This window comes from Kitasatospora sp. NPDC085464, assembly GCF_044541955.1.
Classification (GTDB): domain Bacteria; phylum Actinomycetota; class Actinomycetes; order Streptomycetales; family Streptomycetaceae; genus Kitasatospora.
Genome location: NZ_JBITTM010000001.1, coordinates 248977 through 305990 on the forward strand (window position 1 = coordinate 248977; position 57014 = coordinate 305990).

48 protein-coding genes and 1 pseudogene (2 of these 49 only partly in view) are annotated in these 57014 nt (G+C 73.0%); 16 read left to right on the forward strand and 33 right to left on the reverse strand.

What is annotated here, in order from left to right:
- On the reverse strand, positions 1-196 hold the beginning of the coding sequence (dapE, locus tag ACIGG8_RS01105; RefSeq protein ID WP_396544560.1) for a succinyl-diaminopimelate desuccinylase. Its footprint begins 881 nt before the window's first position; 196 of the gene's 1077 nt are visible here — the first part of the coding sequence; it begins with the start codon at positions 194-196; its stop codon lies off the left edge, out of view.
- Positions 197-385: 189 nt separating this feature from the next.
- Between dapE and ACIGG8_RS01110 the strand changes: the two genes are divergently transcribed.
- A complete protein-coding gene (locus ACIGG8_RS01110; protein WP_396544562.1) occupies positions 386-1444 on the forward strand; it encodes a hypothetical protein in 1059 nt (352 codons plus the stop codon).
- A gap of 302 nt (positions 1445-1746) precedes the next feature.
- A complete protein-coding gene (locus tag ACIGG8_RS01115) occupies positions 1747-2550 on the forward strand; it encodes a hypothetical protein (RefSeq protein ID WP_350522142.1) in 804 nt (267 codons plus the stop codon).
- A gap of 131 nt (positions 2551-2681) precedes the next feature.
- Here ACIGG8_RS01115 and dapC read toward each other — a convergent pair whose 3' ends face one another.
- Positions 2682-3830, reverse strand: a complete 1149-nt coding sequence (gene dapC, locus ACIGG8_RS01120; protein ID WP_396544565.1) for a succinyldiaminopimelate transaminase — start codon at positions 3828-3830, stop codon at positions 2682-2684.
- A gap of 20 nt (positions 3831-3850) precedes the next feature.
- A complete protein-coding gene (fdxA, locus tag ACIGG8_RS01125) occupies positions 3851-4177 on the reverse strand; it encodes a ferredoxin (RefSeq protein ID WP_030061559.1) in 327 nt (108 codons plus the stop codon).
- 199 nt (positions 4178-4376) lie between these two features.
- Here fdxA and ACIGG8_RS01130 point away from each other — a divergent pair, with 199 nt between their 5' ends.
- Together ACIGG8_RS01130 and ACIGG8_RS01135 are read left to right on the forward strand one after the other, a co-directional pair.
- Complete coding sequence (locus tag ACIGG8_RS01130; RefSeq protein WP_396544567.1) at positions 4377-5321, forward strand: GNAT family N-acetyltransferase; 945 nt, start codon at positions 4377-4379, stop codon at positions 5319-5321.
- 169 nt (positions 5322-5490) lie between these two features.
- Positions 5491-6363: a transglutaminase family protein gene (locus ACIGG8_RS01135; protein ID WP_396544569.1), complete on the forward strand. Its 873-nt coding sequence runs from the start codon at positions 5491-5493 to the stop codon at positions 6361-6363.
- Positions 6364-6376: 13 nt separating this feature from the next.
- On the opposite strand, the gene ACIGG8_RS01140 is transcribed toward ACIGG8_RS01135, so the two are convergent.
- Positions 6377-7006, reverse strand: coding sequence for a response regulator (locus ACIGG8_RS01140; RefSeq protein WP_396544571.1), 630 nt, complete (start codon positions 7004-7006; stop codon positions 6377-6379).
- Between the two features lie 162 nt (positions 7007-7168).
- Between ACIGG8_RS01140 and ACIGG8_RS01145 the strand changes: the two genes are divergently transcribed.
- A complete protein-coding gene (locus tag ACIGG8_RS01145) occupies positions 7169-8125 on the forward strand; it encodes a MerR family transcriptional regulator (RefSeq protein ID WP_396544573.1) in 957 nt (318 codons plus the stop codon).
- Entirely contained in the window at positions 8119-8619 is a 501-nt protein-coding gene (locus tag ACIGG8_RS01150) for a GNAT family N-acetyltransferase (RefSeq protein WP_350522148.1), read from the forward strand. Before ACIGG8_RS01145 ends, ACIGG8_RS01150 begins: the two co-directional genes overlap by 7 nt.
- Positions 8620-8659: 40 nt before the next feature.
- On the opposite strand, the gene ACIGG8_RS01155 is transcribed toward ACIGG8_RS01150, so the two are convergent.
- The 3 genes from ACIGG8_RS01155 to murJ are packed head-to-tail and all read right to left on the reverse strand — an operon-like array spanning position 8660 to position 11081.
- Entirely contained in the window at positions 8660-9010 is a 351-nt protein-coding gene (locus ACIGG8_RS01155; protein WP_396544575.1) for a hypothetical protein, read from the reverse strand.
- 14 nt (positions 9011-9024) lie between these two features.
- Positions 9025-9342: a hypothetical protein gene (locus ACIGG8_RS01160; RefSeq protein ID WP_396544577.1), complete on the reverse strand. Its 318-nt coding sequence runs from the start codon at positions 9340-9342 to the stop codon at positions 9025-9027.
- Positions 9339-11081, reverse strand: a complete 1743-nt coding sequence (murJ, locus tag ACIGG8_RS01165; protein ID WP_396544579.1) for a murein biosynthesis integral membrane protein MurJ — start codon at positions 11079-11081, stop codon at positions 9339-9341. The genes ACIGG8_RS01160 and murJ overlap by 4 nt, the downstream gene beginning before the upstream one ends.
- Positions 11082-11224: 143 nt before the next feature.
- On the opposite strand from murJ, the gene ACIGG8_RS01170 reads away from it, so the two are divergent.
- Both ACIGG8_RS01170 and ACIGG8_RS01175 read left to right on the forward strand, forming a co-directional pair.
- Positions 11225-11890: a response regulator transcription factor gene (locus ACIGG8_RS01170; RefSeq protein WP_350522152.1), complete on the forward strand. Its 666-nt coding sequence runs from the start codon at positions 11225-11227 to the stop codon at positions 11888-11890.
- Between the two features lie 2 nt (positions 11891-11892).
- Complete coding sequence (locus tag ACIGG8_RS01175; RefSeq protein WP_396544581.1) at positions 11893-13302, forward strand: sensor histidine kinase; 1410 nt, start codon at positions 11893-11895, stop codon at positions 13300-13302.
- 22 nt (positions 13303-13324) lie between these two features.
- Here the strand turns inward: ACIGG8_RS01175 and ACIGG8_RS01180 are convergent, their stop codons facing one another.
- The 4 genes from ACIGG8_RS01180 to ACIGG8_RS01195 form a co-directional block, all read right to left on the reverse strand.
- On the reverse strand, positions 13325-14581 hold the full coding sequence (locus ACIGG8_RS01180; protein ID WP_396544583.1) for a sensor histidine kinase: 1257 nt from the start codon (positions 14579-14581) through the stop codon (positions 13325-13327).
- Positions 14582-14589: 8 nt separating this feature from the next.
- Positions 14590-15312: an ABC transporter permease gene (locus tag ACIGG8_RS01185; RefSeq protein ID WP_396544585.1), complete on the reverse strand. Its 723-nt coding sequence runs from the start codon at positions 15310-15312 to the stop codon at positions 14590-14592.
- The gene (locus tag ACIGG8_RS01190; RefSeq protein WP_396544587.1) at positions 15309-16292 is read right to left on the reverse strand and encodes an ABC transporter ATP-binding protein; all 984 of its coding nucleotides are present in this window, start codon (positions 16290-16292) and stop codon (positions 15309-15311) included. The genes ACIGG8_RS01185 and ACIGG8_RS01190 overlap by 4 nt, the downstream gene beginning before the upstream one ends.
- A 186-nt stretch (positions 16293-16478) precedes the next feature.
- Positions 16479-18641, reverse strand: a complete 2163-nt coding sequence (locus tag ACIGG8_RS01195) for a prolyl oligopeptidase family serine peptidase (protein ID WP_396544589.1) — start codon at positions 18639-18641, stop codon at positions 16479-16481.
- A 315-nt stretch (positions 18642-18956) separates the two neighbouring features.
- Here ACIGG8_RS01195 and ACIGG8_RS01200 point away from each other — a divergent pair, with 315 nt between their 5' ends.
- The 5 genes from ACIGG8_RS01200 to ACIGG8_RS01220 all read left to right on the forward strand — a co-directional run bounded on the left by ACIGG8_RS01200 (position 18957) and on the right by ACIGG8_RS01220 (position 25013).
- Positions 18957-19151 carry a DUF2304 family protein gene (locus ACIGG8_RS01200; protein ID WP_350522158.1) on the forward strand — a complete coding sequence of 65 codons (195 nt, stop codon included), beginning with the start codon at positions 18957-18959 and terminating at the stop codon, positions 19149-19151.
- A 31-nt stretch (positions 19152-19182) separates the two neighbouring features.
- Positions 19183-20091: an N-acetyl-1-D-myo-inositol-2-amino-2-deoxy-alpha-D-glucopyranoside deacetylase gene (gene mshB / locus ACIGG8_RS01205; RefSeq protein ID WP_396544591.1), complete on the forward strand. Its 909-nt coding sequence runs from the start codon at positions 19183-19185 to the stop codon at positions 20089-20091.
- Positions 20088-20546, forward strand: coding sequence for a DUF6113 family protein (locus tag ACIGG8_RS01210; protein ID WP_396544593.1), 459 nt, complete (start codon positions 20088-20090; stop codon positions 20544-20546). The genes mshB and ACIGG8_RS01210 overlap by 4 nt, the downstream gene beginning before the upstream one ends.
- Before the next feature lie 243 nt (positions 20547-20789).
- Positions 20790-23153: a hypothetical protein gene (locus tag ACIGG8_RS01215; RefSeq protein WP_396544595.1), complete on the forward strand. Its 2364-nt coding sequence runs from the start codon at positions 20790-20792 to the stop codon at positions 23151-23153.
- A gap of 141 nt (positions 23154-23294) precedes the next feature.
- Positions 23295-25013, forward strand: coding sequence for an ABC transporter family substrate-binding protein (locus tag ACIGG8_RS01220; protein ID WP_396544597.1), 1719 nt, complete (start codon positions 23295-23297; stop codon positions 25011-25013).
- Between the two features lie 23 nt (positions 25014-25036).
- Here ACIGG8_RS01220 and ACIGG8_RS01225 read toward each other — a convergent pair whose 3' ends face one another.
- The 19 genes from ACIGG8_RS01225 to ACIGG8_RS01315 all read right to left on the reverse strand — a co-directional run bounded on the left by ACIGG8_RS01225 (position 25037) and on the right by ACIGG8_RS01315 (position 52216).
- Complete coding sequence (locus tag ACIGG8_RS01225) at positions 25037-26086, reverse strand: ABC transporter ATP-binding protein (protein WP_396544599.1); 1050 nt, start codon at positions 26084-26086, stop codon at positions 25037-25039.
- A 163-nt stretch (positions 26087-26249) separates the two neighbouring features.
- Positions 26250-27512 (reverse strand): ABC transporter ATP-binding protein, encoded by a 1263-nt coding sequence (locus ACIGG8_RS01230; RefSeq protein WP_396544751.1) that lies wholly within the window; start codon positions 27510-27512, stop codon positions 26250-26252.
- Between the two features lie 25 nt (positions 27513-27537).
- On the reverse strand, positions 27538-28590 hold the full coding sequence (locus ACIGG8_RS01235; RefSeq protein WP_396544601.1) for an ABC transporter ATP-binding protein: 1053 nt from the start codon (positions 28588-28590) through the stop codon (positions 27538-27540).
- Positions 28591-28605: 15 nt separating this feature from the next.
- On the reverse strand, positions 28606-29520 hold the full coding sequence (locus ACIGG8_RS01240) for an ABC transporter permease (RefSeq protein WP_396544753.1): 915 nt from the start codon (positions 29518-29520) through the stop codon (positions 28606-28608).
- A 76-nt stretch (positions 29521-29596) separates the two neighbouring features.
- Complete coding sequence (locus ACIGG8_RS01245) at positions 29597-30523, reverse strand: ABC transporter permease (protein WP_396544603.1); 927 nt, start codon at positions 30521-30523, stop codon at positions 29597-29599.
- Between the two features lie 111 nt (positions 30524-30634).
- Positions 30635-32257 carry an ABC transporter substrate-binding protein gene (locus ACIGG8_RS01250; RefSeq protein WP_396544605.1) on the reverse strand — a complete coding sequence of 541 codons (1623 nt, stop codon included), beginning with the start codon at positions 32255-32257 and terminating at the stop codon, positions 30635-30637.
- A gap of 272 nt (positions 32258-32529) precedes the next feature.
- Positions 32530-33546 (reverse strand): ABC transporter ATP-binding protein, encoded by a 1017-nt coding sequence (locus tag ACIGG8_RS01255; RefSeq protein ID WP_396544607.1) that lies wholly within the window; start codon positions 33544-33546, stop codon positions 32530-32532.
- A complete protein-coding gene (locus ACIGG8_RS01260) occupies positions 33539-34588 on the reverse strand; it encodes an ABC transporter ATP-binding protein (protein ID WP_396544609.1) in 1050 nt (349 codons plus the stop codon). The genes ACIGG8_RS01255 and ACIGG8_RS01260 overlap by 8 nt, the downstream gene beginning before the upstream one ends.
- A 19-nt stretch (positions 34589-34607) precedes the next feature.
- Positions 34608-35552 carry an ABC transporter permease gene (locus tag ACIGG8_RS01265; RefSeq protein ID WP_350522169.1) on the reverse strand — a complete coding sequence of 315 codons (945 nt, stop codon included), beginning with the start codon at positions 35550-35552 and terminating at the stop codon, positions 34608-34610.
- Complete coding sequence (locus tag ACIGG8_RS01270; RefSeq protein WP_396544612.1) at positions 35545-36471, reverse strand: ABC transporter permease; 927 nt, start codon at positions 36469-36471, stop codon at positions 35545-35547. The genes ACIGG8_RS01265 and ACIGG8_RS01270 overlap by 8 nt, the downstream gene beginning before the upstream one ends.
- 144 nt (positions 36472-36615) lie before the next feature.
- Positions 36616-38259 carry an ABC transporter substrate-binding protein gene (locus ACIGG8_RS01275; RefSeq protein ID WP_350522171.1) on the reverse strand — a complete coding sequence of 548 codons (1644 nt, stop codon included), beginning with the start codon at positions 38257-38259 and terminating at the stop codon, positions 36616-36618.
- Between the two features lie 431 nt (positions 38260-38690).
- Complete coding sequence (gene typA / locus ACIGG8_RS01280) at positions 38691-40595, reverse strand: translational GTPase TypA (RefSeq protein ID WP_396544614.1); 1905 nt, start codon at positions 40593-40595, stop codon at positions 38691-38693.
- Between the two features lie 487 nt (positions 40596-41082).
- Positions 41083-42870 (reverse strand): ABC transporter family substrate-binding protein, encoded by a 1788-nt coding sequence (locus ACIGG8_RS01285; protein ID WP_396544616.1) that lies wholly within the window; start codon positions 42868-42870, stop codon positions 41083-41085.
- 149 nt (positions 42871-43019) lie between these two features.
- Positions 43020-45629: a SpoIIE family protein phosphatase gene (locus tag ACIGG8_RS01290; RefSeq protein ID WP_396544618.1), complete on the reverse strand. Its 2610-nt coding sequence runs from the start codon at positions 45627-45629 to the stop codon at positions 43020-43022.
- Positions 45630-45869: 240 nt separating this feature from the next.
- Complete coding sequence (locus ACIGG8_RS01295) at positions 45870-48614, reverse strand: SpoIIE family protein phosphatase (RefSeq protein WP_396544620.1); 2745 nt, start codon at positions 48612-48614, stop codon at positions 45870-45872.
- A gap of 139 nt (positions 48615-48753) precedes the next feature.
- Positions 48754-49254 carry a (deoxy)nucleoside triphosphate pyrophosphohydrolase gene (locus tag ACIGG8_RS01300; RefSeq protein WP_396544622.1) on the reverse strand — a complete coding sequence of 167 codons (501 nt, stop codon included), beginning with the start codon at positions 49252-49254 and terminating at the stop codon, positions 48754-48756.
- Between the two features lie 18 nt (positions 49255-49272).
- Positions 49273-49470: an SPOR domain-containing protein gene (locus ACIGG8_RS01305; protein ID WP_396544624.1), complete on the reverse strand. Its 198-nt coding sequence runs from the start codon at positions 49468-49470 to the stop codon at positions 49273-49275.
- 224 nt (positions 49471-49694) lie between these two features.
- On the reverse strand, positions 49695-51110 hold the full coding sequence (locus ACIGG8_RS01310) for a DUF4190 domain-containing protein (protein WP_396544626.1): 1416 nt from the start codon (positions 51108-51110) through the stop codon (positions 49695-49697).
- A 287-nt stretch (positions 51111-51397) separates the two neighbouring features.
- Positions 51398-52216, reverse strand: a complete 819-nt coding sequence (locus tag ACIGG8_RS01315) for a methyltransferase domain-containing protein (protein WP_396544628.1) — start codon at positions 52214-52216, stop codon at positions 51398-51400.
- Positions 52217-52380: 164 nt separating this feature from the next.
- Here ACIGG8_RS01315 and ACIGG8_RS01320 point away from each other — a divergent pair.
- Positions 52381-53522, forward strand: a pseudogene (locus ACIGG8_RS01320) (dihydrofolate reductase family protein).
- Between the two features lie 70 nt (positions 53523-53592).
- Positions 53593-54255 (forward strand): HAD-IA family hydrolase, encoded by a 663-nt coding sequence (locus ACIGG8_RS01325; protein ID WP_396544755.1) that lies wholly within the window; start codon positions 53593-53595, stop codon positions 54253-54255.
- Between the two features lie 69 nt (positions 54256-54324).
- Here the strand turns inward: ACIGG8_RS01325 and ychF are convergent, their stop codons facing one another.
- Together ychF and ACIGG8_RS01335 are read right to left on the reverse strand one after the other, a co-directional pair.
- Complete coding sequence (ychF, locus tag ACIGG8_RS01330) at positions 54325-55398, reverse strand: redox-regulated ATPase YchF (protein WP_396544630.1); 1074 nt, start codon at positions 55396-55398, stop codon at positions 54325-54327.
- Positions 55399-55482: 84 nt separating this feature from the next.
- Complete coding sequence (locus ACIGG8_RS01335) at positions 55483-55872, reverse strand: VOC family protein (protein ID WP_396544632.1); 390 nt, start codon at positions 55870-55872, stop codon at positions 55483-55485.
- A 297-nt stretch (positions 55873-56169) separates the two neighbouring features.
- Between ACIGG8_RS01335 and ACIGG8_RS01340 the strand changes: the two genes are divergently transcribed.
- Complete coding sequence (locus ACIGG8_RS01340) at positions 56170-56649, forward strand: DUF6542 domain-containing protein (RefSeq protein WP_350522183.1); 480 nt, start codon at positions 56170-56172, stop codon at positions 56647-56649.
- Between the two features lie 93 nt (positions 56650-56742).
- Here ACIGG8_RS01340 and ppgK read toward each other — a convergent pair whose 3' ends face one another.
- On the reverse strand, positions 56743-57014 hold the 3' end of the coding sequence (gene ppgK, locus ACIGG8_RS01345; RefSeq protein ID WP_350522184.1) for a polyphosphate--glucose phosphotransferase. 475 nt of this gene lie beyond the right edge of the window; the window shows 272 of its 747 coding nt (coding positions 476-747); the start codon falls outside the window, past its right edge — the gene reads right to left on this strand; it ends in the stop codon at positions 56743-56745.

Below are 57014 nucleotides of genomic sequence, written 5' to 3' on the forward strand. Positions count from 1 at the left end.
GGCCCAGGTTCGTCCGCGCGACCACGTTGTTGCCGTACCGGTCCACGGTGAGGTGCGGGTAGCCGCGCAGGGCGGCCTCCACGGCGTCGGCGAGCGCCTGCTCGTCGCCGCTCACCGACGGGAAGTCGACGAGCCGGGCGGTCAGCGTGCCGCCGTCGAGGGTGAGGTCCAGGGGCGTCGGGTTCGGGCTGCTCATGGCGCCAGCCTAGTCCGCGCCCCGTGCGCGCTGCGTGGTCGCCTCGTGACACCGGTGCGACACCTCCGCGACACCGGGGAGACACGTTCTGTGACACGGATGGGACTCGGTTCGGCAACCGGGGGGCGCCGCACATCCGTCCGAGTGGGTACGGTGTCGGATCAAGGAGCAGGCGCGAGAGGGGCGACGGTGGCCAGGAAGAGGAGCAGCGAGGAGCTGGGCGACGAGACGGCGCCCGCCCGCCGCCGCGGGCCGCTGCGCGCGCTGCTGTTGGTGATCGTCGGACTGCTGGGCCTCGCGCTGGTCGCGGGCCTGGCCGTGGTCGGCATCTGGTGGTTCGGCTTCAAGCCGGGCGAGTCCGAGGGCTGCACGGTGAAGACCGCGGCCGGCAACGGCACCCTGGAGCTGCCGCAGGCCGCCAACGCCGCGACGATCGCCGCGGTGGCGCGCTCGCGCGGGCTGCCGGACCGGGCGACCGCGATCTCGCTGGCGACCGCCATGCAGGAATCGAAGCTGCGCAACCTCGCGGGCGGCGACCGGGACTCGATCGGCCTCTTCCAGCAGCGGCCCTCGATGGGCTGGGGCACCCCGGAGCAGATCGCGGACCCGGTGTACGCGACGAACAAGTTCCTGGACGGCCTGGTCAAGGTCCCGGGCTACACCCGGCTGCCGCTGACCGACGCCGCGCAGGCGGTGCAGAAGAGCGGCTACCCGCAGGCCTACGCCAAGCACGAGACCAAGGCGACCCTGCTCACCTCGGCGCTGGCCGGCCGCGAGCCCGCCTCGTTCTCCTGCATCGTGCACGACTACGCCAAGCCGGACCCGGGTGACTCCTCCTCCCCGACCGCCACCGCCTCCGCCACCCCGGCCGCGGCGCCGGACCGGGCCCAGGTGCTGTCCGACCGGGTGCGCCGGGAGTTCGGCCGCACCGTCACCCCGGCCACCGGGTACGCCTCGACCATCAAGGGCGCCGAGAACGCGGTGGCGCTGACCCCGGACCCGGCCACCGCCGCGCTGACCTCCTCCGCGGACGCCGGCGCCGACGGCGGGGTGAGCGCCGAGCGGGCGAGCGGCTGGGAGGTGGCCCACTGGGCGGTCGCCCAGGCCCAGCAGCTGGGCATCGCGACGGTCGCCTACGACGGGAAGATCTGGCGCAAGAGCAAGTCGGAGGACGGCTGGCAGCCGCAGCCGTCGGGCACCTCGACCAAGCTCGTCCAGGTCACCGTGGCGGCACCCGACAAGGGCTGACGCACAGACGTACGGGTTGCCGCCGGACGGGTGATTCCGGTCAATCCCGGTGGACCGGCGGCGCGTTCCGCTCCCCCGGCCGGAGAACCGTCACTCCCCTTGGCCGGGCCGGTTCCACGGCCTCCGGCGGGACCCGGACGTCGTCTCCACTGCGGTCGTACGATCCGATGGTCGGTCAGGACCTTTCCTTGCAGCGACCGAAACCTTCTGGCTTCTCAAGCGGTAACAACCTCGTCCGCCCGGTCGTCCACGCCCGGTCCCAGGGGCGGACGGGACGGACCCAGACCCCTTCGAGGAGCCCCATGTCTCACCCCCTCACGCGCCGGATCGCCCAGGCCGCGCTCGTCGTGGCGGCCGGAGCGACCCCGCTGGTCGCGGCCGGCTCCGCGTCCGCCCTGGGCGGGGACGCCCTGCTGCCCAAGAGCGACCTCGCGGCACCGCTGGGCCAGCTGACCAACACCGACACCGGTTCCACCCTGCAGCACACCACCCACCAGCTGGGCCAGGCCGCCGGCACCACCGGCGCGGCCACCGTCGCCGCGGGCGTACCGGCCTCCGCCGACGCCGCCGGCAACATCGTCGCCCAGCAGCTCCCCGAGGCGAACGAGAAGGCCAGTTCGCTGACCGCGCCGGTCGACCAGACCGCCGCCACCACCGGCCAGCTCTCCGCCGTCACCCCGAAGGTCGCCTCGGCCCTGGCCGGCAAGCTCGGCGAGGCCGTCACGGGCAGGAGCGCGGCCACCCGCAGCGCCGACGCCGGCGCCGGCCCGGTCGGCGGGCTCTCCCAGGCGGGCTCCGTCGCGCAGGCCCTGCCGGGCGCCGGCAAGCTCTCCGGCGCCGTCCCCGGCACCAACGCCGTCACCGACGCGCTGCCGCTGGGCTCGGTGGAGCGCGCGCTGCCGCTCGGCTCGGTGCAGCACGCCCTGCCGGCCGACCTCCCGGGCGCCGACGTCCTGGGCCTGGCCGAGCACGGTTCGGCCAACCGCCTCGGCGGCGCCGACCTCGGCCCGAACAACCCGCTGTCCGGCCTCACCGGCGCGCTCGGCCCGCTGGGCGGGCTGCTGAACGGTGTGAACGGCGGCAGCATCAGCGGCCTGCCGTTGTAGTCCGGACGCGGTGGCCCGGACGCGGTAGCCCGCGTGCGGTGGTCCCGATGCCGAAGGGCCGGTGTTCCGAGGAGGAACACCGGCCCTTCGCGCGTGCGTGCTGCGTGCTGCGTGCTGCGTGCTGCGTGCGCTCAGCGCGCCGCGTTCAGCCGCTCCACGGCCGCGGCGACCCGCTCGTCGGTCGCGGTGAACGCGACCCGGACGAAGCGCTCGCCGGCCGGACCGTAGAAGTCGCCGGGCGCCACCAGGATGCCCAGCTGCGCCAGCTCGGCCACGGTCTCCCAGCACGGGCGGTCCTGGGTCGCCCACAGGTAGAGGCTCGCCTCGGAGTGCTCGATCCGGAAGCCGTAGGCCTCCAGCGCCGCCCGCAGCGCCGAGCGCCGCGCCGCGTACCGCTCGCGCTGCTCGGCCACGTGCGCGTCGTCCGCGAGCGCGGCGACCGTCGCGGCCTGGACCGGCGCGGGCACGATCATGCCGCCGTGCTTGCGCACCTCCAGCAGCTCCTTGACCACCACCGGGTCGCCCGCGACGAAGGAGGCGCGGTAACCGGCCAGGTTGGAGCGCTTGGAGAGGGAGTGGACGGCCAGCAGGCCCTCGTGGCCGCCGCCGCACACCTCCGGGTGCAGGACGGAGACCGGGTCGGCCTCCCAGCCCAGCTCCAGGTAGCACTCGTCGCTGACCAGCAGCGCCCGGTGCTCGCGGGCCCACTCGACGGCGCGGCGCAGCTCGTCCGCGCCCAGCACCCGGCCGGTCGGGTTGGACGGCGAGTTCACCCAGAGCAGACGCACCCGGGAGCCGTCCAGCTCGTCCACCGAGTCGTACTCGACGGGCTCGGCGCCGCACAGCCGCGCGCCCACCTCGTACGTGGGGTAGGCCAGGCGCGGGTAGGCGACCTGGTCGCCGGGGCCGAGGCCGAGCTGGGTCGGCAGCCAGGCCACCAGCTCCTTGGAGCCGACGGTCGGCAGGACGGCCTGCGGGCCGATCCCGGCGCCGAGGCGGCGGTGCAGCCAGCCGGCGATCGCCTCGCGCAGCTCCAGCGGCCCCCAGACGGTCGGGTAGCCGGGCGTGTCGGTGTGCGCGGCCAGCGCCTTCTGGATCAGCTCGGGGACCGGGTCCACCGGGGTGCCGACCGAGAAGTCGCAGAGGCCGCCCGGGTGCGCCAGGGCGGTGGTCTTGTACGGCTCCAGCTTGTCCCAGGGGAAGACCGGCAGGAGGTCGGAAACGCGGCGCGCCGCCCCCGGGTGGCCCGGGAACGGCGCGCGCGTGCTGTCGTTGCTCACAGCTTCGTTGCCACCGATCGTCAGTGGTCGGCGTTCTGCGGCGGCAGAGCGGCGATGAACGGGTGGTCACGCTCGATCAGGCCCAGCTTCGAGGCACCACCGGGCGAGCCCAGGTCGTCGAAGAACTCGACGTTCGCCTTGTAGTAGTCCTTCCACTCCTCCGGAGTGTCGTCCTCGTAGAAGATCGCCTCGACCGGGCAGACCGGCTCGCAAGCGCCACAGTCGACACACTCATCCGGGTGGATGTAGAGCGATCGCTCGCCCTCGTAGATGCAGTCAACCGGGCACTCTTCGATGCACGCCTTGTCCTTCACGTCGACACAAGGCTGCGCGATGACGTAGGTCACGCTGTCGTTCCTCCTCGGAAGGGCCTGGTGGCCCGTTCTGTTCTGCTCGCGTGCGCGGTGAGCGCGGCGTCGTCGATGCCCGCCCCTAGTATCGCGGGTCGGAGACCGCAAATGCACAGGAGGTGGCCACATGGCGACGGGCAACCCGGTCGACAGCCGTCCGGAGGTCCGGATAGATCGCTCTGACGTGGGACGACGCGTGTCCGTCCGACGCCTCGCCGAGTTCGTGGACGACCGTCCGGTGTTCCGGGATTCGATCGGCGTGCTCACATCGTGGGACGATCATGGGTTGACGGTCGTGCCGCGGTCGGGGGATCCGGTCTTCGTGCCGGAGAAGCTGCTGGTCGCGGGCAAGGTCGTGCCGCCGTTTCCCGTCCGGCGCGCCCCGCTGCCGGTCGCCGCGCCGGTCGAGCTGCAGCGGATCGCGGGGCGCGGCTGGCCGGCCGTCGAGCAGGAGCCGCTCGGCGAGTGGACGCTGCGCGCCTCGGCCGGGTTCACCCGGCGGGCCAACTCCGTCCAGGCTCTCGGGGACCCGGGGCTGCCGCTGCCGGAGGCCCTGGCCGCCGTCCGGGCCTGGTACGCCGAGCGCGGGCTTCCCTCCTACATCGAGGTGATCACCCCCGGGTCGCCGGAGGAGCTGCGCACGGAACTCGACCGGCTGGGCGCCGGGTACGCGCCGACCCTGGTCCGCACCAGCCCGCTGGCCGGGCTCGCGCGGGCCGGTGGCGGGCAGGACCGGGTGCGGCTGTCCCGGACGGCCGACGAGGCGTGGCTGTCGCTGTACCGGCGGGTCAGCGACGACCGGGAGGTCGAGGAGGCGGCCCGACGGGTGCTGCACGGCGGGCCGTCGGTCTGGTTCGCCACCGTGCCGGGAGCGCCCGGGCAGCCACCGCTGGCGATCGGACGCTGTGTCATCGAGGGGGCCTGGGCCTGCTTCGGCGCGATCGAGGTGCAGCCGTACGCGCGGCGGGCCGGGCTGGCGACGGCGGTCATGGCGGTGCTCGCCTCGCGGGCCGCCGAGGAGGGCGCGACCGGCGGGTACCTGCAGGTCGAGGCGGAGAACGCGGGGGCGATCGCGCTCTATGACGGACTCGGCTTCACGACCAGTCACACTTACCACTACGCCCTCCTTCCCCAGGGGTAGCGCTCGGGCCGATCCGTCGGCTTGTCTGTCCCCCGCCCCGTCCGCCGGTCGTCTTGTCCGTCCGTCGCCTTGCCCGTCCGTCGTCTTGTCCGCCCGTCGTCTTGTCCGCCCGTCGCCTTGCCCGTCCGCCGTCTTGTCCGTCCGCCGTACGAAAGCCGTCGCCGTCACCGTGACCGAGCAGAGCAGAGACCGCTTCCGGACCGCCGCCCGCTCCGAGCAGCCCGACCCGGTGCTGCTCTGCCTGCTCGCCGCCGCCGAGCACCGGCCGGCGCTCGACCCGGGCGATCCCGGCGAGCCGCCGGGCGTGGACGCCCTGCTCGCCGCCTGCGAGGCCGCGCTGGACCGGCACGCGGCCGCCGTCCGGCTGGCCGTCGCCGAGCGCGCGCCCGCCGGGCCCGAGGAGACCGCCGCCCTGCTCGCGGCCGTCCTCGGCGGGCGGGAGCGGTTCCACGGGCGGCAGGCGGACTACCGGCGGCTGGAGTCCTCCCTGCTGCCGGAGGTGCTGCGGCGGCGGCGCGGGCTGCCGATCATGCTCTCGCTGGTGTGGATGGCGGTCGGGCGGCGGGCCGGGCTCACCGTCCACGGCATCGCGCTGCCCGGCCACTTCGTGGTCGCCGTCGGCGGGCCGACCGGCGGCGACGACTACGTCCTGGCCGACCCGTTCCACGGCGGGCGGCTGCTCGACCCCGGGGACGTCGAGGACCTGGTCGCCGCCGCCGGGCACGAGTTCACTCCCGACCTGCTCACCCCGGCCCAGCCCCTGGACATCGTGCTGCGCGTGCTCGGCAACATCCGCGTCTGGGCCTCCGACCGCCCCGAGCAGGCCCGCACCCAGCTCTGGGCCACCGAACTCGCCCTGCTGCTGCCCCGCCACCCCGCCCAGCTCCGGCTGGAGCGGGCCGAACTCCTCGTCCGCACCGGGGACTTCCTCGGCGGCTCGGCGGAGATGGACGCGTACGCGCAGATCCTGGACGCCTTCGACCCGGACGGCGCCGCCAAGGTCCGGCAGGAGGCGCGGGCGGCCCGGCACCGGCTGAACTGAGCTCCGGCCGGAGCTACAGCCAGCCCTTCTCGCGGGCGATCCGGACCGCCTCGGTGCGGTTGCGGGCCTCGGTCTTCTGGATCGCCATCGACAGGTAGTTGCGCACCGTGCCCTCGGACAGGTGCAGCCGCCTGGCGATGTCCGCGTTCACCGCGCCGTCGGCGGCCGCGCCCAGGACGTCCCGCTCGCGCGGGGTCAGCGGGTTGGCGCCCTCCGCCAGCGCGGCCGCCGCCAGCGCCGGGTCGATCACCCGCTCGCCGCGCAGCACCCGGCGGATCGCCTCGGCCAGCTCGGCGGCCGGCGCGTCCTTCACCAGGAACGCGTCGGCGCCCGACTCCATCGCCCGGCGCAGGTAGCCGGGGCGGCCGAAGGTGGTCGCGATGACCACCTTGGTGTGCGGCGCCTGCCGGCGCAGCTCGGCGGCCGCCTCGATGCCCGTCATCCCCGGCATCTCGATGTCCAGCACGGCAACCCGCACGTCGTTCGCCAGCACCGCCGCCACCACCTCGTCACCGCGCCCGACCTGCGCGACGACGTCGATGTCCCCTTCGAGGCCCAGCAGCGCGGCCAGCGCCTCCCGGACCATCCCCTGGTCCTCGGCCAGCAGTACGCGGATCGAGGCCCCGTTCTCAGTGTCGTCCATGGCCATGACCTTAGGGGGCGGGCCGGAGCGCCGGGCGGGCAGGCGGCCGGGCGGGCAGGCGGCCCGAGCGGGGCAGACGGGCCGAGCGGGCAGACGGGCCGAGCGGGGCGGGCTGCCAACGGACTTGAGTCTCCGGTAGGGGGAGAGTCCACAGTGGTGCCCATGGACGGCAGCTCCCCGGACGACGGCATCCGGTACTCGATCGGCGACCTCGCCCGGCGCACCGGGCTCACGGTCAAGACCATCCGGTTCTACGCCGACACCGGCCTCGTGCCGCCCACCGACCGCACCTCCGCCGGCTACCGGCGCTACGACGTCCACGCGCTCGCCCGGCTGGACCTCGTCCGCACCCTGCGCGAGCTCGGCCTCGACCTGCCCGCGATCCGCCGGGTGCTGGAGCGGGAGACCCCGCTGCACGAGGTCGCCGCCGCGCACGCCGAGGCGCTCCAGGTGCAGATCCGCACCCTGCGGCTGCGCCGGGCGGTGCTGCTCGCGGTCGCCCAACGTGGCTCCACCCCAGAGGAGATGAAACTCATGCACAAGCTCGCCGCACTCTCCGACGCCGAACGCCGGCGCCTCGTCCACGACTTCATCGACGAGGCCTTCGGCGGCCTCGACGCCAACCCCGAGTTCGTCGCCATGATGCGCTCCGCCATGCCCGAACTGCCGGACGAACCGCAGCCGGAGCAGGTCGAGGCCTGGGTCGAGCTGGGCGAACTCGTCCAGGACCCGGACTTCCGCGCAGCGGTGCGCCGGATGGCCGAGCACCAGGCCGCGGAGCGGGCGGACGGGGACCGCGGCGGCCTGCACACCGAGCTCACCGCGACCGTACGGTCCTCGGTGGGCACGGCCCTGGCGGACGGCATCGCCCCCGCCTCCCCCGCCGCCGACCCCGTCGTCGACTCCCTCACCGCCGCCTACGCCGAGGCCTTCGGCCGCCCCGACGACGCCGACCTCCGGCGGTGGTTGCTCGACCGCCTCGGGATCGCCGACGACCCGCGCGCCGAGCGCTACTGGCACCTGCTGGCGACCGTCAACGGCCGGCCCGCCCCGGAGAGCCTGCGGGAGGTATTCGAGTGGTTCGGCGAGGCCCTGCGGGCCAGACTGTCGGGATGCTGAGCCTGGAACCCCTCCGCCCGGACCACGCCGAAGCCCTGCTGGCCTTCGAGCGCACCAACCGCGCGTACTTCGCCCGCAGCGTCCCCGACCGTGGGGACGACTACTTCGCCGACTTCCCGAGCCGGCACGCCGCGCTGCTCGCCGAACAGGGCGCGGGCACCTGCCGGTTCCACGTGATCCGGGACGCGGACGGCGCGCTCGTCGGCCGCGTCAACCTGGTCGACATCGCCGACGGCACCGCCGAACTCGGCTACCGGGTCGCCGAAGCCGCCGCCGGCCGGGGGATCGCCTCCGCCGCGGTCGCCGAGGTCTGCCGACTCGCGGCCGGCCCCTACGGCCTGCGCTCCCTGACGGCGGGCACCTCCGTCGACAACGCCGCCTCGCAGGCCGTGCTCGTCCGCAACGGCTTCCGGTTCGGACACCGGTACCTGCTCGGCGGCCTCCCGGCCCTCGCCTACCGCCGCGACCTGGACGACCTGCGCCCGGCGCACTGACCGGAGCGGCCGGGCTGCCCGGGAACGGGACCGGGGCCGGTCAGAGCCAGCGCAGGGCGGCCTCGACGCTGTCCGCGCCGCTGGTGTTGAAGGCGATGGCGGACCCGGGCGCGTGGCGGCGGACGAGGTTGACGACGAGTTCGAAGAACGGAAGGGCCGGCTCGGGCTTGCGGATGCCGCCGCCGATGACGACGACGTCCCACCCGTGCCCGTCGAGCGCCGCGACGATCGCGGGCTCGGCGGTCGCGTCGGGGGCGACCAGGGTCATCGCGGCATCGATGCCGTGATCGGCGAAGCGGGCGAGTTCGGCGTCGAGGACGGCCCGCACGGCGTCGCCGTCCATGCCGGGGACGCTGTGCGGGTCGAAACCGAGAACGAGGACGGTGGGCATGCCCGGTAGGACGATCAGGCCGCCTCGCCTGGTTCCCCGCGCAGGAAACGGGCGGCGTCGGCCAGGGTGAGCTTGGGGTCGGTCCAGGAGCAGACCTCCAGCCGGGAGAGCCGCCCGTCCTCGGCGAAGAGGAGGACCTCGCCGTCCTCGCCGAGGTCCGTCTCGGCCGCGATCTCCGGACGGGCGGCCGGGTCGGGGCCGGTGAAGTGGACGGTGCAACCGCAGGCGCAGCGGGCCCGGATGCGCAGGTGCGGGATCTGGGCGCGCAGCGGGTGGCCGTCGGGCAGGAGGACGTCGAGGGTGTGGCGGACGTCGGCGGAGAGCTGGTTCATCGGCGGCGCAATCGCGTGGTGAGGGCGGACAGTTCTTCGACGCGGAGGAGGTGGGCGAGGAGCAGGTAGACGACGGCGAGGGCGGCGCCGGCGGGCAGCAGGCCGTAGCGGGCGGTCCACCAGGCGGCGGCCGCGGCCGGGAGGGCGGCGGCGAGCAGCTTGAGGTGGGCGCCCAGCACGCGCAGCGGGCCGAGACGACGGCGCAGCAGCAGCTGGGCCGCCACGCAGGTGAGCAGGAAGGAACCGCCGTAGCAGCCGGCCATCCCGGTGACGACCCAGCGCAGCGGCAGCAGCCGGTGGCAGAGCAGGGCGCCGAGCACGGTGGCGGCGACGGGCAGGAGGTTGAGCAGGAAGGGCGTGCGGCTGTCGCCGAGCGCGTAGAAGGTGCGGGTGAGCGCGTACGCGGCCGAGTAGAGGACCAGGCCGGGGGCGAAGGCGGCCAGCATGCCCGCGATGGCCTGGACGTCGGCGGAGCCGGTCCGGCCGTGGCCGAAGGCGAGGGCGCACAGCTGCGGCGCGAGGACGACCAGCGCACAGGCTGCCGGGACGGTCACCACCCCGATCGTGCGGACGGTCCGGGAGAGGATCCCGCGGACGGCGCGCGGGGTGTCGGCGGCCGCGCTGAGCGCGGGGACGGCGGCGGTCACCACGGACACCGTGATCACGCCGTGCGGCACGATCCACAGCAGGTACGCGCTGCTGTAGGCCGTGTACCCGACGCCCGGGAGACCGGCGGCGGCGGCCTGCGAGCCGGCGAGCGTGGAGAGCCGGGTCACCACCCAGTAGCCCACCTGGTCGCTGAGCACCAGCAGCAGCGTCCACCCGGCGGCCCGCAGCGGCTCGCCGAGCCCGGCCTGCCGCCAGTCCCAGCGCGGCCGCAGCCGCACCCCGGCGGCCCGCAGGCAGGGCAGCAGCACCAGGCTCTGCACCACCACGCCCGCCGTCGTCCCGGCGCCCAGCACCGTCAGGTCGGCGACGGAGAAGGACCGCTGTCCGACGTACGCACCGAACACCCCGATCACGACCAGGTTGTTGAGCACGGGCGCCCACGCCATCGGCGCGAACCGCTGCCGGGCGTTGAGGAGTTGGCCCAGCACCGTGAACAGGCCGCAGAAGAACACCTGCGGCAGGCACAGGTACGCCAGCAGCACCGTGCGGTCCAACTGCGCGTCGCCGTAAGAGGTGTACGCCCGGACGACGAGCGGCGCGGCCGGCACCACCACGGCCGTCAGCACCAGCAGGGCGGCCACCAGCACCGTCACCAGCCGGTTGACGTGCGCCGCCCCGCCGTCCGCCGACTCCTTGGCGGCGCGCACCAGGTGGGGCACCAGCGCGGTGTTCAGCGCGCCGCCGATCAGCAGCACGAACAGGATGTTGGGCACCGTGTTCGCCACGTTGTAGCCGTCCGCGAGCACCCCCGAGCCCAGGACGGCCACCAGCACCGCCGAGCGGACGAAGCCGGTCGCCCGGGACACCACCGTCCCCACCGCCATCACCAGGCTCGGCGGCACGGTGCGCCGCGGCTTGCGGTGCCGGGCGGACGGGACGGGCCGGGCGGACGGGACGGGCCGGGCGGACGGGACGGGCCGGGCCGGCGGAACGGCCGGGGCCGACGAAACGGGCCGGGCCGACCCGCCCGGGGCCGGGTGCCCCCCGGCGGACCTCGGCTCCACCCCCTGCCCGGGCTCACGGGCGTGCCCGAGCCCACGGGCCCCGACGGCCTCCTGGAGAACGGTCATCCGCCAGCTCCTCTCGCTCCGGGCACCGGCCCGAACAGGCCGGCGAGAACGGCGAGAGCATGCGTCAAGTGCCCTGAAGCGAAGCTGAGAAAGCTGAAGACCGCTTAAGGAGCGGATCCGGCGCCGGTGGCATCCTGATCCGCATGGAAATTCTGATGGTGGAGGACGACCCCCAGGTCGCCGCGGCCGTCCGGCGCGGCCTGGAGGCCGAGGGCTACACCGTCGACCTCGCCCCGGACGGCCTCACCGGCCTGCGGCTGGCCCGGCGGCACGCCTACCGGGCGATCGTGCTCGACATCATGCTTCCCGGCCTGAACGGCTACAAGGTGTGCGAGGCCCTGCGCGCCGAGGGCGTGACCACCCCGATCCTGATGCTGACCGCCAAGGACGGCGAGTACGACGAGGCCGAGGGCCTGGACACCGGCGCCGACGACTACCTCACCAAGCCGTTCTCGTACATGGTCTTCCTGGCCCGCCTGCGCGCCCTGATCCGCCGCAGCCAGACCCCCGGCCCGCTGCTGCGGGTGGGCGACCTGTGGCTGGACCCGGCGGGCCGCCGCTGCGGCCGCGGCAGCGCCGAGATCACCCTCACCGAGCGCGAGTTCGCCGTGCTGCGCTGCCTGGCCGAGCACCCCGGCGAGGTGCTGTCCAAGCGCCGGATCGTCGACGAGGTGTGGGACATCGCCTTCGACGGCGAGGAGTCCATCGTCGAGGTGTACGTCAGCATGCTGCGCCGCAAGGTGGACTCCCCGTTCGGCGTCCGCTCGATCACCACCGTGCGCGGCGCCGGTTACCGACTGGAGGCCTGACCGTGCTCAGCCGCCTCTCCACCCGCCTGCGCACCTCGCTGGCGGCCGGTCTCGCGGCCCTGCTGCTGCTCGGCGGCGGCGCCTGGTGGTTGCGCGACCACATGTACGACGCCCAGCTTCAGGCCGCCGAGTCGGAGGCCAAGTCGCAGGCCCGGGAGATCAGCAACAACTTCAAGTACGGCCAGCAGCTGAAGGACAAGGCACAGCTGCCGTACCTGGTGCTGGGCAACGACGGCCAACTGGTCACCATGGGCGGACCGCTGACCACCCAGCACCTGGTCGGCCCGATGCCGACGCTGGTGCCGCACCTGGCGCCGGACGACTGGCAGACGGTCCAGCGGATCACCATCGGCCCCGTCGGCACGGCCGCCGCCAACCGCTACTCGGGACGCACCTTCGTCGCGATGGGCGCCTGGAGCCCGCTGCTGGAGAAGGACGGCTACCAGCCGCGGGCGGGGACCAACCCCTACACGGTCTACGTGCTGGCCACGCCGTTCGCCGCCGAGGCCTCGCTGCGCACCATCGACCCGGTGCTCCGGACCGGCGTGCCCGTCGCAGCGCTGCTGGTCGCCCTGACGGCCTGGGTGGCGACCCGCCGGGCGCTGCGCCCGGTGGACGCGATCCGCGCCGAGCTGGCCGAGATCGGCGAACACCGACTGGACCGCCGCGTCCCGGTGCCGCCCTCCGGCGACGAGATCACCAGGATGGCCCGGACCACCAACGCCACACTGGACCGGCTGGAACGCTCGGCCGCCCAGCAGCAGCGCTTCGTCGCGGACGCCTCGCACGAGCTGCGCAGCCCGATCGCGGCACTGCGCACCAACCTCGAAGTCTCGCTGGCCCACCCCGAGCGCACCGACTGGCCGGCCGCCACCCAGGAGGCGCTGACCTCGGTCGAGCGGCTCCAGCAGCTCACCGAGGACCTGCTGTTCCTGGCCCGGGGCACGCACCCGGCGGCGGCCGGCCAGCTCGCCACCGTCGACCTGTCCGCCGTGCTGCGCGAACTCGCCGACCAGTACCGCCCGGCCCTCCGCACCCGGCTCGTCCTGCGGGTGGACACGCCCGAGGCGGTCCTGGTGCGCGGCAGCCGGATCCGGCTGCACCGGCTGGTGCGCAACCTGCTGGACAACGCCAAGCGGCACGCGGCGACCGAGGTGGTGATGTCCGCGCGGCAGACCGCGTACGGCTGCGTCGTGGAGGTCCGGGACGACGGCCCGGGCGTGCCGCCGGAGGACCGCGAGCGGATCTTCGAACCGTTCACCCGGCTCGACGAGGCCCGCAGCCGGGACGCCGGCGGCAGCGGCCTGGGCCTGGCCATCGCGGCGGACGTCGCCACCCGGCACGGCGGCAGCCTGCGCGTCGCCCACGCGCCGCGCGGCGCCCGCTTCGTGCTGGAGCTGCCGTCCGCCTGACCGGCTCGGCCGGCCGGGCCGGCTACTCGGGCCTCGTGGCTCCGGGCGCGACGGACACCGTCCGCAGCGGCACCGAGGCCCGCAGCCGGAAGCCCCTGCCCCGCTCCGCCGGTCCGGTCTCCAGCCGCCCGCCGACCAGTGCCAGTCGCTCCTCCAGCCCGGACAGGCCGTTCCCGGGCTGGGACTTGCCCGGCCCGCGCCCGTCGTCGGCGATCTCCAGGACGGCGTAGCGCTCGCCGTCGCCCGCCCAGCTCTCGTCCGCCGTCACCGTGCAGACGGTGGCGTCCTCGCCGTGCCGGACGATGTTGGTGACGGCCTCGCGCAGCGCCCAGGCCAGCGCGCCCGCCTCCTCGGTGGCCAGTCCCGGCCAGCTGTCCACCAGCTCCGGCGCGACCTCCAGCCGGACCTGGGCGGCGGCCAGCGCGGTACGGGCGGCGGCGAGTTCGACCGGCAGGGTCGGACGGCGGAAGCCGGTGACCGCCTCCCGGACGTCGATCAGCGACTGCCGGGCGACCTGCTCGATGTCGGCGACCTGCGCCCGCGCCGCCTCGTCCTTGCCGGCGTCCATGAACCGCCCGGCCAGCTCGCTCTTCAGGGTGATCAGCGAGAGCGAGTGCCCGAGCAGGTCGTGCAGGTCGCGGGCGAGCCGCAGCCGCTCCTCGGAGGCGGCCAGGTGCGCGACGGCGGCGCGGGCCTCGCGCAGTTCCTTCATGGTGGCGACGAGCCGCTGCAGGCCGGTCATCGCGGCGCCGGAGAGGAAGGCGCTGAGGGCGAAGGTCGCGATGCTGTCCATTCCGGCGTGGATCAGCAGGCCGACCGCGACGACGAGCCCGGACATGGCGGCCAGGGCGCGCAGCGCGTACTGCGCCGGCGCGATGATCGCGACGCACACCGAGGTGTAGATGAAGAGGGGCAGGAAGGTCTCGCCGAGCACGACGGAGGACGCGATCGCGAGCGCCACCATCAGTGCGACGATCACCCGGCAGGCCCGCGGCCACATCCCCGGGGTCGAGCGGAAGATCACCAGCAGGACGTAGCTGCCCACGAAGAACGCCAGGCTGATCCAGCCGAACACCTGGGCGCCCGTGCTGTGCTCGCCGTTCAGCAGGCGGCTCACCGGGTAGGCCAGGTACGTCAGCCACAGCAGCATCCAGGCGACCTTGACCAGCAGCTGCCGCCTGGTCTCCACCGGGGATCCGGGGACGTTCATGAACGACGCACGCGCCGGGCCCGCCCCCCGCTGCTCGTCGGAGTGGTCGGCCTGACGCGTGTCGCTCATGTGGATCATCATGCCTGGCGGGTGTCACGGCGGTACAGGGCCGTCGCGGCCACGACGAACACCACCAGGAAGCCGGCCAGCCCGACGGCCGCGACGGTGTCCAGGGAGTGCCCGGGCTGGGTGAAGGTGGCCAGCTTGTTGTACAGGAACACCGGATTGAAGCGGGCGAACTTCTCCAGCGAACCGCTCACCGGGAACCAGGTGCCGCCGAGCAGCGCCATCGCCATGTAGGTGATCATCACGATCGGCTGCACCGAGTCCGGCGCCGCCGCGTAGCCGAGCGCCACCCCGAGCGCCGCGAAGACGAAGCTGCCCAGCCACAGCGCGGCCGCCAGCCCGATCCACTGCGCCGCGCCCAGCGAGACGCCCTGGCCGGCGCCGACCGCGAAGACCACCAGGATCGCCGGCAGCGTGGTCACCGCGCTCGCCGCGATCTTGCCGAGGGTGTACGCCCGGCCCGGCAGCGCCGTCAGCCGCAGCTGGCACGTCCAGCCGGTCTTGCGCTCCAGCGAGATCCGCTGCGCGTTGCCGGTGAGCACCGCGCCGACCGCGCCGAAGGTGGCCATCGAGACCATGAAGTAGGTCTTCACCGGCAGTCCGCCGGCCTGGTTGGCGGCGCCGTACGCGTGGACGAAGAAGACGTACATCAGCGCCGGGTAGGCCACGGTGAAGAACAGGTAGCGCCGGTTGCGGAGGGTCCGCAGGATCTCCAGCCGGATCAGGGTGGTCATCGCGCACTCTCCAGGGCGGCGTCGTTCTGCGGGGCGGTGGCGTCCGACCGGGCGTCGTCCCGGTCCAGCTCTCCGGTGATGGTCAGGAAGGCCTGCTCCAGGCCCAGGCCGGTGACCTCCAGCCCGCGCGGGTACAGGCCCGCCCGGTAGAGCCCGGCGACGCTCGCGTCGGCGTCCGCGGTGCGGATCCGCACCGTCCGCACCCCCGGGACCCTCGCGGTGACGTCCAGCGACTGCACACCCGGCAGGGCGCGCAGCACGGCGTCCTCGAACCGGCCGTCCGCGTCGTGGAGTTCGAACGCGATCCGGCGGGCCCCGGCCCGCGCCTTGATCTCCGCGGAGCTGCCGTCGGCGATCAGCCGGCCCCGGTGCAGCACCAGGACGCGGTCGGCGATCGAGTCGGCCTCCTCCAGGTAGTGGGTGGCGAACAGCACCGTGCGCCCCGCGTCGGCCTGCGCCCGCATGCTCGCCCAGAACGACTGCCGGACGCTGACGTCCATGCCCGTGGTGGGCTCGTCCAGCACGATCAGGTCGTTGTCGCCGGCGATCGCCAGGGCGAAGCGGACCCGCTGCTCCTGGCCGCCGGACAGCTTGTCGACCCGGCGCTCCGCCAGCTCGGTGATCCCGGCGTCGGCCAGCACCTCCGGCACCGACCGGCCGCGCGGGTGCACGTCGCAGGCGAGCCGCACCAGCTCGCGCACCTTGACGTCGGACATCAGCCCGCCGCTCTGCAGCATCGCGCCGACCCGGCCGGCCTCGATCGCCGCCCGCGGGGTGCCGCCGAACAGCGTCACCCCGCCCTGGTCGGGCTCGCGCAGGCCGAGCAACAGGTCGAGGCTGGTGGACTTGCCGGCGCCGTTCGGGCCCAGCAGGGCGACGGTCTCCCCCGGCCGCAGCACGAGGTCCAGCCCGTCCACGGCGCGCACCCGCCCGTAGCTCTTGCCCACGCCGCGGAAGGCGGCCACCGCCTCGGTGTCCATCGCCCGGCTCCTCTTCCCTGGTGGTGTCGTGTCCGTTGCTGTTCGCACCACCTCAGAGTCCCGCGCGGGCGGGGGCCGGCGTCAGTGTCCGCCGTCGTGCCTTCGACATGACGGATGTCATGCCGACGGCCGGTACCCGTGTCAGCCCGGTGGGGCGGTGGGGGTACCGGCCGTCGGTCGCGCCGGTCAGGAGCCCTGCATCCCCAGCGAGCGCTTCACGAAGTCGACCTGGAGCAGCAGCAGGTTCTCCGCGACCTCCTCCTGCGGGGTCATGTGCGTGACGCCGGACAGCGGCAGGACGGTGTGCGGGCGGCCGGCGGCGAGCAGCGCCGAGGAGAGCCGCAGGGTGTGCGCGGCCACCACGTTGTCGTCCGCCAGCCCGTGGATGATCATCAGCGGGCGCTCCAGCCCGGCCGCGTACCCGCTCAGCGAGTTGGCGGCGTACACCTCGGGCCGCTCGGCCGGGTCGCCCAGGTAGCGCTCGGTGTAGTGGGTGTCGTACAGCGCCCAGTCGGTCACCGGCGCGCCGGACACCGCCGCGTGGAAGACGTCCGGGCGGCGCAGCACGGCGAGCGCGGCGAGGTAGCCGCCGTACGACCAGCCGCGGACGGCGACCCGGTCGAGGTCCAGCGGGAACTCCGCGGCGAGCGCCTGCAGCGCCTCCACCTGGTCGTCCAGGGTCGCCCCGGCGAAGTCGAAGGCGATCGACTTCTCCCAGGCCGGCCCGCGCCCGGGGGTGCCACGCCCGTCGGCGACGACCACCGCGAAGCCCTGGTCGGCGAACCACTGCGCGTTGAGGTGCGGGTTGTGCGCCTGGACGACACGCTGGCCGTGCGGGCCGCCGTACGGGTCCATCAGGACGGGCAGCAGGCCGTCGCGCTCGCGGTCGTAGCCGGTCGGCAGGAAGACGGCGGCCGGGATGCGGCGCTCGCCGGCGAAGCGGAACACCGGGCGGGCGGTGATGACCGGGGTCTCTGCGTACGAGGCGATGGTGGCGATGTCGTCGACCACCACGCCCTCGGGCAGGTCGCGGGCGACCTGCACCAGCGTGCCGGGCAGGTCGGGCTCGGCGGTGACCCGCACGGTGACCCCGCCGCCGTGCACGGCGTTGCCGACGGAGGTGAACGGCCGGCCGTTGGCCGACTCCCAGCCGAGCCGCGTGCCGTCGTGGCTGATCCGGCCGACGGCGATCCAGCCGGGCTCGGGGTCGGTCTCGGCGGCGCCGCCGGAGGCGCTGAAGAACACCTCGTCCTCGGTGACGGCGATGACGGACCTGACGTGCAGGTCGGCCCCGGTGACGGCCCGGTCGCCGACCACCAGCGTGCGGCTTCCCCCCTCGTCCGAGATCCGCACCAGCTTCCCGTCCGGGGTCCACGCCGGGACGCCCGGGAACAGCTCCAGCCAGGCCTCGTCCTTCTCCTCGTGCAGCACCTCGGTGGCGCCGGTGGCCACGTCCAGGCCGAGGATGCGCTGGCTGCGCTGGTCGCGGGACTGCACCTGCAGCAGCGGCACGCCGCCCTTCGACCAGTGCACCCGGCCGAGGTACGGGAAGGCGGCGCGGTCCCAGACCACCTCGGTGCGCCCGCCGTGCAGGTCGAGCACCCAGAGGCCGACCTCGGCGTTGGGGGTGCCGGCCGCCGGGTAGGCGACCTCGGCGGGCTCGCGGTCCGGGTTGGCCGGGTCGGCGATCCACCAGCGGCGCACCGGGCTGTCGTCGGCGCGTTCGACCAGCAGCCGGTCGCTCTCCGGGGACCACCAGAAGCCGCGGTCGCGGTCCATCTCCTCCTGGGCGATGAACTCGGCCTGGCCCCAGGTGACGTTCGGGCCGTCCGGCTCGGCGAGCACCCGGTCGCCGCTGCCGTCGGTCCGGGACAGCCGCAGCTCGCCGGCGGTGTTGGCGTACGCGACGTGGCTGCCGTCGGGCGACGGGCGCGGGTCCAGGAGCGGCCCCCGGGCGGGCAGTTCGGCGGTGGTGCCGGCCACCAGGTCGGCGGTGAACAGGCGCCCCGAGAGGGCGAAGGCGGCCAGCGAGCCGGCCGCGTCCAGGGCGTAGCCGACGATGCCGGCCGAGCCTTCGCGGCTGCGCTCGCGGCGGGCCTTCTCGGCCGGCGAGAGGTCCTCCTCGCCGCCGCCGAGCAGGACCGCCGGGTCCGCGGCGATCCGCTCCTCGCCGGTGGCGGTGTCGAGGGTCCAGAGCAGGTTGGCCCGGTCGCCGCCGGAGGGCGAGCGGAGGAAGAGGACCCGCGAGCCGTCCGGTGCGACGGAGAAGGAGCGGGGCGCGCCGACGGTGTAGCGCAGGGTCCGCGCGTACTGCCGGGGGAAGGTGTCCGCAGGGGTGTGGGAGGTCATGGCACCAGACCCTACGACGCCGAACTGCCGCTGTCGGGAGGCTGGTGATCACTCGTTCGGAGCATCGTCGCGAAGTACACCCCGAAGAGTGCCACACCCCCTCCGACCGGCCCGTGCGCCCCGTGAGTGCCGCAATGCCCCGGCGCGCGGGGACTCACTGAATGTAATGCTCCCCTTACCCATCGGGTATGACTGGTCAGGCGAGTGATCGTCGGCCCCGTCCCGGGCCCCGGTCGCCCGCAGCCCCAGTTACGCACCGTCCCACCGCCGCCCTCCCCCGGGGGTGGCGCGCCCGAGAAGGGGTTGTGAGCCGACATGGCCATGAACATCTCCGCAGCCGTGCTGATGCTGGTCATCGTGGTGGTGCTGATCCGCCGCTCCGGCCTGAAGCTGGCGCACGCCATCGTCTGCGCGCTGCTCGGCTTCTACCTGGCCTCCAGCTCGATCGCCCCGTCGATCAGCCAGGTCACCACCAACCTCGCCGGCATGATCAACGGCCTGAGGCTCTGACCCCACCCGGCCGGTGGTTAGGCTTCCTCCCATGACCGCGACTACCGGCCGCCGACTCCTCCTGGTGCACGCGCACCCCGACGACGAGTCGATCGGCAACGGCGCCACGATGGCCCGGTACGCCGCCGAGGGCGCCCGGGTCACGCTGGTGACCTGCACCCTCGGCGAGGGCGGCGAGGTGATCCCCCCGGAGCTCGCCCGTCTGACGGCCGATCGGGAGGACACTCTCGGCGCGTACCGGATCGGCGAGCTGACCGAGGCGATGCGCGCCCTGGGCGTCACCGACCACCGCTTCCTCGGCGGCCCGGGGCGCTACCGCGACTCCGGGATGATGGGCGTGGCCGACAACGACGTGCCCGGCTGCTTCTGGCGGGCGGACGTGGACGAGGCGGCCGGCCACCTGGTCGCGGTGATCCGCGAGGTGCGGCCGCAGGTGCTGGTCACGTACGACGAGAACGGCGGCTACGGCCACCCGGACCACATCCAGGCGCACCGGGTCGCGATGCGCGCGTACGAGCTGGCCGCCGACCCGGCCCACCGCCCCGAGCTGGGCCCGGCCTGGCGGATCGCCAAGGTGTACTGGAACCGGATGCCGCGCTCGGTGATCGAGGCCGGGCTCGCCGAGACCGCCGCCAAGGCGGCCTTCCCCGGCGTCGCCCGGCCGTCCGACGTCCCCGGCGTGGTCGCCGACGAGGCGGTCACCACGGCACTGGACGGCGCCGCGTACGCCGGCCGCAAGGCGACCGCGATGGCCGCGCACGCCACCCAGATCACCGTGGACGGCGCCTTCTTCGCGCTGTCCAACGGCCTCGGCCAGCCCCTGCTCGCCACCGAGTACTACCAGTTGGTGCGCGGCCAGGCCGGTCCGGGCGAGCCGGAGGACGACCTGTTCGCGGGCCTCGACGACGCGGCCGCGGGTGCCGGGGAGGACGCCCGATGAGCAAGCCCGCACCGCGGCCGCCGCGCCGCTCCATCCCGGCGGCGGTGCTCGGCACCCGCGAGGAGCGCCTGGCCGAGCCTCAACCCCCGCGCGCCGCCCGGATCGCGGCCTATGTCCTGTTCTTCCTGCTGGGCATCGCCGTGTCGGTCTGCGGATCCTTTGTGCAGGCCCTGTGGCCGCCCGTGGGGGTCCTGCTGGCCCTCGCCGCGACCGCCGCGACCTTCTACGGCGGCCTGCGGGTCACCGGCACCCGGCTCGGCGCGGCCGCGCCCGCGGCCGGCTGGTTCCTGGCCATGCTGCTGCTGATCGTGCCCCGGCCGGAGGGCGACAACGTGCTGTGGTCCAACGCCACCTCGCTGGCCTGGCTGTTCGCCGGCTCGGTGCTGGGCGTGATCTGCGCCACCCTGCCCACCCGCACCAGCTGGTTCCCCGGGGTGCCCGGCCCCCCGCGCTGACCACGGCCGAGCGCGGCGTACGGTACCGCGTACGACGCGCAGTCAGGAGCACGCGGCCTTACTCTCATACCGGAAGAACCGGACGTATCAGGATCTGTCCGAACCCGTTCACCGCTCAGTTCTTCCCAGTATGGTGGTCCCGCAGAACGCCGTACCCGACCGCCGCCCGCCCCAGCCGGGCCCGGCGACCACGAACCGCGGTCGCGCCGCACGGCCCGCCCGCGAACCCGGAGCAGAGCAGCATTGAGCAGCCGCGAATCTGACAACGCCCACCCGACGCCTCGGCGCACGGGTCCGGACGCCTACCCGTCGGGCACCCCGCCCTACGGCACGCCGGGGCCCTCCGGCGGCGACCGGGCCGCGGCCGGCACCGGCCAGGGCACCGCGGACGGCGGCGAGGACGACGGTCCGAAGACCGAGACCACCCTGACCACCCGGGTCCGGATCAACATCCCCGGCTCGCGTCCGATCCCGCCGGTCGTCGTCCGCAGCACCGTCAAGAACGAGGACGGCCCCGCCGAGGAGACCCCGGCCGCCGACCAGGGCGGCGCGCGCCACCGCTCCGCACCGGCCTCGCCCGTCCTCGGCGTGATGGACGGCGGCAGCGGCACGGCCACCCCGCCGAACCTGCCGCCGGAGTGGGAGATCCCGCCGATCCCGCCGGCGACCTCCGAGTCCGAGTCCACCGGCGCGTGGTTCCGGCCGCGCCAGAAGAAGGCGTCGGCCGCCGAGCCCGCCCCGGCCGCCGTGCCGGCCGGTGCCCCGAGCGCGCCGGAGGCCCCGTCCGGTGCCGCCGAGGCCCGACCGCAGGGTGCCCGCCCGGCGGGCGGCGCTGCCGCCCGTGCCAACGGCGCCCCGAAGGGCCGTCCGGTACCCGCCCAGGGCAAGGCGTCGAACCCGGGCGCCCCCGCCGCGCCGTTCCGCGCCGAGGCCCCGGCCGAGGAGCCCGGCGTCTACGAGGCCGCCGACCCCTTCGCGCCCGCGGTCGACCCGTTCGGCCCGACCCCCGGCCCCGACGCCGGCACCCGGGGGCCGCGCGGCGGCCGCCCCCAGCAGGACCGTCCCCAGCAGCAGAACGGGGCGCGCCAGAACGGCGCCCGGCAGAACGGCGCCCGGCAGAACGGCCCCCGCCAGGGCGGCCCGCAGCAGGGCCGCCCGCAGGACGCCTTCCGGCCGAACGGCCACCCGGCCGGCCCGCAGGGCGCGCCGGCCGCCGAGCCGAGCCCGGAGGACACCTCGGTCGACGGCTTCCGGCCTATCCGCGAGAACACCCCGCCGCCCGCCGGGATATCCGGCCCGCCCCGCAACGGCGCCCCGCACGGTGCCGACGGCCGTACCCAGCCGGGCCTGTTCGCCTCGGCGCCGACCGGCGCCGACCCGTTCGCCACCCAGCGCCCGGCCGCCCCCGGCCAGGACGGCCCCGCCGCCCCGGCGGCGCCCGGCGGGCTCTTCCCGGGCGCGCCCGGCGCGGGCCCGCAGCCCGGCCGACCCCGGCAGGCCGACCCCGAGGTCACCGAGGTCACCCCGCTGCCCACCCCGGGCGCCGGCGCCGGCCCCCGGCCCCCGGCCGCCCAGGGTGCGAAGGGTGCTCCCTCGCCCGCCCCGGCCCCGGCCCCCGCCAAGGCCCAGTCCGCGCCCGCCAAGACCAAGCGCGGCGGCGGCAAGAAGCTGGTCAAGCTGGGCGTCTACGGCATCGGCGGTGTGCTGTTCCTCGGCGCCGCCGCGTACGGCACCGGCCTGATGCTCAACCAGTCCGACGTCCCCAAGGGCACCGTGGTGCTCGGCACCGACATCGGCGGCAACAGCCGCGACCAGGCGATCCACTCGCTGGACGCCTCGGTCGGCAAGGCCGGTCAGCAGCCGCTCAAGCTGAAGATCGGTGACCAGACCCTCGACCTCGACCCGGCGGTCGCCGGCCTGAGCTTCGACACCACCGCCACGGTGGACGGCCTGGCCCAGCACAGCTACAACCCGGTCGACGTCATCAAGTCGATCCAGGGCGGCAGCAAGGCCGTCGCGCCGGACGTCAAGGTCGACCGGGCCAAGCTCAAGGCCGCCCTCGACTCGCTGACGGCCGGTTCGGGCCAGGGCCTGCAGGAGGGCTACGTCAAGTTCGGCGAGCCCAACGGCGAGCCGATCGTCGTCCCCGGCCGGGCCGGCCAGGCGGTGGACTCGGCGAGCGCCCTGGACGTGGTCGAGCAGGCCTACCGCGACCGCGCCGACGGGAAGCCCGACCAGCCGATCGCCCTGGCCGTCACCGCCGCCCAGCCCAAGGTCTCCGCCCAGGCCCTGCAGGCCGCCGCCGACGGCCTCGGCAAGCAGGTGGCCGCCGGCAAGGTGCACGTCGTGGCCGGTACCAAGACCTGGGACTTCGGTGGCAAGACCGCCGCCAAGGCGCTCACGCTCGTCCCGGACGCCTCCGGCAAGATCGTGCCCAAGTGGGACCTCGACGCGCTCTCCGCCCAACTGGGCAACGTGTTCGACAAGGTGAAGATCAAGAAGAACGGCCAGACCGTCGCGATCACCCCGCAGGACGTCGCGGACGGCATCGCCTCGGTCTTCGACAAGACCGGCGACAAGGACCGCACCTTCAAGTTCACCGTCTGACGTTTCGCCGTCCGACGTTCCGCCGTCCGTCAGGGGGGCGGGGCCCGCACCGGTCCCGCCCCTCGACAACCCCGCCTCCCGCTCAGCAAGATGTGACGCCACACCTTCCGTTTCCGTCACACGCACCCCGGGAGCACGCCGATGAGCCGCCGCCTCCAGCACCACGGGACGGCACTGCTCGCCGGCCTCACCGCACTCACCCTCTCGCTCGCACTCTGCTCCTGTGGCTCCGGCCAGGGCGGCGACGGGGGCGACGCCCTGCCGTCCTCCGCCGGCACGCCCAAGCTCACCTCGGTCGACATCAACCCCCACGAGCGCGGCCAACTGCGCCAGGGCGGCACGCTGAACCTGGCGATCACCCAGTTCTCCCGCCAGTGGTCGCCGATCCACGGCGACGGCAGCGAGTCCTCGACCATCGCCGTCACCAAGCCGCTGCTGCCGACCTTCTTCCGCTCGGACGCCGCCGGCGCCCAGACCGTCAACCCGGCCTACCTGCAGGAGGCCCACGCCGAGTTCAAGGACGGCCGGCAGGTGGTCACCTGGACGCTCAACCCGAAGGCCCACTGGTCCGACGGCACCCCGATCACCTGGCGTGACATCGAGGCCAACTGGCGCGCCCTGAACGGCAAGGACCCCGCCTACAAGCCGTCCAGCAGCACCGGGTTCGAGCTGGTCTCCTCGGTCGAGCGCGGCAAGGACGACTTCCAGGCCGTGATGACCTTCGACCGGCCGTTCTCGGAGTGGCAGTCGATGTTCAACGGCGCCGGCAACGCCCCGCTGCTGCCGGCCGGTCGGATCTCCACCCCGGACCTGTTCAACACCGCCTACCTGGACGCGATCCCGGTCACCGCGGGCCCGTTCAAGGTCGAGCAGCTCGACCGCACCGCGCAGACCGTCACCCTGGTCGCCGACCCCAACTGGTGGGGCGACAAGCCGATGCTGGACCGGATCGTCTTCCACGCGATGCTCCCCGACGCGATGGCCGACGCCTTCGCCAAGGGCCGGATCGACCTCCTCAACAACGGCCCGGACGTGGCCGGTTACCAGGCCATCCGGAACACCAAGGGCGCCGTCGTGCGCCGGGCCGGCGGCCCGGACTTCCGCCAGATCACCCTGAACGCCCGCACCCCCGCGCTGAGCGACGCGACCGTGCGCCAGGCCGTGTTCCAGGCGATCAACCGGGACGCCGTCATCCGCGGCGACCTCAACGGCCTGGACTGGCCCGCCGTCGCGCTCAACAACCACCTGCTGGTCGCCAACCAGAACGGCTACCGCGACAACTCGCTCGGCCTGGCCCGCTACGACCCCGTCGAGGCCGCCCGCAAGCTGGACGCGGCCGGCTGGAAGCTCGACGGCGACGTGCGCAAGAAGGACGGCCACGAGCTGAACCTGCGGATGGTCATCCCGGCCGGCGTCACCCAGGCCCAGAACGAGGCCGCGAACACCACCAAGATGCTCAAGGACGTCGGCATCAAGGTCAGCACGGTGACCGCCGCCGCCAACGAGTTCTTCGACAAGTACATCAACCGCAACGACTTCGACATCACCGCCTACTCGCTGCTCGGCACGCCCTTCCCGGCCAGCGGCAGCCGCGCCAACTTCGTCCAGAACGGCGGCACCAACCACGTCGGAGCGGGCAGCGCCGCCGTCGACTCCGCGCTCGACCGGGCCGCCGCGGCGACCGACGCGGCCACCACCTCCGAGGCCATCAACCAGGCCGACGGCGAGCTCTGGAAGGTGGCAGGCGTCCTGCCGCTCTACCAGCGCCCGCAGCTGTACGGCGCCCGCGCCGACCTCGCCAACATCGGTGCGCAGGGCCTGTCCGACATCGTCTGGGAGAACGTCGGCTTCCTGAAGTAGCCCGGAGCGGCCCGGCGGCGGGCTCAGCCGTGCAGCGTCTCGCGCCAGTAGTGGCAGGCGCTGTGGCGGCCCGCCAGCTCCTCCCCGTGCTCGCCCACCACCGGGTGCAGCGGCGGGAGTTCGCTCCGGCAGCGGTCCTGCGCGCGGTCGCAGCGGGGGTTGAAGGCGCAACCCTCGGGGATCCGCAGTAGGTTGGGCGGCAGGCCCTTGATCGCGTGCAGGTCCTGGCCCTTCTGGTCCAGCCGCGGGATGGAGTCCAGCAGGCCCCGGGTGTACGGGTGGGCCGGGCGCGCGTACAGCTCGTGCACCGGGGCGGTCTCGACGATCCGGCCCGCGTACATCACCGCGATCTTGTCCGCGACGTCGGCGACCACGCCCAGGTCGTGGGTGATCAGGATCAAGCCCATGTTGAACTCGGCCTGCAGCTCGGCCAGCAGGTCCATCACCTGGGCCTGGACGGTCACGTCCAGCGCCGTGGTGGGCTCGTCCGCGATGATCAGGTCCGGCTCCAGGGCCAGCGCCATCGCGATCATGATCCGCTGGCGCATGCCGCCCGAGAACTGGTGCGGGAAGTCGCCGACGCGCTGCCGGGCGGCCGGGATGCGCACCCGCTCCATCAGCTCGACGGCCTTCTCCCGGGCCTCCTTGCGGGTGACGCCGTGGTGCACCCGGAACATCTCGCCCAGCTGGTAGCCCACGCTGAGCACCGGATTGAGGGCGGACAGCGCGTCCTGGAAGATCATCGCGATCCGCCGGCCCCGGACGGCCCGCCGGGCGTTGGCGCTCATGGTCAGCAGGTCCTCGCCCCGGAACAGCACCCGCCCCGCGGTGATCCGCCCCGGCGGCATGTCCAGGATGCCCATGACCGCCTGCGCCGTCACCGACTTGCCCGAACCGGACTCCCCCAGCACCGCCAGCGTCTCGCCGGCCGACACCGCGTAGCTCACCCCGTTGACGGCCTTGGCGACGCCGTCCCGGGTGTGGAACTCCACGTGCAGATCCTCGACCTCCAGCAACGGGGTCCCGGGTGCCAGACCCTCCCGACCGCCGCCGATCACCTCCACCGCGTCCATCTGGGCAGCCCTCCTCAGCGCAGCAGCGACCATCGACAGGTGCAGAGCAACTATCAAGGAACGGCACACACTTGGCGAGTCTGCGGCAGATCTCTTTTCCATCACGGGGCGGACGGCGAAGGGCGCGCCCCCGAGCCGAGGACGCGCCCTTGGAGGAGGATTCTCAGTCGGTCCCCCGCCCGTTCCCGGGCTCCGCGCCACCCTGCCCGGCCGCGCCCTGGTCGCCCTCGGGCTCAGTCGGGCCCTGCCCGGCCGCACCCTCCGCCGGGCCCCGCCCGGCCGCACCCTCCGCCGGGCCCCGCCCGGCCGCACCCTCCGCCGCACTCTGCTCGATCTCGCGCTCCGCCGCACTCTGCTCGATCTCGCGCTCCGCCGCACTCTGCTCGATCTCGCGCTCCGCCGCGAAGTGACAAGCCGAGTCGTGGAACGCCGCCCCGTCCAGCCAGGACGGCGAGGCGAGCAGCGGCACCTCGACCTCGCACCGCTGCTGGGCCTTCCAGCAGCGGGTGCGGAAGCGGCAGCCGGAGGGCGGGTTGGCCGGGGAGGGAACGTCCCCGGTGAGCACGATCCGGTCCCGGGACTCGCGCGCCGTCGGGTCCGGCACCGGCACCGCGGAGAGCAGCGCCTGGGTGTACGGGTGGGTCGCGTGGTCGTAGATCTCCGCGTCGCTGCCGATCTCGACCAGCCTCCCGAGGTACATCACGCCGACCCGGTCCGAGATGTGCCGGACGATGGAGAGGTCGTGCGCGATGAACATGTACGACAGGTTGAACTCGCCCTGCAGCTGCTCCAGCAGGTTGATCACCTGCGCCTGCACCGACACGTCCAGCGCCGACACCGGCTCGTCGCAGATGATGACCTCCGGCTTGAGCGCCAGCCCCCGGGCGATGCCGATGCGCTGGCGCTGACCGCCGGAGAACTGGTGCGGGTACCGGTTGATGTACTCCGGGTTGAGCCCGACCACGTCCAGCAGGTCCTGGACGGCCTTGCGGCGGTCGCCCCTGGGCGCCACCTCGGGGTGGATCTCGAACGGCTCGCCGATGATGTCGCCGACCGTCATGCGCGGGTTGAGCGAGGTGTACGGGTCCTGGAACACCATCTGGATGTTCCGGCGGACGGCCTTCAGCGCGCCCCCGGAGAGCCGGGAGATCTCCTCCCCCTTGTACCGGACCGAGCCCCCGGTGGCCGGCTCCAGGTTCATCAGCACCTTGGCCAGCGTGGACTTCCCGCAGCCGGACTCGCCGACGATGCCGAGCGTCTCGCCCTGCATCAGGTCGAAGCTGACCCCGTCGACCGCCTTCACCGCACCGACCTGCTTCTTGAACAGGACGCCCTGGGTCAGCGGGAAGTGCTTGACCAGGTCCCGGACTTCGAGGATCGGCTCGCCGCGCGGCACCTCCTGCACGAAGACGACCTCCTCCGGCATCGCCGCGCCCAGTGCGCTGGCCCCGTTAGCGGTCATGGAGGGTCTCCTTCCAGAAGAAGCAGGCACTGCCGCGCCCCTCCGTCGGCGTCCCGTCGTCCTCGGTCACCGGGAACAGCTCCGGCACCTCGGCCCGGCAGATGTCCTGGGCGCGCGGGCAGCGCGGATTGAAGGCGCATCCCTTGGGAATCCGCAGCAGGTTGGGCGGCAGACCCTTGATCGCGTAGAGCTCCTGGCCCTTCTGGTCCAGCCGCGGGATGGAGTCCAGCAGGCCCCGGGTGTACGGGTGGGCCGGGCGCGCGTACAGCTCGTGCACCGGGGCCGTCTCGACGATCCGGCCCGCGTACATCACCGCGATCTTGTCCGCGACGTCGGCGACCACGCCCAGGTCGTGGGTGATCAGGATCAGCCCCATGTGGAACTCGGCCTGCAGTTCGGCCAGCAGGTCCATCACCTGGGCCTGGACGGTCACGTCCAGCGCCGTGGTGGGCTCGTCCGCGATGATCAGGTCGGGCTCCAGGGCCAGCGCCATCGCGATCATGATCCGCTGGCGCATGCCGCCCGAGAACTGGTGCGGGTAGTCGTTCACCCGGTCCTTGGCCGCCGGGATGCGCACCCGGTCCATCAGCTCGACGGCCTTCGCCTTGGCCTCCGCCCGGGAGGCCCCCCGGTGGGCGCGGAACATCTCGCCGAGCTGGAAGCCCACCGAGAGGACCGGGTTGAGGGCGGACAGCGCGTCCTGGAAGATCATCGCGATCCGCCCGCCGCGGATCCTCCGCCGCTCGTCCTTGCTCATCGTGAGCATGTCCTGGCCCCGGAAACGGATCTCGCCGCGCGGGATCCGGGCCGGCGGCATGTCCAGGATGCCCATGATCGCCTGCGCCGTCACCGACTTGCCCGAACCGGACTCGCCCAGCACCGCCAGCGTCTCGCCGGCCGCGACCGAGTAGTTGACGCCGTTCACGGCCCTGGCGACGCCGTCCCGGGTGACGAACTCGACGTGCAGGTCCCGGACGTCGAGCAGCGGCCCCTCGTACGGCGCCTCCCGCCCGGCCTTGGTGGTGTCCACCGCTGTGTTCACGATGCGCTCCCTCGCTCAGCGAAGCTTCGGGTCGAGGGCGTCGCGCACCGCGTCGCCCATCATGATGAAGGCCAGGACGGTGATGGACAGTGCCGCGGCCGGGAAGAACATCACGTAGGGCGCGGTCCGGATCACCTTCTGGGCGGAGGAGATGTCGATGCCCCAGGAGATGGTCGGCTCCTGCAGGCCGATGCCCAGGAAGCTCAGCGTCGCCTCGGTCGCGATGTAGCCGCCGAGCGCGATGGTCGCCACCACGATCACCGGGGCGACGGCGTTCGGCAGGATGTGCCGGAGCATCAGCCGCCCGGTCCCGGCACCGAGCGCCCGGCCCGCCACCACGTAGTCGGACTGTTTGACGGTCAGCACGGCGCCGCGCATCACGCGGGCGATCTGGGTCCAGCCGAGGACGACCAGCGCGAAGACCACGGCCCACACCGTGCGGCTGTGGAAGCCGTTCAGCAGCACCAGGGCGCCGAGCAGCAGCGGGATGCCGAAGAAGATGTCGATGATCCGGGAGATGACCGCGTCGATCGAGCCGCCGAAGTACCCGGCGACCATTCCGGTCAGTCCACCGAGCAGGGTGACCCCGGCGGTCACGACGATGCCGACGGTGATCGAGGCCCGGGCGCCGTAGACCACCCGGGCGTAGATGGACCGGCCCTGGGCGTCGTAGCCGAACCAGCCGGCGCCGAAGAAGTCCGTCCAGTCCGGCCGTTTGAGGTAGTCGTGCACCAGGTCGGACTTGCGCGGGTTGGCGTCGGTGAAGGCCCAGGGGAAGATCGCCATGAGCACCAGCAGCACGATCAGCAGCACCGAGATCAGGAAGATCGGCCGCCGGCGCAGGTCCCGCCAGGCGTCGCCCCAAAGACTGCGGGCCTCTTCCCGCTTCTCCACGTCGGGCTCGATCAGGGTCTCCTGCTCGACCGCCATGCCCTGCTCCCCGGCGTAGTCGAGGCGGTCGACGCCCGGCTTGGGGTGTCGTTCGTACGAGTCCTCGTCGTGGATGTCAGGCATAGCGGATCCTCGGGTCCAGGACCGCGTAGAGCAGGTCGACGAGCAGGCTGGCGACCAGGTAGATGATCACCAGGACGGTCACGATGCCGACCACGGTCGGGCCTTCCTTCTGGTTGATCGCCCGGTACAGGACGTTGCCGATGCCCTGCACGTTGAAGATGCCCTCGGTGACGATCGCCCCGCCCATCAGGGCGCCGAGGTCGGTGCCGAGGAAGGTGACCACCGGGATCAGCGAGTTGCGCAGCAGGTGGCGGGAGATGATGGTCCGCCGGGGAAGCCCCTTGGCGGTCGCGGTGCGGATGTAGTCGGCCCGCAGGTTCTCGCCGATGGACGTCCGGGTGAGCCGGGCGACGAACGCGAGCGACAGCGAGCCCAGGACGACCGCGGGCAGGATCAGTTGGGTGAGGTCGTAGCTGTCCTGCACGGTCGGCGTGACCCAGCCCAGGTTGGTGGCGAACACGGTCTGCGCGATGTACGCGAGCACGAAGACCGGGATCGAGATCACCACCAGGGTCAGGATCAGCACCAGGGTGTCCGCGATGCTGCCGCGCTTCAGACCGGAGATGACACCGAGGGCGAGGCCCACGACGATCTCGTAGACGAAGGCCAGCAGCGCCAGCCGGATGGTGACCGGGAAGGCGTCCGCCATGATGTCGGAGACCGGGCGGCCGGTGAAACTCGTCCCGAAGTCCCCCTGGAACAGGTTCCCCATGTAGTGCAGGTACTGCTTCCAGAGCGGCTGGTCGAGGTAGTACGTGTGCTTGATGCTGGCGACCACGGCCGGGTCGGCGGCCTTCTCGCCGAACAGCGCCACCACCGGATCGCCCGGCAGCGTGTACACCATCACGAAGATCAGGAACGTGGTGCCGAAGAACACCGGGATCATCTGCAGGACCCGTCGCAACACGTAACTGCCCATCCGGGCCTCCTTCCTAGGTGCCCGACCGGCGGGGCCGGTCGGCCGGGAGGCCGCGCCCCGCCCTCCGTGCGGGGAGGGCGGGGCCGGCGCGAGGGGATCAGGGCCCGGGGATCAGCCCTTGACCTCGATCTGGGTCCAGGCCGGGTTGCCGAACGAGTCGAACGTCACGTTCTGCACGTTGGTCGAGTAGCCCGAGTTGGTGCGGTAGTACCAGAGCGGGATGGCCGGCATCCCGCTCTGCAGCACGGCCTCGGCCTGCTGGTAGCCGGTCGTCGAGTCGCTGACGGTCGGGGCCTCGTCCGCCTGGGTCGACAGCTGGTCGAACTGCGGGTTGCTGTACCCGGTGTCGTTGGACGCCGCGCCGGTGCGGTACACGTCGGCCAGGAAGTTGGCGTTCAGCGGGTAGTCCTGCACCCAGCCGGTGCGGAAGGCGCCGTTGAGCTGGTGCGCGGTGATCGCCGCGCGCGCGGTCTTGAAGTCCGGCTTCGGGTCGCCGAGGCAGTCGACGCCGGTGTTCTGCCGGATCGAGTTGCAGACCGCGTCGACCCACTCCTTGTGGCCGCCGTCCGCGTTGTAGGTGATCAGCACCTTGTTGCCGGGGACGCCGCCGCCCTGCTGGATGAGCTGCTTGGCCTTGGCGGGGTCGAAGTTGCAGAAGTCCCCGCAGGTGCCGGCCTTGTAGCCCTCGACGCCCTCGGCCACCCAGGCGCTCGCGGGAGCCCGGGAGCCCTGCAGCACCGTCTTGGTGATGGTCGCGCGGTCGATCGCCATCGACAGGCCCTGGCGCACCTGGGCCTTCTCCGGTGCGGCCCAGTCGGCCTGGTAGAGCGTGAAGCCGATGTTCTGGATGGCGCCCTGCGGGGCATCGATCGCCCGGTCTCCGAGGTCGCTCTTGTACGTCGCCAGCGCCGACGGCGGCACCTGGTCGATCACGTCCAGGTTGTTGGACTGCAGGTCGGCGTAGGCGGCCTCGGACGTGGTGTACATCTTGAAGACGATGCCGCCGTTCTTCGGCTTGTCGACGCCCTGGTAGTCCGGGAAGGACTTGGTGACCACCTGGCTGTTGTGCGCCCAACTGACGAACTGGTACGGGCCGTTGCCCACCGGCTTCTGGCCGTACCCGGTCGGGTCGCTGAAGAAGCCGTCCGGCAGCGGCGAGAAGGCGATGTAGCCGAGCTTGTACTCGAAGTACGACACCTTGTGGTTCAGCTTGATGGTGAAGTGCTGGTCGTCGGTGACGGTCAGGCCGGACATCTTGTCCGTGGTCGGGTTCCCGGTGGCCGGGTGGACGTCCTGGTAGCCGTCGATGTCCGAGAACCAGGAGCTGTTGATCTGGTTGTTGGCGGGGTTGGCCGCCCAGTTCCAGGCGTTGACGAAGTTCTTCGCCAGCACCGGGGTGCCGTCGTGGAACTTCCAGCCGCTCTTCAGCGTGACGGTGAAGGTCTGCGAGTCGCTCGTGTCGATCGCGCTCGCGACCTGCATCCGGAGCTGGGCGTTGGTCGGGTTGTAGTCGACCAGCCCCTTGAAGAGGTTCTGGATGATGCGACCGCCACCGACCTCGTTCGCGTTGGCGGGCTGCAGCGGGTTCTGCGGCTCGTTGCTCTGGTAGCTGAAGGTCTTGCTGGTGTCCGACGAGCTGCTGCCCCCTCCGCCGCTGCTGCTGCACCCGGTGGCCACCAGGGCCACGGACGTCGCAACGGCGAGGACCCAACGAGCACGGGCGGCTACGGGCATGGAGGTCCCTCCTCAAGGTGTGTGTCGCATCACACCCCATGAGAAGCGCGCCCCGGCGACGGCGCGAGTCGGGTGCACCCGGACGGGTGCCGTGACCCCCCTGCCGAGTTGACGCGGCGCCGGATCGGCGCAGTGCGTTCGACGCCTTTCGACACGGCGACTGCTCGACGCGGCGGCTATCGACGCGGCGCCGTCCGACACGGGACCGGAGCGGCCGAACGACGGAAGGGCCCGTGGCGGGAAGCCACGGGCCCTTCCGGGGAGTGCGGGGATCAGGCCGCGGCCTGCTCCCGGACCTCGGGGAAGTGGCAGGCCGAGTCGTGCGCGGCCGCGCCCTTCAGCACCGAGGGGACCGCGAGCAGCGGCACCTCCTCGGCGCAGCGGTCCTCCGCCTTCCAGCAACGGGTGCGGAAGCGGCAGCCGGACGGCGGGTTGGCCGGCGAGGGGATGTCACCGCTGAGGATGATCCGCTCGCGGGACTCGCGCGCCGTCGGGTCCGGCACCGGCACCGCGGAGAGCAGCGCCTGGGTGTACGGGTGGGTGGCGTTGTCGTAGATCTGCTCGTCGGTGCCGATCTCGACCATCTTGCCCAGGTACATCACGCCGACGCGGTCGGAGATGTGCCGGACGATGGAGAGGTCGTGCGCGATGAACATGTACGACAGGCCGAACTCGCCCTGCAGCTGCTCCAGCAGGTTGATCACCTGCGCCTGGACGGACACGTCCAGGGCGGAGACCGGCTCGTCCGCGATGATGATCTCGGGCTTGAGCGCGAGACCGCGGGCGATGCCGATGCGCTGGCGCTGACCGCCGGAGAACTGGTGCGGGTACCGGTTGATGTACTCCGGGTTCAGACCCACGACGTCCAGCAGGTCCTGGACGGCCTTGCGGCGGTCGCCCTTGGGCGCCACCTCGGGGTGGATCTCGAACGGCTCGCCGATGATGTCGCCGACCGTCATACGCGGGTTGAGCGAGGTGTACGGGTCCTGGAACACCATCTGGATGTTCCGGCGGACGGCCTTGAGGGCCGAGCCGGACAGCTTGGAGATGTCCTCGCCCTTGAACAGCACCTGGCCGGAGGTGGCCCGCTCCAGGTTCATCAGCACCTTGGCCAGCGTGGACTTGCCACAGCCGGACTCGCCGACGATGCCGAGCGTCTCACCCTTCTTCAGTTCGAAGGAGACGCCGTCGACGGCCTTGACGGCGCCGACCTGCTTCTTGAACAGGACGCCCTGGGTCAGCGGGTAGTGCTTGACCAGGTCCTTGACCTCCAGGATGTTCTCAGCCATGGAGGGTCTCCTTCCAAAGGTGGCACGCGCTGCGGCGGCCGGTGAGCTCCTTGCCGTCCTTGTCGGTCACGTGGTGCAGCGCCGGGATGTCCGTGCGGCACAGGTCGGTGGCGACATCGCAGCGGGGGTTGAACGCGCAGCCGGTCGGGACCTTCAGCAGGTTCGGGGGGAGGCCCTTGATCGCGTAGAGCTCCTGGCCCTTCTGGTCCAGGCGCGGGATGGAGCGGAGCAGGCCCTTGGTGTACGGGTGCGCGGGGTTCGCGTACAGCTCGTGCACCGGGGCGGTCTCCACGATCCGGCCCGCGTACATCACGGCGATCTTGTCCGCGACGTCGGCGACCACGCCGAGGTCGTGGGTGATCAGGATCAGGCCCATGTTGTACTCGGCCTGCAGCTCGGCGAGCAGGTCCATCACCTGGGCCTGGACGGTGACGTCCAGGGCGGTGGTGGGCTCGTCGGCGATGATCAGGTCGGGCTGCAGGGAGAGCGCCATCGCGATCATGATGCGCTGGCGCATGCCGCCGGAGAACTGGTGCGGGTAGTCGTTCACGCGCTGCCTGGCAGCGGGGATGCGCACCCGGTCCATCAGCTCGATGGCCTTCTCCTTCGCCTCCTTCTTGGAGGCGCCCTGGTGCACCCGGAACATCTCGCCGAGCTGGTAGCCGACGCTGAGCACCGGGTTGAGGGCGGAGAGCGCGTCCTGGAAGATCATCGCGATCTTCTGGCCGCGGATCTTCCGGCGGTCCTCGTTGCTCATCGTGAGCATGTCCCGGCCACGGAACAGGATCTCGCCCTGGGTCACCTTGCCCGGGGGCATGTCCAGGATGCCCATGATGGTCTGCGCCGTCACGGACTTGCCGGAGCCGGACTCACCGAGCACGGCGAGCGTCTCGCCCGCCGCGACGGAGTAGTTGACGCCGTTCACGGCCTTGGCGATGCCGTCCCGGGTGTGGAACTCCACGTGGAGGTCCTTGACCTCCAGGAGCGGGGTTCCGACTTCGAGACGATCGTTCTTCTGGTTGTTCTCGATCACGGTGGTCATCGGGTCGTCACCTCTTCTCTCAGCGGAGCTTCGGGTCGAGGGCGTCGCGCACCGCGTCGCCGAGCATGATGAACGCCAGCACGGTAAGGCTCAGCATTCCGGCCGGGAAGAACAGGGCGAACGGCGCCGTCCGGATCACCTTCTGGGCCGAGTTGATGTCGATGCCCCAGGAGATGGTCGGGTCCTGCAGACCGATGCCGAGGAAGCTCAGCGTCGCCTCGGTGGCGATGTAGCCGCCGAGCGCGATGGTGGCGACGACGATCACCGGGGCGATCGCGTTCGGCAGGATGTGCTTGAACAGGATCCGGCTGGTGCCGGCGCCGAGAGCCTTGGCCGCGGTCACGAAGTCGGCCTGCTTGACCGTGATGACCGAGCCGCGCATGACGCGGGTCATCTGGGTCCAGCCAAGGGCGACCAGGGCGAACACCACGCTCCAGATGGTGCGCGAGGTGAAGGCGTTCAGGATCACCAGCGAGCCGAGCAGCAGCGGGATGCCGAAGAAGATGTCGGTGACCCGGGAGATGATCGTGTCGGTCCAGCCGCCGAAGTAGCCGGCGAGCATGCCGGTGATGCCACCGAGGACGGTCACGCCGAAGGTGACGCAGATGCCGACCACGACCGAGGCGCGGGCGCCGTAGATGACGCGGGCGTAGATGCTGCGACCCTGGAGGTCGTAGCCGAACCAGTCGGCCTGGAACAGGTGACCGTAGTTCGGCTTCGTCAGGTAGTGGTTGCGCAGGTCGCCGGCGCGCGGGTCCACCGAGGTGAACAGGCCCGGGGCGATCGCGATGACGATCAGCAGCAGGATCAGCAGCGCGGAGATCACGAAGATCGGCTTGCGGCGCAGGTCGTGCCAGGCGTCCGAGCCGAGGCTGCGGGCCTTCTCCTGCTTGGGCGCCGGGACGTCCGCGGTGCGCTGGGCCGGGATGTCCCCGGAGGTCTTCTTCTCGGTCAGGTCAGGCATAACGGATCCTCGGGTCCAGGACCGCGTAAAGCAGGTCGACGATCAGGCCGGCGGCCAGGTACACGAGCACCAGGAAGGCGACGAAACCGGAGACGGTCGCGCCCTCCTTCATGTTGATGGCGTGGTAGAGCGCGTTGCCGACGCCCTTCACGTTGAAGATGCCTTCGGTGACGATCGCACCGCCCATCAGGGCGCCCAGGTCGGTACCGAGGAAGGTGACCACCGGGATCATCGAGTTGCGCAGCAGGTGGGTGCCGATGACCTTCCGGCGCGGCAGGCCCTTGGCCACCGCGGTGCGGACGTAGTCGGCCTTGATGTTCTCGGCTATGGAGGTACGGGTGAGACGCGCGACGTAGGCCAGCGACAGCGAGCCGAGGACGACGGCCGGCAGCACCAGCTGGGTGATGTCGTTCGAGTCCTGGACCGTCGGGGTGACCCACTTGAGGTTGTTCGCGAAGATCGTCTGGAAGATGAAGCCCAGCACCGGGACCGGGATCGAGATCAGCAGCAGCGTCATGACCAGCGCGCCCTTGTCGAACGCCTTGCCACGGCGCAGACCGGCGAACAGGCCGATGCCGATGCCGAGGACGATCTCGATGCCGAACGCGAAGAGCGCCAGCCGGATCGTGACCGGCAGCGCCTCGGTGATCTTGTCGAGCACCGGTCGGCCGTCCAGGGAGGTGCCGAAGTCGCCGGTGAGCAGCTTCCCCATGTAGGAGAGGTACTGCTGCAGCAGCGGCTTGTCGAGTCCCTGCTGGTGCTTCAGGGCTGCGAGCTGCACCGGGTCCGGCGCCTTGTCGCCCCACAGTGCTGCCAGCGGGTCACCGGGCAGCAAATGCACCATGAAAAAGATGAGTGCGGTCGTTCCGAGGAACACCGGAATCATCTGGAGCAGTCGCCTCGCGACAAAGCGCCCCATCGTGCCTCCATGTATGACTCTGCCGGGCCCGTCAACCCGGCCAGAGATAAGTCGGCGTGCCAACGGCCGGTGCCAGTCCTCGCCCTCGTGGGGATGGGACGGGCACCGGCCGTTGTCACCGGGTCAGGCGGTGCCGACCGATTACTACTTCTTGACCTCGACGTCGGTGTAGACCGGGTCGCCGAAGGAGTTGAACTTGACGTTCTGGACCTTGTTCGAGTAGCCCGAGTTGGTCTTGTAGTACCAGAGCGGGATGGCCGGCATGTCCTTGGCCAGCTGCTCCTCGGCCTTCTCGTACAGCTCCGCCGTCTTCTCCACCGAGGTGGCGGCGTCGGCGTCGTGGGCCAGCTTGTCGAACTCGGGGCTGGAGTAGCCGGCGTCGTTGGCCGCGGCACCGGTGCCGTAGACGTCACGCAGGAAGTTGGCGTTCAGCGGGTAGTCCTGCACCCAGCCGGTACGCATCATGCTCGGGACCGCCTTCTTCGTGACGATGTCACGCGCGGTCTTGAAGTCGGGCTTCGGGTCACCGATGCACTCGACGCCGGTCGCCTGGCGGATCGAGTTGCAGACCGCGTCCACCCACTCCTTGTGGCCACCGTCGGAGTTGTACAGGACGGTGATCTTGTTGCCCGGGACGCCGCCGCCCTCGGCGATCAGCGCCTTGGCCTTCTCCGGGTTGTACTTGCAGGCGTCACCACAGGTGCCGGCCTTGTAGCCCATGACGCCCGGCGCCACGAACGAGTCGGCGGGCTGACGGCTGTTGTTCAGCACGGTCTTGGTGATGGTGTCGCGGTCGATCGCCATCGACAGACCCTGGCGGACCTTGGCCTTGGCCGGGTCGCTCCAGTCAGCGTTGTACAGGGCGAACGAGATGTTCTGGATGGCACCCTGCGCCTGGTCGACGGCGCGCTTGCCCAGGTCGTCCTTGTACTTCGGCAGGTCGGTCGAGTCGACCTGGTCCAGCACGTCCAGCGTGTCGGACATCAGGTCCTTGTACGCGGCCTCGGGCGAGGTGTAGTTGCGGAAGACGATTCCGCCGTTCTTCGCCTTGTTGGTGCCCGTGTACTTGTCGTAGGCCTTCAGGGTGATGGCCTTGTTGTGCTCCCACGACTCGAACTTGTAGGGGCCGTTGCCGATCGGCTTCTGGCCGTAGCCGGCCGGGTCCGAGAAGAACCCGTCGGGCAGCGGGAAGAAGGCCGAGTAGCCGAGCTTGTACGTGAAGTACGAGACGGGGCTGGTCAGTTCGATGGTGAAGTGGGTGTCGTCGATGACCTTGAGACCGGACATCTCCTTGGCCGTCGGGTCACCCTTGTCCTTGTCCGGGTGGACCGCGTCGTAGCCGACGATGTCCGAGAACCAGTCCGAGTTGATCTGGTTGTTCGCCGGAGCGGCCGACCAGTTCCACGAGTTGACGAAGGACTTGGCGGTGACCGGGGTGCCGTCGTGGAAGGTCCAGCCGGACTTCAGCGTGACGGTGTAGGTCTTGGCGTCGGTGGTCTCGATCTTGTCGGCCACCTGGTTGCGCAGCGCACCGGTCGCGGGGTCGTAGTCGACGAGGCCCGTGAACAGCTGCTTGACGATACGGCCGCCCTGGTTCTCCATGGCGTTGGCCGGCTGCAGCGGGCGCTGAGGCTCGCCGCTCTGGTAGCTGAACATGCCCGCGGGGTTGACCGCGGCACCGTCCGAGCTGCCCCCGCTGGAGGAGTCGCTGCTGCTGCTACAAGCAGTCGCGGCAAGGGCGACCGCAACAGCTGCGACAACCCACTTGGCCTGGCTCCCACCACGCATCGGTGTGCCTCCTGAATTCGACGATTGCAACGAGGAGGGCACCACGGAACGGTTCTCACCGGGCCCGCAATGCCGTCCGCGCTCGTGGTTTCGGCGCGCACCCCTGCGCGTTCACCCTTGACCCGAGCCTGACTGGCTCCACTATCCGTCACGCACGGACACGAAAGTGACCAGTGACGATCTCAATTAGGTCACATGAACAGTCGGTAAGTTTCGAAAACCGGACATTTGAGACATAGCCAGACAGGTACCAAACGGACAGTCGTCATGCATGACGAACCGTCGCGTCCGCTCAGCGGACACCCGGGTGTGATGAGCGTTATTCGGTTAATACCGGCCCCGACAACTTGGAGTAGTTGAAAAAGTTCGCCCCCCTCTCCATTGGAAAGGGGGGCGAAACATTCCGGCCAATGGCCGTCAGTGCGTCCTGATCACGCCTTCTTGGCGCGCGAGGCAGTGCGTCCGCGGTCCTTCTGGTCCAGGACGACCTTACGGATGCGAACCGTCTCCGGGGTCACCTCGATGCACTCGTCCTCGCGGCAGAACTCCAGCGACTGCTCCAGCGAGAGCTTGCGCGGCGGGACGATCGACTCGGCCACGTCGGCGGTCGAGGACCGCATGTTGGTGAGCTTCTTCTCCTTGGTGATGTTCACGTCCATGTCGTCGGAGCGCGAGTTCTCACCGACGATCATGCCCTCGTACACCTCGGTGCCCGGCTCGCAGAAGAGCACGCCGCGCTCCTGCAGGTTGGTCATCGCGAAGGCGGTCACCACGCCGGCCCGGTCGGCGACCAGGGAGCCGTTGTTGCGGGTGGTCAGGGTGCCGAACCACGGCTCGTGGCCCTCGTGGATCGAGTGGGCGATGCCGGTGCCGCGGGTGTTGGTCAGGAACTCCGTGCGGAAGCCGATCAGGCCGCGGGACGGCACGACGAACTCCATCCGGACCCAGCCCGAGCCGTGGTTGGACATGTTGTCCATCCGGCCCTTGCGGATGCCCATGAGCTGCGTGACGGCGCCCATGTGCTCCTCCGGCACGTCCACGGTGAGGCGCTCGACCGGCTCGTGGGTCTTGCCGTTGACCTCCTTGGTGACCACCTGCGGCTTGCCGACGGTCAGCTCGAAGCCCTCGCGGCGCATGGTCTCGATGAGGATGGCCAGCGCCAGCTCACCACGGCCCTGCACCTCCCAGGCGTCCGGACGCTCGGTGTCCAGGACGCGCAGCGAGACGTTACCGATCAGCTCGCGGTCCAGGCGGTCCTTCACCTGGCGGGCGGTGACCTTGCGGTCCACCTTGGCGCCGGACTTGGCGTCCGCGCCCTTGCCGCTGCCGCCACGGCCGACCAGCGGCGAGGTGTTGGTGCCGATGGTCATCGAGATGGCCGGCTCGTCCACCGTGATCAGCGGCAGCGCGATCGGGTTCTCCGGGTCGGCGAGGGTCTCGCCGATCATGATGTCGGAGATGCCGGCGACGGCGCAGATGTCACCGGGGCCCGCCACCTCGGCCGGCTTGCGGGTGAGCGCCTCGGTCATCAGCAGCTCGGAGATGCGGACGTTCGAGATGGTGCCGTCGCGCTTGATCCAGGCCACGGTCTGGCCCTTGCGCAGCTCGCCCTGCTCGACGCGCAGCAGCGCGATGCGGCCGAGGAAGTTGTCGGCGTCCAGGTTGGTGACGTGGGCCTGCAGCGGCGCGTCCGCGTCGTAGCTCGGCGCCGGGACGTGCTCCAGCAGGGTGGAGAAGAACGGCTCCAGGCTGGTGCTGTCCGCCGGGACGGTGCCGTTCTCCGGCTTGGTCAGCGAGGCGACGCCGTCACGGGCACAGGCGTAGACGATCGGGAACTCGATCTGGTCCTCGTCCGCGTCCAGGTCCAGGAACAGGTCGTAGGTCTCGTTGATGACCTCGTCGATCCGGGAGTCCGGGCGGTCGGTCTTGTTGATGCAGAGGATGACGGGCAGCCGCGCCGTGAGCGCCTTGCGCAGCACGAAGCGGGTCTGCGGCAGCGGACCCTCGGAGGCGTCGACCAGCAGGACGACCGCGTCCACCATCGACAGACCGCGCTCGACCTCGCCACCGAAGTCGGCGTGGCCCGGGGTGTCGATGATGTTGATGGTGATCGGCGCGCCACCGTCCTTGGGGTGGTACTTGACCGCAGTGTTCTTCGCGAGAATGGTGATGCCCTTCTCGCGCTCCAGGTCGTTCGAGTCCATCATGCGGTCGTCGAGCTGCTGGTGGGCGGCGAAGGCGCCGGCCTGCTTCAGCATGGCGTCGACCAGCGTGGTCTTGCCGTGGTCGACGTGGGCGACGATGGCGACGTTACGGATGTCGTTGCGCGTGGGCATGCCTTGCGGATTCTCCCGGAATCGTGGGTTGCGGCGCCCGGCTGCGTGACGCGCACTTGCGATCCCTGTCGATCGCCGCCGCCCGTTCCGCCTGCTACTACCGGTCCACCCGCCGGGCACATGGACATGCCTCGGCTTCCTCCTATCGTACGGGGAAGGGCCCAGGTGGGCGGAAACGAGCAGGTCGGGCGGGACCAAGATCACAGGTGGGTCACGCGCTCTTCACCCGGCGGCCTCACTCCGAGAGTCTGCCGTTCGTGATCCGGCGACCCAGTGCCCCGTTGCCCCGGACGTCCCGCACCGCCGCCCCCGCGGAGACCCAGGGCCCCCGGGTGTCGGCGCTCGCACCCGCCAGGACCAGCCCGCGCAGCGGTCCCGCGGCCTTCACCGCCGCGCTGTGCCGCTTTGCCCGGGAGCTGGGCCCGTCCTGAGGAGAGCCGTACTGAGGAGAGCCGTACTGAGGAGGGCCGTACTGAGGGCCCCGTCCTCAGGCGCCGGTCCACCCCACGTCCTGGAAGCGCGGCCAGCCGTAGCCGAACGCTCCGGCGCCCGCCACGCCCTCCCGGACTCCGACCAGCTCCGGCCGCTGGTACAGCGGCACCGAATGCCCGAGCTGCCAGATCCGTACGTCCGCCTCCTGCAGCAGGTCCAGCCGGGCCGCCGGGTCCGGTTCGGCGGACGCCCGGTCGAACAGCCGGTCGATCTCCTCGGTGCCGCTGCGGCCGTAGTTGCTCCCGGCGTCGAGTGCGCCGTCGGGGCCGGGCCGGGGCTTGGCGTAGGCGGGGCGCTGCTCGCTCGCCGGGCTGGGCCCGGCCGGCCAGGAGAAGAGCGCGAGGTCGTAGTCCCCGACGGCCAGGTGGTCCGGGACGAAGGTCTCGGCGGGCGCCGTCACCGGCTTCAGGGCGATCCCGTACTCCGCGAGGTCGGCGGTGAGCGCGTCGGCGGTGCGCCTGGCGGTCACCGAGCCGGCCGGGACGAGCAGGGTGAGGGCGAGCTGCTTCCCGTCCTTGGTGCGGGTGCCCCGGCCGGCGGGCCGCTTCCAGCCCGCCGCGTCCAGTGCCCGGGCCGGGTCCTGCGGGCCGGCCGCGGCGCTGTTGTCCCGGTAGCCCTCCTGGTCCCCGGCGAGCAGGTGGTTGCCCAGCGGAGCGGCGGGCAGGCCGAGCGGGGTGAGCGCGGCGTCGGCGACCCGCCGCCGGTCGACGGCCCCGGCGAGGGCGCGCCGCACGCCCGGGTCGGTGAGCGGACCGCGGGCGGCGTTGACGGTGAGCTGGGTCAGCGAGGGCGCGGCCGCCCGGTGCACGGTGACGCCGGGGAGCGACTCGGCCCGCCGCAGCGCCGACGCCGCCGCCTCGGGAGCCGCGGCGGGCGGCGCCGCCGCCGGGGCGGACGCGGCGGGGCTCGGCACCGCCCGGTCCACCGCCGCGGTGAGCAGGGCGATGTCCAGCTTGTCCTGGTCGAGCGCGTCCAGCCGCTGCTCGGGCGGCACGGCGAGGAAGTCGATCCGGTCCGTCTTGGGCACGTCGCCCCACCAGAGGGGGTTGCGCGTCATGGTGACCCGCCCGCCCCCGGCGTCGTACCGGGAGAGGGTGTACGGCCCGGCGCTCGGGTGGCCGCCGTCGGTCAGCGCCCGGTTGAAGGCGGCCGGGGTGCCGGTCTCGGCCGCCGGGTAGAGCGGCCCGAACAGCGAGCGCCACTCGGCGTACGGCCGCCGGAAGGTGACCCGCACCTCGTGCGGGTCCTCGCCCCGGGCGACCGAGTCGATGGCCTCGTACCCGGCCGGGTGCGCGCCCCGGTAGGACGGGTCCAGCCCGGAGAGGGCGGCCCGCTGGGCGGCGAGGTCGGCGGCCGAGAGCGGCGTGCCGTCGCTCCAGACGGCGTGCGGGTTGAGCCGGTAGGTGACCACCTGCGGCAGCTGCCCGGGTGGGGTGGACTCCGCGCCCGCCAGGTAGTCCGGGTCGGGCACCAGCCGGCCGTGCTCGTCGGGGCGGAACAGCGAGGGGTACAGCGCGTGGGCGAGCAGCGCCGAGTCGGCGGTCGCCGCGCCCTGGTAGACGTTCAGCGTGGTCGGGACGCCGTCCACCGCCCAGCGCAGCGTGCCGCCGCCCCGGACGTCGGTGCGGTCGGCGGCCCGGACGTCACCGGTGGTCGCGGTGGGATCGGCCGAGACCGGGGCGGGGGCCGGGGTACGGCCGGGGTCGGGGTCGTCGGAGCAGCCGCCGAGACCGGCGGCGAGCAGCAGCGCGGCGGCTGCGGCGGTGAGCTGGCGGACGCGCATGGCGGCCATCGAACGCCGCCCGCGCGGCCCGGCCCGCGCCGACACGGCGGACCGGGGGCGACTGCACCCTTACGGCCCAACCCTTGCGGCCCGACCCTTGCGGCCCGACCCTTGCGGCCGGGCCGTCCCCGGTGGGGTTCCCGGTCCGGCTAGAGCGCCAGCTCGAACCAGACGATCTTGCCCTTCGGCGTGCGCCGGCTGCCCCAGCGCTCGGCCAGCAGACTGACCAGCTGCAGGCCGCGCCCGCCCTCGTCGGTCTCCTGGGCGCGCCGCTGCCGGGGCTGGGCGTAGCCGTCGTCCCAGACCTCGCAGACCAGGCCGCGCTCGCGCAGCAGCCGCAGCCGGATCTCGCCGCGCCCGTGCTTGAGCGCGTTGGTGACCAGCTCGCTGACCAACAGCTCGGTGGTGTCGACCAGCTCCTCCAGCCCCCGGGCCAGCAGCCAGCTGCAGGCCAGCTCGCGGGCCTTGGCGACGGAGGTGGGCTCGGGCGGCAGGAACCAGTTGCCGACGGCGTCCTCGGGGAACGCGTGCACCTTGGCCATCAGCAGGGCGATGTCGTCCTCGCCGTGGTGCGGGTTGAGCTCGCCGAGCACGTGGTCGCAGAGGTCCTCCAGGCCCTTGCCCTCGACGGAGAGCGCCGAGCGGAAGGCCCGCAGGCCCTCGTCCAGCTGGTGCTTGCGGCTCTCCACCAGGCCGTCGGTGTAGAGGCCGAGCACGGCGCCGTCCGGAAGGACGATCTCGACCTCCTCGAAGGGCTCGCCGCCGACGCCGAGCGGCAGGCCGGGCGGTACGTCGAGCATCCGGGCGCTCTCGCCGGGGCTGAGCAGCACCGGCGGCAGGTGGCCGGCGTTGGCGAAGACGCAGCGGCGGGTGACGGCGTCGTAGACGGCGTAGACGCAGGTCGCCAAGTAGACCTCGCGCGCCTCCTCGTCGGCCGTCGAGGTGAGCCGGCCGTACGGGGTGGGCGGGCCGGCCGGAACCGAGTCGTCGCCGAGGCCGCGGGCGATCTCGTCCAGGGCCGTGAGCACCTCGGCGGGGTCGAGGTCGAGCATGGCCAGGGTGCGGACGGCGGTGCGCAGCTGCCCCATGGCGACGGCGGCGCGCAGGCCGCGGCCCATCACGTCGCCGATGACCAGCGCGGTGCGGTTGCCGGGCAGCGGGATGACGTCGAACCAGTCGCCGCCGACCTCGGTGTTGTTGTTGCTGGGCAGGTAGCGGCAGGCGATCTCCAGGCCGCTGGCGGCCGGGTTGCCGGGGGGCAGCAGGCTGCGCTGGAGGATCAGCGCGCGCTCGTGCTCGCGGCGGTAGAGCCGGGCGTTGTCGATGCAGACGGCGGCGCGGGCGACGAGTTCCTCGGCGATCGCGACGTCGCGGGCGTCGAAGGGCTCGCTGCCGATCGCGCGGGAGAGCTGGACGAGGCCGAGCACCTGGTCGCGGGCGACCAGCGGGACGATCAGCGTGGAGCGCAGCAGCGGGTCGGGCCCGGGGTCGGGGACGACGCTGCGGCCGGTGCGCAGGGCCCGGGCGTGCGGGGAGCGGCGCGGGTAACAGAGGGTGCCGCCGGCCTCGGCGATGGGCAGGCCGGTGACCGATCCGAGCACCGAGGAGGCGCCGCCGACCACGCTGGAGACGGCGACCCGGCGCAGTTCGCCGCTGCCGTCGGTGAGCACGGTGTCACCGAGCCGGCCGGCGCTGGGAACGGTCTCGCCGGACAGCAGCGCGGTGTAGAGGTCGACGGTGGCGAGGTCGCAGAACGGCGGGACGACGACGTCCAGCAGCTCCTTGGCGGTGGTCTCCAGGTCGAGCGTGGAGCCGATGTGGGCGCTGGCCTCGTTGAGCAGGGCGAGGTTGCGGCGCACGCCGTCGGCCTCGCGCTCGGCGACGTGCCGGCTGGTGACGTCGGAGACCTGCCCGGCCACGCCCATCGGCTGCCCGGCGGCGCCGTTCAGGCGGTACAGCGAGACGGCCCAGAGCCGGTTGCCGTCGCGGGTCGGGACGGCCCCGTGGAAGCGCAGGTCGAAGACGGGCTCGCCGGTGGCGAGGACCTTGCGCAGGGCGGCGGTGAGCCGGTCGGCCTCGGACGGCGGGAAGAGGTCGTGCGGGGTGAGGCCTTCGAGGTCGGTGGGGACCAGGCCCATGCCGGAGGCGAAGGCGTCGTTGACCCGCTGCAGGCGCAGCCGGTCGTCGAACAGCACGAAGCCGGTGGGGGTCTGCCCGAAGACGGCCTCGGAGGCGGCGAGGTCGGTCTCGATCCGGCGCAGCCGTCCGAGGTCGACGGCCAGGCAGGTGGCGCCCGCGGTGGGCAGGGCGCTGTCGGGCATCAGGTACAGCTCGGCCAGGCCCTCGCCGCCGCCGGCCTCCCGGTACGGGGTGGTGCCGACCCACTCCTCGCCGGCCAGGGTGCGCTCCAGCCGGGCGCGGCCGCGCTGCCAGAGCTCGCGGGGGACGAACGTGGTGATCGGGTCGGCGCCGACGGCGTCGGCGGCCGGGACGCCGAAGAACTCGGCGGCGCGCTCGCTCCACTGGCTGATCCGCCCGTCCGGGCCGATCGCGAAGGTCGCGACCCTGATGTAGTCGTAGATCGTGCCGGGGTCGCCGGCGCCCCACGGCCGCGCCTCGGCGACGGGGTGGGCGCCGCGGCTCGCGGTGTCGCCGGCCGGCCGGGTCGCCGGTACGGGCAGGTGCGACGAACCGGCCTGCCCGGGTACAGCGGCATGACCGCTGCTGATCGGCGCGCTCCGCGCCGGAGTGCTGTTCAACGGACCGACCCCTCCAACCCGCGACCGTCCGGATGTCGAGAAGACCGAGTATTCATCATCAAGGGGTGCGTTCACACGCCCTCAACATCACAACATCAGATCGGGCGAAGGTTTTTGTCCTACCGCCCGCGCAACCACAATGCCACGCTCGCGCCCCCTTCCGGGGCGCGCGCTCCCCCCGGGCCCCCGATGGCATATGCGGCACCGCTCTCCTGTCGCTCCGTCCGGCGTTCGATCGAGTCACGCCTCGTCGGGCTCATTACCCGGCAGCGCCTGCTCGAACCAGACCACCTTGCCGATCCCCTCGGCCCGGGCGCCCCAGCGCAGTGCCAGCCGGCGGACCAGCTCCAGGCCCCGGCCGCCCTCGTCGGCCTCGGCCGCGTGCCGCTCCCGGGGCGGGTCGGGCAGCGGGTCGGAGATCTCGACCAGCAGCGTCTCGCCGAGCGTCAGCCGCACCCCGATCGGGGCGCTGGCGTACCGGACGGCGTTCGTGACCAGCTCGCTGACCAGCAGCTCGGCGGTGTCGGTGAGCGCCTCCACGCCCCACTCGGCGAGCGCGGCGCGGACCAGCCGACGCGCCCGGGAGACGGCGGTGGGCTCGGCCGGCAGGGTCCAGCCGGCCGTCGGGGTGCCGGCCTGGCCGTGCCCCAGCCGGGCCAGCAGCAGCGCCACGTCGTCCGGCTCGCGGCCCTGCTCCATGGTGTCGAGCACCGCCTCGCAGGCGGCCTGGATGGAGGCGTGCGGCTCCTGGAGGACGGTGAGCAGCCGGCCGAGGCCGACGTCCAGGTCCTTGTCCCGGGACTCGACCAGGCCGTCGGTGCACAGCGCGAGCAGGCTGCCCTCGGGGATCTTCAGTTCGACCGATTCGAACGGGACTCCGCCCACGCCGAGCGGGGCGCCGGAGGGCAGGTCGAGGATCCGGCCGGCGCCGCCGGGCAGCGGGCTGCCGTTGCGGGTGGGCTCCTCGCTCTCCTGGCCCGGCACCACCAGCACCGGCGGGATGTGCCCTGCCTTGGCGACGGTCAGCCGGGCGGTCGCCGGGTCGAAGACCGCGTAGACGCAGGTGGCGAGCAGCGCCTCGTCCGGGCCCTGGGCGAGGTCGTCGGCCAGCTCGTGGACGTGCCGCAGCAGGACGTCCGGCGGCAGGTCGAGGGCGGCCAGCACCCGGACGGCGGTGCGCAGCCGGCCCATGGTGGCGGCGGCCCGCAGGCCGTGGCCCATCACGTCGCCGACCACCAGCGCGGTGCGGTCGCCGGGCAGCGGGATGACGTCGAACCAGTCACCGCCGACCTCGGTGCCGCTGCTGCCGGGCACGTACCGGTAGGCGACCTCGACGCCGGTGGGCTGCGGGACCTGCTGCGGGAGCAGGGTGCGCTGGAGGGTGAGCGCGGCGGTGCGCTCGCGGGCGTAGAGACGGGCGTTGTCCAGCGAGCTGCCGGCCCGGTCGGCGAGCTCGACGGTGAAGGCCAGGTCGTCCCGGTCGAAGGCCTCCCGGTAGCCGGCCCGGCTGACCTGCAGCAGGCCGATCACGATGCCGCGGGCGCGCAGCGGGACGACCAGCATCGAGTGCACCCCGAGGTCCCGGGCGGCCTGCATCTTGGGGTCGCCCGGGTAGGTGACGTCGTCCAGCTGCTCGGCCCCGGAGAGCAGCTCGGGCACGCCGGTGCGCAGCACCCGGCCGCAGGCGGAGTCCTCGGAGAAGGTGATCCGGGCGCCGCGGCGCAGCATCACGTCAACCTCGGGGCCGTCCTGGACGGAGGCGGTGCCGAGCTGGAGCAGCGAGGTGCGGCGGTCGTGGCCGTGCCGGGGCAGGTCGTCGCCGTGCGCGACGGCCTGGAGCAGGATCACCGCCGAGTGGTCGGTGAGCCGGGGGACGACCGAGCTGGCCAGCTCCTGGGCGATCCGGGAGGCGTCCAGCAGGTCGCCCACCCGGGAGCCGAACTCGTTGAGCAGCGAGAGCCGGCGCCGGGCGTGCTCGACCTTGGCGACCGCCCGGTAGCGCTCGGTCACGTCCATCACCGTGCCGGAGATGCCGAGCACCCGGCCGGAGCGGTCCGTCATCCGGCTGTAGGAGATCGACCGGTAGCCGGCCCGGGTGGTGACCGGGGAGGCCAGGGTGACGTCGATGACCGGCTCGCCGGTGGCCAGCACCTGGCGCTGGATGGCGGTGATCTCGTCGGCGGCCCGCTCGGGCAGGGTCTCGCCGGTGGTGCGGCCGACGTGGTCCTCCAGGGCCACGCCGTTCATCTCGGCGAGGGTCTGGTTGACCGCGGTGTAGCGCAGGTCGGTGTCCAGGATGGCGATGCCCAGCGGAGACTGCTCGAACAGCGCGTCGCGTACCGCGAGGTCCCGCTCGACGGCCCCCACGGCGGCCGACTCGGCCATGCTGACCTGCAGGAACGGGGTGCCGTCGCCGTCCACCAGGAGGGAGATCCGGGCCTCCACGGCGACCGGTGCGCCCTCCCGGTCGCGCAGCTCCGCGTAGCCGGCCCAGCGGCCGTGCCGCAGGGTGTCCTGGACCGCCGCCCGGACCCGGACGACCTGCTCCTGGTCGGGGATCAGCTCGTCGATCCGGCGGCCGACCAACAGCTCGTTCGGCCAGCCGAGCAGTTCCTCGGCGGCGGGGCTCCAGAGCACCACCCGGCCCGCGGTGTCCAGGATCGCGATGGCGACCTTGAGCATGTCGAGCAGGCCGCCCCCGGGCGGCGCGCCGAGCGCGTTCGGGGCGTCACCGGGCCCGCCGGGGAACGGCCGGCCGGGGCGGCTGCGCAGTCCGGAGCGGGCGCCCGGTTCGGGCAGGGCCAGGGTCGGCGCCGGCTGGGCGGGCCGCTCGGTGTCGGGGGCGGCGACGGGACCGCGGCGGCGGCCGACCGGCGGCTGGGGGGCGGTCGGACGGGCGGCGCGGCGCAGCCGGGCGCGGGCGGCCGCGCTGCCCGCGGTTCCTGCCCGCCGCTCTCCCCCGCCGCCGTTCCCGGTACTCGACACCGACGGGGCCTCCGGCTCTGGTCGGGATCGGCGTCGCCGGCTGGGGGCGGCTCACCGATGGTGACGAATAGTGCCGAAAAGTGACATACCCAGCAGAACCCAGGCTATCCCGGTCGCCGGGTCGTCTTGTCCGATTGACCTACCCGGCGGACTGCGCGTCGTCCGCCGCCCCCGGCTCCGCGAGCAGCCGGGCGACGTACGGCAACACGTCGCGGTCGTGGTCGATCCAGTCGACCTCGTCCAGCTCGTCCGGGCCCAGCCAGCGCAGCGCGTCGTGGTCCTGCAGCGCGCGCGGCTCGCCGGCCAGCAGTTCGGCCGCCCAGAAGCGCAACTCCAGGCCGGGGCGCACGGCCCACGCGCCGGGCAGCCGGGTCAGCGCGCGCGCCCGGACACCCAGCTCCTCCCGCAGCTCGCGCTCCAACGCCTGCGCCTCGGTCTCGCCCGGCTCGGCCTTCCCGCCGGGGAACTCCCACCGTCCGGCCACCGCCGCGGGCGCGCTGCGCCGGGCCGCGAGCACCCGGCCCTCACGGACCAGTGCGCCGCCGACCACGATCCGAAGCTCGGCCGGGCGGTCCGTGGGGCTGCCGGCGGGACGGTCGGTGGAGCGGTCGGTGGGATGCGGGGCGTGCGGGGCGTCCATGGCCCCGACCCTACGGCCTCAGGCGTTCCGGACGGCGCCGTTCCCGTGCTCGGCCGGCCCGGCCGCGGACCCGGTTGCCTCGACCCAGTACAGCTGCTTGTGGCCGCGGGCCTCGAACTCGGCGGCCAGCCGCTCGGCCGCTGCGCCGTCCAGGCCGTCGGCGACCAGGAAGCGGTTGCCGTTGTCGTCCTGCCGCATCACCCGGTAGGTACCCATGGCGCGAGGGTATCCGGCGTCCGCCGCCGCCTCCACTGGCCTCCGGCGGCCGGTCCGACCGCCGTGGCCGGCCGGATGCCGTCGTGGCCGCTCGGCCGGCCGGATGCCGTCGCGCCCCCGGCTCGCGTGGGGGTCGGGCCGGGGGCACATCCGCGACGCTACGCGCCGTTCGCTACCGGCAGGTATGGACGTTGTTAACGGCCGGTAACCTCGTGCGCGCAGGCTCAGACCCGCAGGTCGGGCACCTGCTCGCCGGTGGACAGGCCCAGCGCGCGGCGGATGTCCACGCTCATCGGCACCGTCTTGGCCACCAGCGCCTTGGCCCGGCGGATGCCGCCCTCCAGGTCGTCGGCGGAGGCCGCGGAGTCCCACGCGGGGGCCGCCTGGGACTGCGCCTCGACCAGCTTGGCGATGTTCGGCCGGACGTCGGCCGGCCAGTCCGTCGTCGGCGCGCCGAGCACGGCGGCCTCGGTCCGGGAGGCGACGGCCATCCGGCGGGCCCAGCTCCGGTAGTCGGCCCCGGCCTCGGAGACCTCCTGCTTCGGCTGCTCCAGGTAGGCGTCGTTGAAGACCCGGACCGCCTCCAGGTAGGCCAGTTGAGGCGCGGTCAGGCGGCTCCGGTCGGTGCGGACGGTGCCCCGGTGCTGGTCGTCGCGGTCCTCGAAGGCGCAGGTGGCGTAGCGCTCGCCGGCCGCCCAGTTGTTCGCGGCCGGGTAGAGGTAGACGTCGTCCATGCCGTCCGGGACGGCCCACTGGTCGAGCGCGTAGTCGTCCATGACCTTGCGGCACAGCCGGGCGGCCGACTCGCGGACCTCGCTCTCGCCCGGGTAGGCGCCGCTGCCCGTGGGGAACGGGACCGTTCCGGCCACCTCGCCGTGGTGCGGCTCGGCGCAGGCCACCCGGTTCACCCAGTACACCGTCTCGTCGCCGTCGGTGCCGGCCACCGATCCCCCGGCGGGGGAGTTGTAGCAGTCGCCGGTCTTGAGGTCGGACCAGTGGACGGAGCCGGCCGGCGCCTTCGGCGCGTGGGCGAACCGGCCGCCGCCGGCACCGCTGAAGTTCCCCGCTCCCAGCAGCAGCGAGAGCAGGAGCGTGCCGATCGTGCCCAGCACGACGCCGGCCACCGCCAGGCCGAACCCGCGCTCCTTGCGGCGGTTGATCTGGACCAGCGCCACGATGCCGAACACCAGGGCCACCGGCGCCACCATGACCAGACCGGTCACCAGGGAGCCGACCGCGAACCCGTTGGTGGGCGCCGGACCGGCGGGCTGCGGGTACGGCTGGTCGGGCCGGAAGCCGGCCTGGGCGGAGGGTGTGACGGAGGCCCAGCCGCCGGCGGGCAGCGGGTGCGGCGGCTGGGGCGGGGCGGCGGACGGCAGCGGGACGGGCTGCGGGTGCCCGACGACGGGTGGGGCGGGGGCGACAGGGGCGGCGGGGGCGAGGTCGGGCGCGGCCCAGGGGTCGGCGGGGGCGGGCGGCGGCACGGCGCCCGTGAACGGGGCGGGCGCGACGGGCGCGAGGGAGGCGGACGCGACGGGGGCGACGGGCGCGAGGGAGGCGGACGCGACGGGCGCGACGGGGGCGGGCGCGGGGTCCGCCGGGGCGGCCTCGGGCTCGTCGGCCTCCTTGCGGAAGTCCACCCGGGGGTCCTGACCCGTCGTCGGAGCCGCACCCGTCCCCGCGTCCGCCCCCGGCCCCGCGTCCGTGCCCGCGTCCGGCCCGGTCCGCGCGGGCGTCTCCGGCCCAGGGGCGGACGGCTCGGACTCAGGCTTGGACACGTGGACTCCCCCAACCCGCCGGGGCGGGCATCGGCTCGGCGTTCGGCACCATGGCACGGACCCCCTGACGGGCCCGATGTGAACGGTCGCGCGACTTTACCCGATCTTTCCGAACGCCTGCCCGCCCCGGCCGGACCCCTGTCGGGCACTCAGCCGCGGGCCAGGACCTCGCCGTGCAGCATCGAGAACCAGCCGTCCTCCGCGGCGCTCCACTCCCGCCAGCCGGCCGCGATCCGCCGCAGTTCCTCCGGCTCCGCGTAGCCCCGCTCGACCGCCGTCCGGCCCAGCGCGGTGCCGGTGACCCGGTCCGCCCACATGCCGCCCCACCAGGCGCGCCGCTCGGGCGTCGCGTACGTCCAGGTGCCGGCGCTCGCGGTGACGTCCGCGAAACCCGCCGCGCGGGCCCAGGACAGCAGCCGTCGGCCCGCGTCCGGCTCACCGCCGTTGGCGCGGGCGGTGCGCCGGTACAGCTCCAGCCAGCGGTCCAGCTCGGGCACCTCGGGGAACCAGGTCATCGAGGCGTAGTCGACGTCCCGGGCCGCCACCACCCCGCCGGGGGCCGTCACCCGCCGCATCTCGCGCAGCGCGGCCACCGGGTCGGCCACGTGCTGCAGCACCTGGTGGGCGTGCACGACGTCGAACCCGCCGTCCCGGAAGGGCAGTCGGTGCACATCGGCCTGCTCGAAGACCACATTGGACAGGCCGCGTGCGGCCACGTACCCGGCGGCCTGCTCCAGCACCTCGGCGGAGGTGTCCACCGCCACGACCCGGCCATCCGGGCCGACCAGCTCGGCCAGGTCGGCGGTGATCGTGCCGGGCCCGCAGCCGATGTCCAACAGGGCCTGTCCCGGCCGCAGTTCGGCCAGCAGGTAGGCGGCCGAATCGGCGGCGGTGCGGGAGCGGTGCGAGCGCAGTACGGCCTCCTGGTGACCGTGGGTGTAGACGGCGGAGGGCTGCGGTCCGGACATGGGATCCCCCTGGGGCGTGGTCGGCGTTCCGTTCTCCTTGACGGCTCGACGCTACTCCGCATTCCGCATGTCGAGAAGTTCCGTCTCACATTCCGGCCCGGTGGCATCCGGCCCGCACCCGCTCGCCGTACCGTGGAGGCGCCCCCGACAGAACGGTCCCGCCCATGCCCGGCCAGCGCCCCTTCGTCCTGCTGAGCGCCGCCGTGTCGCTCGACGGCCACCTCGACGACGCCTCCCCCGAGCGGCTGCTGCTGTCCAACGCCGCCGACTTCGACCGGGTGGACGAGGAGCGCGCGGCCGCCGACGCGATCCTGGTCGGCGGCAACACCCTGCGCGCCGACAACCCGCGACTGCTGGTCAACGACCCCGCGCGCCGGTCCGCCCGGCTGGCGGCGGGCCGGACGGAGCACCCGCTGAAGGTCACCCTCAGCGCGAGCGGCGACCTCGCCGCCGACCTGCGGTTCTGGCACACCGGCGGCGCCAGGCTCGCCTACACCACGGACGCCGGGGCGGCGGTCCTGCGCCCCCGGCTGGACGGGCGGGCCGAGGTGGTCGCGCTCGGCGGCGCGGTGGACCTCGGCGCGGTGCTGGACGATCTGGGCGCGCGCGGAGTGCGCCGGCTGATGGTCGAGGGCGGCGGGGGCGTGCACACCCAGTTCCTGGCCCTGGGCCTCGCGGACGAGCTGCAGCTGGCCGTCGCCCCGCTGCTGGTCGGCCAGGCCGAGGCGCCCCGGTTCGTCCGCCCGGCCGCCTTCCCGGGCGGACCGGCCCGGCGGATGCGGCTGCTGGAGGCACGTACCGTGGGCGACGTCGTCCTGCTCAGGTACGCCCCCAAGGAGCCCGCGCCGTGAACCGCCCCGCGACCACCGACCTCGACCACCTGCGCCGGGCCGTCGAACTCTCCCGCCGCTGCCCGCCGTCCGAGACGGCGTTCTCGGTGGGCGCGGTGATCGTCGGCGCCGACGGCCGGGTGCTGGCGGAGGGCTACAGCCGGGAGACGGACCCGCACGACCACGCCGAGGAGGCGGCCCTGGCCAAGCTCCCGGCCGACGACCCCCGGCTGCGCGGGGCGACCGTATACAGCTCGCTGGAGCCCTGCGGGCAGCGCGCCTCACGGCCGGTGCCGTGCGCCCGCCGGCTGATCGCGGCGGGCGTGCCGCGGGTGGTGGTCGCCTGGCGCGAGCCGGACCTCTTCGTCACCGACTGCCAGGGCACCGCCCTGCTGGAGGCGGCCGGGGTCGAGGTGGTGGAGCTTCCGGAGCTGGCCGAGGAGGCCCGCACGGTCAACGCCCACCTGCTCGGTTGACCTTTTGTATCATCGAGGAACAAACAGCTGTCGTTCCGTTTCCGTCGAGGAGCCCCCCATGGAGCCCCCCATGCCCGCCGCCCCCACCCGGCTGACCGCCCGCGCCCTCCTCCTGGACATGGACGGCACCCTGGTCAACTCCGACGCCGTGGTCGAACGCTGGTGGAGCCGCTGGGCCGTGCAGAACGGCCTGGACCCGGCCGAGGTGCTCTCCGTCGCCCACGGCCGCCAGGGCCACGCCACCATGGCCGCCCTGCTGCCCGACCGCCCGGTCGAGGTCAACCTCGCCGAGAACGCGCGGATGCTCGACCACGAACGCGGCGACACCGACGGCGTCGTCCCGGTCCCCGGCGCCGCCGCCTTCCTCGCCTCGCTGGCCCGCCTCCCGCACGCCCTGGTGACCTCCGCCGACCAGCCGCTCGCCCGCGTCCGGATGGACGCCGCCGGGCTGCCACTGCCGCCCGTCCTGATCACCGCCGAGTCCGTCGGTGCCGGCAAGCCGGACCCGGAGGGCTTCCTCAAGGGCGCCGCCGCCCTCGGCTTCGCGCCCGCCGACTGCCTCGCCTTCGAGGACTCCGGCGCCGGCATCGCCGCCGCGAAGGCGGCCGGCATCCGCGTCGTCGGCATCGGCCCCCGCGCCAGCGCCCACCACCCGGACGCCCACGCCGACACCCTCACCGCGGTCACCGTCACGCCCGCCCCGGACGGCCTGCTCACCGTCACCGTCGGCTGACCACCCGCCGACGCCGGACCGCCCGCCCCCGTGCGCACGGGGGCGGGCGGTCCGATCACGCATCAGCCGTCAGACGTTGAAGCGGAACTCCACCACGTCGCCGTCCTGCATGACGTACTCCTTGCCCTCGATGCGGGCCTTGCCCTTGGAGCGGGCCTCGGCGATCGAGCCGGACTCGACGAGGTCGGCGAAGGAGATCACCTCGGCCTTGATGAAGCCCTTCTGGAAGTCGGTGTGGATGACACCGGCGGCCTCGGGGGCGGTGGCGCCCTTCTTGATGGTCCAGGCCCGGGTCTCCTTGGGGCCGGCCGTCAGGTAGGTCTGCAGGCCGAGGGTGTCGAAGCCGACCCGGGCGAGGGTGGCGAGGCCGGGCTCCTCCTGGCCCATGGACTGGAGGAGTTCGAGGGCCTCGGCGTCGTCCAGCTCGATCAGCTCGGACTCGATCTTGGCGTTGAGGAAGATCGCCTCGGCCGGGGCGACCAGCTCGCGCTGGGCGTTCTTGAAGTCCTCGTCGACCAGCTCGTCCTCGTCCACGTTGAAGACGTAGAGGAAGGGCTTGGCGGTCAGCAGGTGGAGCTCGCGGATCGGGGCGGTGTCGAAGCCGGCCTCGAAGAGGGTCTTGCCGGTCTCCAGGATCGCCTGCGCGGCCTCGGCGGCGGCCAGCACCGGGGCGGTGTCCTTCTTGAGGCGCGCCTCCTTCTGCAGCCGCGGCAGGACCTTCTCGATGGTCTGGAGGTCGGCCAGGATCAGCTCGGTGTGGATGGTCTCGATGTCGTCCTTGGGCGACACCTTGCCGTCCACGTGCACCACGTCCGGGTCGGTGAAGGCGCGCACGACCTGGCAGATCGCGTCCGACTCGCGGATGTTGGCGAGGAACTTGTTGCCCAGGCCCTCGCCCTCGCTCGCGCCGCGCACGATGCCGGCGATGTCGACGAAGTCGACGGTCGCCGGGAGGATGCGCTGGGAGCCGAAGATCTCGGCGAGCTTGGCCAGCCGCTCGTCCGGGACGCCGACCACGCCCACGTTCGGCTCGATGGTGGCGAACGGGTAGTTGGCCGCCAGCACGTCGTTCTTGGTCAGGGCGTTGAACAGGGTCGACTTGCCGACGTTCGGCAGGCCGACGATTCCGATCGTGAGCGACATGAAGCGCAGTCCCGTGGGCTTGGAGGAGTTGGGTCGGCACCGTACGGGCCGACCCCCAAGTCTACGGGCAGCGCCCGCGCTGCCTCACGCCTCGGTCGACGCCGCCCGGGGCTCCAGGAACTCCAGCCGGTTGCCCAGCGTGTCGGCGCTGTGGAAGCGCCGGTGGCCGGGCAGGTTGTCGTCCCAGAGCACCTCGTGGCCGTGCGCGGCGAGGCGCTCGGCCAGTGCGTCCAGCGAGTTCACCAGGATCCCGGGGTGCCCCTTGCGGGACGGGCGGAAGTCCGGGGTCACGCCCAGGTGCACCTCGACGCCACCGCCGCGGAACCAGCAGCCGCCGCGGGCGGCGAGCACCGGCGGCTTCTCCAGCTCGGTCATGCCGAGCACGCCGGACCAGAACGCGCGGCACTCGTCCTCGGCGCCGGCCGGGATGTCGAGCTGGACGTGGTCGAGCCGTTCGAACGTGAAACCGGTCATGTGAACCCCCGTGGGACGATCCGATGATCATGATGTGTCGGCTCGGCCTGGCAGGTCAGCCGCCCGATCGACGATCACATGACTAAGCCATCCGGAGACACGGGGCAAGACCTGAACGGTCCATTACACAGTGTGGCGATGATCGGACCGTACGTTGGGCGGGTGGAGCAGCGCATCCGAACCCAGCCGCCAGGGCCCAGACGCCGTCCGCCGAACGGCGCGGCCGCAGCCTCCGTCCCCGGTCCAGGCCGGGCTCCCGAGACGGCCGGGTCCGCCCCCGCCTCCCGACTACGGCCGGTGACCGGCCCCTCCGGACCCGCCCGCCCGGCCGGCCCGCGGCTGCGGCTGCCGCTGCGCGGGCGCGGCGACGAGCAGCCGTACGGGCGGCGCCGGACCGGTCGGCCGACCCGGCTGACGGCCATCGGCGCCGGGGTGGTCGCCGTCCTGGCCACGCTGGCGGTGGCGGGCCTGGACCGGCTGCTCTTCGGCGACCTCGGCTGGCTGTTCGGCCTCGGCTACCTGGTGGTCTGCTTCCAGCTGGCCGTCCGGGTCCGCTACGTCGACCTGCTGGCCGCGCCGATCAGCGGGCCGATCGCCTTCGCCGCGGCCCTGCTGCTGCTCGCACCGGTCGGCTCCTCGGGCGTCACCGCCCAGGTGGTCTCGCTCGCGACCGGGCTGGCCCTGCGGGCCGGCTGGCTGTTCTCCGGCACCGGGCTCGCCGCGCTGATCGTGCTCGCGCGCTTCGTCGCCCAGCGCCGGTTCCACCGCTCCCGCTGAACCCGCTCCCGCCGACCCCGGGGCGGGAGCGGCCGTTCCGGCGGTCGCATTGAACCGGCCTCAGCCGACCGGCCGGACCACCCGGCGCGGGCCTCAGCCCGCCGCGCGGGCCGCCGCCATCGCGGCCCCGACGATGCCCGCGTCGTTGCGCAGCTCCGCGGGCACCACCCCCGCCTCGCGCTCCTTCAGCAGCGGCAGGAACTTCTCGTGCTTGCGGCTCACCCCGCCGCCGATCACGATCAGCTGCGGCGAGAACAGCATCTCCACCAGGTCCAGGTACTCGTCGACCCGCCCGGCCCACTGCGCCCAGTTCAGCCCGTGCCGCTCCTTGGCGGCCGAGGAGGCCCGCCGCTCGGCGTCCTTGC

Coding starts and splice junctions, on each gene's coding strand:
- ACIGG8_RS01285 (WP_396544616.1), bottom strand. CDS start 42,870: ATGCGCGTCCGCCAGCTCACCGCCGCAGCCGCCGCGCTGCTGCTCGCC.
- ACIGG8_RS01265 (WP_350522169.1), bottom strand. CDS start 35,552: ATGCCTGACCTGACCGAGAAGAAGACCTCCGGGGACATCCCGGCCCAG.
- mshB (WP_396544591.1), top strand. CDS start 19,183: ATGACCGCGACTACCGGCCGCCGACTCCTCCTGGTGCACGCGCACCCC.
- ACIGG8_RS01325 (WP_396544755.1), top strand. CDS start 53,593: ATGCCCGCCGCCCCCACCCGGCTGACCGCCCGCGCCCTCCTCCTGGAC.
- ACIGG8_RS01160 (WP_396544577.1), bottom strand. CDS start 9,342: ATGAACCAGCTCTCCGCCGACGTCCGCCACACCCTCGACGTCCTCCTG.
- ACIGG8_RS01155 (WP_396544575.1), bottom strand. CDS start 9,010: ATGCCCACCGTCCTCGTTCTCGGTTTCGACCCGCACAGCGTCCCCGGC.
- ACIGG8_RS01150 (WP_350522148.1), top strand. CDS start 8,119: ATGCTGAGCCTGGAACCCCTCCGCCCGGACCACGCCGAAGCCCTGCTG.
- ACIGG8_RS01145 (WP_396544573.1), top strand. CDS start 7,169: ATGGACGGCAGCTCCCCGGACGACGGCATCCGGTACTCGATCGGCGAC.
- ACIGG8_RS01195 (WP_396544589.1), bottom strand. CDS start 18,641: ATGACCTCCCACACCCCTGCGGACACCTTCCCCCGGCAGTACGCGCGG.
- ACIGG8_RS01300 (WP_396544622.1), bottom strand. CDS start 49,254: ATGGACGCCCCGCACGCCCCGCATCCCACCGACCGCTCCACCGACCGT.
- ACIGG8_RS01230 (WP_396544751.1), bottom strand. CDS start 27,512: ATGCCGGAGGAGGTCGTCTTCGTGCAGGAGGTGCCGCGCGGCGAGCCG.
- ACIGG8_RS01185 (WP_396544585.1), bottom strand. CDS start 15,312: ATGACCACCCTGATCCGGCTGGAGATCCTGCGGACCCTCCGCAACCGG.
- murJ (WP_396544579.1), bottom strand. CDS start 11,081: ATGACCGTTCTCCAGGAGGCCGTCGGGGCCCGTGGGCTCGGGCACGCC.
- ACIGG8_RS01225 (WP_396544599.1), bottom strand. CDS start 26,086: ATGGACGCGGTGGAGGTGATCGGCGGCGGTCGGGAGGGTCTGGCACCC.
- ACIGG8_RS01190 (WP_396544587.1), bottom strand. CDS start 16,292: ATGGACACCGAGGCGGTGGCCGCCTTCCGCGGCGTGGGCAAGAGCTAC.
- ACIGG8_RS01140 (WP_396544571.1), bottom strand. CDS start 7,006: ATGGACGACACTGAGAACGGGGCCTCGATCCGCGTACTGCTGGCCGAG.
- ACIGG8_RS01255 (WP_396544607.1), bottom strand. CDS start 33,546: ATGGCTGAGAACATCCTGGAGGTCAAGGACCTGGTCAAGCACTACCCG.
- ACIGG8_RS01335 (WP_396544632.1), bottom strand. CDS start 55,872: ATGACCGGTTTCACGTTCGAACGGCTCGACCACGTCCAGCTCGACATC.
- ACIGG8_RS01210 (WP_396544593.1), top strand. CDS start 20,088: ATGAGCAAGCCCGCACCGCGGCCGCCGCGCCGCTCCATCCCGGCGGCG.
- ACIGG8_RS01315 (WP_396544628.1), bottom strand. CDS start 52,216: ATGTCCGGACCGCAGCCCTCCGCCGTCTACACCCACGGTCACCAGGAG.
- ACIGG8_RS01180 (WP_396544583.1), bottom strand. CDS start 14,581: ATGAGCGACACGCGTCAGGCCGACCACTCCGACGAGCAGCGGGGGGCG.
- ACIGG8_RS01260 (WP_396544609.1), bottom strand. CDS start 34,588: ATGACCACCGTGATCGAGAACAACCAGAAGAACGATCGTCTCGAAGTC.
- ychF (WP_396544630.1), bottom strand. CDS start 55,398: ATGTCGCTCACGATCGGAATCGTCGGCCTGCCGAACGTCGGCAAGTCG.
- ACIGG8_RS01270 (WP_396544612.1), bottom strand. CDS start 36,471: ATGGGGCGCTTTGTCGCGAGGCGACTGCTCCAGATGATTCCGGTGTTC.
- ACIGG8_RS01250 (WP_396544605.1), bottom strand. CDS start 32,257: ATGCCCGTAGCCGCCCGTGCTCGTTGGGTCCTCGCCGTTGCGACGTCC.
- ACIGG8_RS01220 (WP_396544597.1), top strand. CDS start 23,295: ATGAGCCGCCGCCTCCAGCACCACGGGACGGCACTGCTCGCCGGCCTC.
- ACIGG8_RS01115 (WP_350522142.1), top strand. CDS start 1,747: ATGTCTCACCCCCTCACGCGCCGGATCGCCCAGGCCGCGCTCGTCGTG.
- ACIGG8_RS01275 (WP_350522171.1), bottom strand. CDS start 38,259: ATGCGTGGTGGGAGCCAGGCCAAGTGGGTTGTCGCAGCTGTTGCGGTC.
- ACIGG8_RS01200 (WP_350522158.1), top strand. CDS start 18,957: ATGGCCATGAACATCTCCGCAGCCGTGCTGATGCTGGTCATCGTGGTG.
- typA (WP_396544614.1), bottom strand. CDS start 40,595: ATGCCCACGCGCAACGACATCCGTAACGTCGCCATCGTCGCCCACGTC.
- ACIGG8_RS01245 (WP_396544603.1), bottom strand. CDS start 30,523: ATGGGCAGTTACGTGTTGCGACGGGTCCTGCAGATGATCCCGGTGTTC.
- ACIGG8_RS01305 (WP_396544624.1), bottom strand. CDS start 49,470: ATGGGTACCTACCGGGTGATGCGGCAGGACGACAACGGCAACCGCTTC.
- ACIGG8_RS01170 (WP_350522152.1), top strand. CDS start 11,225: ATGGAAATTCTGATGGTGGAGGACGACCCCCAGGTCGCCGCGGCCGTC.
- ACIGG8_RS01240 (WP_396544753.1), bottom strand. CDS start 29,520: ATGGCGGTCGAGCAGGAGACCCTGATCGAGCCCGACGTGGAGAAGCGG.